This is a genomic window from Paenibacillus diazotrophicus (assembly GCF_042610465.1).
The window spans coordinates 1-57671 of the sequence record NZ_JBGJZN010000014.1 but is presented as its reverse complement, the minus strand read 5'-3'; the positions used below and the strand labels follow the sequence as shown (position 1 = coordinate 57671).

59 protein-coding genes and 1 riboswitch (1 of these 60 running past the window's edge) are annotated in these 57671 nt (G+C 49.3%); of the genes, 57 read left to right on the top strand and 2 right to left on the bottom strand.

Going from position 1 to position 57671, the window contains the following annotated elements; translation table 11 throughout:
- The 8 genes from tmk to rsmI form a co-directional block, all read left to right on the top strand.
- Positions 1 to 270: the final stretch of a dTMP kinase gene (gene tmk, locus ACAN54_RS29145; RefSeq protein ID WP_379164070.1), read on the top strand. The gene continues 372 nt to the left of window position 1, outside the view; only the last 270 of its 642 coding nucleotides appear in the window; the start codon falls outside the window, past its left edge; the stop codon is at positions 268 to 270.
- 116 nt (positions 271 to 386) lie between these two features.
- On the top strand, positions 387 to 716 hold the full coding sequence (locus ACAN54_RS29140; protein WP_020427905.1) for a cyclic di-AMP receptor DarA: 330 nt from the start codon (positions 387 to 389) through the stop codon (positions 714 to 716).
- 41 nt (positions 717 to 757) lie between these two features.
- Positions 758 to 1198, top strand: coding sequence for a YaaR family protein (locus ACAN54_RS29135; protein WP_379164067.1), 441 nt, complete (start codon positions 758 to 760; stop codon positions 1196 to 1198).
- 17 nt (positions 1199 to 1215) lie between these two features.
- Positions 1216 to 2190, top strand: coding sequence for a DNA polymerase III subunit delta' (gene holB / locus ACAN54_RS29130; RefSeq protein WP_379164064.1), 975 nt, complete (start codon positions 1216 to 1218; stop codon positions 2188 to 2190).
- A 140-nt stretch (positions 2191 to 2330) separates the two neighbouring features.
- Positions 2331 to 3131, top strand: a complete 801-nt coding sequence (locus tag ACAN54_RS29125; RefSeq protein WP_379164061.1) for a PSP1 domain-containing protein — start codon at positions 2331 to 2333, stop codon at positions 3129 to 3131.
- 30 nt (positions 3132 to 3161) lie between these two features.
- Positions 3162 to 3527: an initiation-control protein YabA gene (locus ACAN54_RS29120; protein ID WP_379164058.1), complete on the top strand. Its 366-nt coding sequence runs from the start codon at positions 3162 to 3164 to the stop codon at positions 3525 to 3527.
- 98 nt (positions 3528 to 3625) lie between these two features.
- Positions 3626 to 4399 (top strand): tRNA1(Val) (adenine(37)-N6)-methyltransferase, encoded by a 774-nt coding sequence (locus tag ACAN54_RS29115; protein ID WP_379164055.1) that lies wholly within the window; start codon positions 3626 to 3628, stop codon positions 4397 to 4399.
- The gene (gene rsmI / locus ACAN54_RS29110) at positions 4396 to 5298 is read left to right on the top strand and encodes a 16S rRNA (cytidine(1402)-2'-O)-methyltransferase (RefSeq protein ID WP_379164052.1); all 903 of its coding nucleotides are present in this window, start codon (positions 4396 to 4398) and stop codon (positions 5296 to 5298) included. Before ACAN54_RS29115 ends, rsmI begins: the two co-directional genes overlap by 4 nt.
- A 366-nt stretch (positions 5299 to 5664) precedes the next feature.
- On the opposite strand, the gene ACAN54_RS29105 is transcribed toward rsmI, so the two are convergent.
- Complete coding sequence (locus tag ACAN54_RS29105) at positions 5665 to 5919, bottom strand: AbrB/MazE/SpoVT family DNA-binding domain-containing protein (RefSeq protein WP_019914502.1); 255 nt, start codon at positions 5917 to 5919, stop codon at positions 5665 to 5667.
- Between the two features lie 554 nt (positions 5920 to 6473).
- Here ACAN54_RS29105 and ACAN54_RS29100 point away from each other — a divergent pair.
- The 13 genes from ACAN54_RS29100 (at position 6474) to ACAN54_RS29040 (ending at position 18871) form a co-directional block, all read left to right on the top strand.
- Positions 6474 to 7604 carry an HD domain-containing protein gene (locus tag ACAN54_RS29100; protein ID WP_379164049.1) on the top strand — a complete coding sequence of 377 codons (1131 nt, stop codon included), beginning with the start codon at positions 6474 to 6476 and terminating at the stop codon, positions 7602 to 7604.
- A 54-nt stretch (positions 7605 to 7658) separates the two neighbouring features.
- Positions 7659 to 8429: a TatD family hydrolase gene (locus ACAN54_RS29095; protein WP_379164046.1), complete on the top strand. Its 771-nt coding sequence runs from the start codon at positions 7659 to 7661 to the stop codon at positions 8427 to 8429.
- A 198-nt stretch (positions 8430 to 8627) separates the two neighbouring features.
- A riboswitch (cyclic di-AMP (ydaO/yuaA leader) is annotated at positions 8628 to 8856 on the top strand.
- Between the two features lie 291 nt (positions 8857 to 9147).
- The gene (locus ACAN54_RS29090; RefSeq protein ID WP_379164043.1) at positions 9148 to 10308 is read left to right on the top strand and encodes a resuscitation-promoting factor; all 1161 of its coding nucleotides are present in this window, start codon (positions 9148 to 9150) and stop codon (positions 10306 to 10308) included.
- A 165-nt stretch (positions 10309 to 10473) separates the two neighbouring features.
- Complete coding sequence (gene rnmV / locus ACAN54_RS29085; protein WP_379164040.1) at positions 10474 to 11025, top strand: ribonuclease M5; 552 nt, start codon at positions 10474 to 10476, stop codon at positions 11023 to 11025.
- On the top strand, positions 11022 to 11906 hold the full coding sequence (gene rsmA / locus ACAN54_RS29080) for a 16S rRNA (adenine(1518)-N(6)/adenine(1519)-N(6))-dimethyltransferase RsmA (protein ID WP_379164037.1): 885 nt from the start codon (positions 11022 to 11024) through the stop codon (positions 11904 to 11906). The genes rnmV and rsmA overlap by 4 nt, the downstream gene beginning before the upstream one ends.
- A gap of 102 nt (positions 11907 to 12008) precedes the next feature.
- Positions 12009 to 12911: a sporulation peptidase YabG gene (gene yabG / locus ACAN54_RS29075; protein WP_379164034.1), complete on the top strand. Its 903-nt coding sequence runs from the start codon at positions 12009 to 12011 to the stop codon at positions 12909 to 12911.
- A gap of 247 nt (positions 12912 to 13158) precedes the next feature.
- Positions 13159 to 13434: a biofilm formation stimulator Veg gene (veg, locus tag ACAN54_RS29070; RefSeq protein WP_019914493.1), complete on the top strand. Its 276-nt coding sequence runs from the start codon at positions 13159 to 13161 to the stop codon at positions 13432 to 13434.
- 126 nt (positions 13435 to 13560) lie between these two features.
- Entirely contained in the window at positions 13561 to 13737 is a 177-nt protein-coding gene (locus ACAN54_RS29065) for a small, acid-soluble spore protein, alpha/beta type (RefSeq protein WP_379164031.1), read from the top strand.
- 256 nt (positions 13738 to 13993) lie between these two features.
- The gene (gene ispE, locus ACAN54_RS29060) at positions 13994 to 14848 is read left to right on the top strand and encodes a 4-(cytidine 5'-diphospho)-2-C-methyl-D-erythritol kinase (protein WP_379164027.1); all 855 of its coding nucleotides are present in this window, start codon (positions 13994 to 13996) and stop codon (positions 14846 to 14848) included.
- A 103-nt stretch (positions 14849 to 14951) separates the two neighbouring features.
- A complete protein-coding gene (gene purR, locus ACAN54_RS29055) occupies positions 14952 to 15779 on the top strand; it encodes a pur operon repressor (RefSeq protein WP_379164024.1) in 828 nt (275 codons plus the stop codon).
- Between the two features lie 185 nt (positions 15780 to 15964).
- Positions 15965 to 16252: a septation regulator SpoVG gene (gene spoVG / locus ACAN54_RS29050; protein ID WP_020425826.1), complete on the top strand. Its 288-nt coding sequence runs from the start codon at positions 15965 to 15967 to the stop codon at positions 16250 to 16252.
- Positions 16253 to 16424: 172 nt separating this feature from the next.
- Positions 16425 to 17828: a bifunctional UDP-N-acetylglucosamine diphosphorylase/glucosamine-1-phosphate N-acetyltransferase GlmU gene (glmU, locus tag ACAN54_RS29045; RefSeq protein WP_379164022.1), complete on the top strand. Its 1404-nt coding sequence runs from the start codon at positions 16425 to 16427 to the stop codon at positions 17826 to 17828.
- An 89-nt stretch (positions 17829 to 17917) separates the two neighbouring features.
- A complete protein-coding gene (locus ACAN54_RS29040; RefSeq protein ID WP_019914487.1) occupies positions 17918 to 18871 on the top strand; it encodes a ribose-phosphate diphosphokinase in 954 nt (317 codons plus the stop codon).
- A 79-nt stretch (positions 18872 to 18950) separates the two neighbouring features.
- Here ACAN54_RS29040 and ACAN54_RS29035 read toward each other — a convergent pair whose 3' ends face one another.
- Positions 18951 to 19151: a hypothetical protein gene (locus ACAN54_RS29035; protein WP_379164019.1), complete on the bottom strand. Its 201-nt coding sequence runs from the start codon at positions 19149 to 19151 to the stop codon at positions 18951 to 18953.
- 92 nt (positions 19152 to 19243) lie between these two features.
- Here ACAN54_RS29035 and pth point away from each other — a divergent pair, with 92 nt between their 5' ends.
- The 36 genes from pth to lysS all read left to right on the top strand — a co-directional run bounded on the left by pth (position 19244) and on the right by lysS (position 57293).
- Positions 19244 to 19804 carry an aminoacyl-tRNA hydrolase gene (gene pth, locus ACAN54_RS29030; RefSeq protein WP_379164016.1) on the top strand — a complete coding sequence of 187 codons (561 nt, stop codon included), beginning with the start codon at positions 19244 to 19246 and terminating at the stop codon, positions 19802 to 19804.
- An 89-nt stretch (positions 19805 to 19893) separates the two neighbouring features.
- The gene (locus ACAN54_RS29025) at positions 19894 to 20124 is read left to right on the top strand and encodes an anti-sigma-F factor Fin (protein ID WP_379164013.1); all 231 of its coding nucleotides are present in this window, start codon (positions 19894 to 19896) and stop codon (positions 20122 to 20124) included.
- A gap of 133 nt (positions 20125 to 20257) precedes the next feature.
- Positions 20258 to 23782: a transcription-repair coupling factor gene (gene mfd, locus ACAN54_RS29020; RefSeq protein ID WP_379164010.1), complete on the top strand. Its 3525-nt coding sequence runs from the start codon at positions 20258 to 20260 to the stop codon at positions 23780 to 23782.
- The gene (locus ACAN54_RS29015; protein WP_379164007.1) at positions 23769 to 24833 is read left to right on the top strand and encodes a peptidylprolyl isomerase; all 1065 of its coding nucleotides are present in this window, start codon (positions 23769 to 23771) and stop codon (positions 24831 to 24833) included. Before mfd ends, ACAN54_RS29015 begins: the two co-directional genes overlap by 14 nt.
- A gap of 204 nt (positions 24834 to 25037) precedes the next feature.
- Positions 25038 to 25580 (top strand): stage V sporulation protein T, encoded by a 543-nt coding sequence (gene spoVT / locus ACAN54_RS29010; RefSeq protein ID WP_379164004.1) that lies wholly within the window; start codon positions 25038 to 25040, stop codon positions 25578 to 25580.
- Positions 25581 to 25725: 145 nt separating this feature from the next.
- On the top strand, positions 25726 to 27399 hold the full coding sequence (locus ACAN54_RS29005; protein WP_379164001.1) for a putative polysaccharide biosynthesis protein: 1674 nt from the start codon (positions 25726 to 25728) through the stop codon (positions 27397 to 27399).
- A gap of 118 nt (positions 27400 to 27517) precedes the next feature.
- Positions 27518 to 29017 carry a bifunctional methyltransferase/pyrophosphohydrolase YabN gene (gene yabN, locus ACAN54_RS29000; RefSeq protein ID WP_379163998.1) on the top strand — a complete coding sequence of 500 codons (1500 nt, stop codon included), beginning with the start codon at positions 27518 to 27520 and terminating at the stop codon, positions 29015 to 29017.
- Between the two features lie 341 nt (positions 29018 to 29358).
- The gene (locus ACAN54_RS28995; protein ID WP_379163995.1) at positions 29359 to 29631 is read left to right on the top strand and encodes an HU family DNA-binding protein; all 273 of its coding nucleotides are present in this window, start codon (positions 29359 to 29361) and stop codon (positions 29629 to 29631) included.
- A complete protein-coding gene (locus ACAN54_RS28990; RefSeq protein ID WP_038584395.1) occupies positions 29631 to 29909 on the top strand; it encodes an RNA-binding S4 domain-containing protein in 279 nt (92 codons plus the stop codon). Before ACAN54_RS28995 ends, ACAN54_RS28990 begins: the two co-directional genes overlap by 1 nt.
- Positions 29910 to 30094: 185 nt before the next feature.
- The gene (gene yabP / locus ACAN54_RS28985) at positions 30095 to 30379 is read left to right on the top strand and encodes a sporulation protein YabP (protein ID WP_379163992.1); all 285 of its coding nucleotides are present in this window, start codon (positions 30095 to 30097) and stop codon (positions 30377 to 30379) included.
- Positions 30376 to 30939, top strand: coding sequence for a spore cortex biosynthesis protein YabQ (gene yabQ, locus ACAN54_RS28980; RefSeq protein WP_379163989.1), 564 nt, complete (start codon positions 30376 to 30378; stop codon positions 30937 to 30939). Before yabP ends, yabQ begins: the two co-directional genes overlap by 4 nt.
- A gap of 22 nt (positions 30940 to 30961) precedes the next feature.
- Positions 30962 to 31297: an FtsB family cell division protein gene (locus ACAN54_RS28975; protein ID WP_379163986.1), complete on the top strand. Its 336-nt coding sequence runs from the start codon at positions 30962 to 30964 to the stop codon at positions 31295 to 31297.
- Positions 31298 to 31421: 124 nt separating this feature from the next.
- Positions 31422 to 31925, top strand: a complete 504-nt coding sequence (locus ACAN54_RS28970) for a S1 domain-containing RNA-binding protein (RefSeq protein ID WP_042132690.1) — start codon at positions 31422 to 31424, stop codon at positions 31923 to 31925.
- 420 nt (positions 31926 to 32345) lie between these two features.
- Positions 32346 to 34853, top strand: a complete 2508-nt coding sequence (spoIIE, locus tag ACAN54_RS28965) for a stage II sporulation protein E (protein ID WP_379163983.1) — start codon at positions 32346 to 32348, stop codon at positions 34851 to 34853.
- Between the two features lie 128 nt (positions 34854 to 34981).
- Positions 34982 to 35728, top strand: coding sequence for a vWA domain-containing protein (locus ACAN54_RS28960; RefSeq protein WP_379163980.1), 747 nt, complete (start codon positions 34982 to 34984; stop codon positions 35726 to 35728).
- On the top strand, positions 35718 to 36656 hold the full coding sequence (locus tag ACAN54_RS28955) for a serine/threonine protein kinase (protein WP_379163977.1): 939 nt from the start codon (positions 35718 to 35720) through the stop codon (positions 36654 to 36656). Before ACAN54_RS28960 ends, ACAN54_RS28955 begins: the two co-directional genes overlap by 11 nt.
- A 70-nt stretch (positions 36657 to 36726) precedes the next feature.
- On the top strand, positions 36727 to 38169 hold the full coding sequence (gene tilS / locus ACAN54_RS28950; protein WP_379163975.1) for a tRNA lysidine(34) synthetase TilS: 1443 nt from the start codon (positions 36727 to 36729) through the stop codon (positions 38167 to 38169).
- A 45-nt stretch (positions 38170 to 38214) separates the two neighbouring features.
- Positions 38215 to 38754: a hypoxanthine phosphoribosyltransferase gene (gene hpt, locus ACAN54_RS28945; RefSeq protein WP_379163972.1), complete on the top strand. Its 540-nt coding sequence runs from the start codon at positions 38215 to 38217 to the stop codon at positions 38752 to 38754.
- 107 nt (positions 38755 to 38861) lie between these two features.
- Complete coding sequence (gene ftsH / locus ACAN54_RS28940) at positions 38862 to 40916, top strand: ATP-dependent zinc metalloprotease FtsH (protein ID WP_379163969.1); 2055 nt, start codon at positions 38862 to 38864, stop codon at positions 40914 to 40916.
- Positions 40917 to 41188: 272 nt separating this feature from the next.
- Positions 41189 to 42127 carry a quinolinate synthase NadA gene (gene nadA / locus ACAN54_RS28935; RefSeq protein ID WP_379163966.1) on the top strand — a complete coding sequence of 313 codons (939 nt, stop codon included), beginning with the start codon at positions 41189 to 41191 and terminating at the stop codon, positions 42125 to 42127.
- 39 nt (positions 42128 to 42166) lie between these two features.
- Positions 42167 to 43783 carry an L-aspartate oxidase gene (nadB, locus tag ACAN54_RS28930; RefSeq protein WP_379163963.1) on the top strand — a complete coding sequence of 539 codons (1617 nt, stop codon included), beginning with the start codon at positions 42167 to 42169 and terminating at the stop codon, positions 43781 to 43783.
- Positions 43773 to 44648, top strand: a complete 876-nt coding sequence (gene nadC, locus ACAN54_RS28925) for a carboxylating nicotinate-nucleotide diphosphorylase (RefSeq protein WP_379164087.1) — start codon at positions 43773 to 43775, stop codon at positions 44646 to 44648. Before nadB ends, nadC begins: the two co-directional genes overlap by 11 nt.
- Positions 44645 to 45412: a type III pantothenate kinase gene (locus ACAN54_RS28920; RefSeq protein WP_379163960.1), complete on the top strand. Its 768-nt coding sequence runs from the start codon at positions 44645 to 44647 to the stop codon at positions 45410 to 45412. The genes nadC and ACAN54_RS28920 overlap by 4 nt, the downstream gene beginning before the upstream one ends.
- A gap of 47 nt (positions 45413 to 45459) precedes the next feature.
- On the top strand, positions 45460 to 46344 hold the full coding sequence (gene hslO / locus ACAN54_RS28915; RefSeq protein ID WP_379163957.1) for an Hsp33 family molecular chaperone HslO: 885 nt from the start codon (positions 45460 to 45462) through the stop codon (positions 46342 to 46344).
- A 9-nt stretch (positions 46345 to 46353) separates the two neighbouring features.
- A complete protein-coding gene (locus tag ACAN54_RS28910) occupies positions 46354 to 47298 on the top strand; it encodes a peptidylprolyl isomerase (protein ID WP_379163954.1) in 945 nt (314 codons plus the stop codon).
- Positions 47299 to 47515: 217 nt separating this feature from the next.
- Positions 47516 to 48454, top strand: coding sequence for a cysteine synthase A (gene cysK / locus ACAN54_RS28905; protein WP_379163952.1), 939 nt, complete (start codon positions 47516 to 47518; stop codon positions 48452 to 48454).
- Between the two features lie 228 nt (positions 48455 to 48682).
- Positions 48683 to 50311 carry an anthranilate synthase component I family protein gene (locus tag ACAN54_RS28900; protein ID WP_379163949.1) on the top strand — a complete coding sequence of 543 codons (1629 nt, stop codon included), beginning with the start codon at positions 48683 to 48685 and terminating at the stop codon, positions 50309 to 50311.
- A complete protein-coding gene (gene pabA, locus ACAN54_RS28895; RefSeq protein WP_379163946.1) occupies positions 50308 to 50889 on the top strand; it encodes an aminodeoxychorismate/anthranilate synthase component II in 582 nt (193 codons plus the stop codon). The genes ACAN54_RS28900 and pabA overlap by 4 nt, the downstream gene beginning before the upstream one ends.
- Positions 50886 to 51767 carry an aminotransferase class IV gene (locus ACAN54_RS28890; protein WP_379163943.1) on the top strand — a complete coding sequence of 294 codons (882 nt, stop codon included), beginning with the start codon at positions 50886 to 50888 and terminating at the stop codon, positions 51765 to 51767. The genes pabA and ACAN54_RS28890 overlap by 4 nt, the downstream gene beginning before the upstream one ends.
- Positions 51764 to 52621: a dihydropteroate synthase gene (folP, locus tag ACAN54_RS28885; RefSeq protein WP_379163940.1), complete on the top strand. Its 858-nt coding sequence runs from the start codon at positions 51764 to 51766 to the stop codon at positions 52619 to 52621. The genes ACAN54_RS28890 and folP overlap by 4 nt, the downstream gene beginning before the upstream one ends.
- A gap of 56 nt (positions 52622 to 52677) precedes the next feature.
- On the top strand, positions 52678 to 53040 hold the full coding sequence (folB, locus tag ACAN54_RS28880; RefSeq protein WP_379163938.1) for a dihydroneopterin aldolase: 363 nt from the start codon (positions 52678 to 52680) through the stop codon (positions 53038 to 53040).
- A gap of 10 nt (positions 53041 to 53050) precedes the next feature.
- Positions 53051 to 53602 (top strand): 2-amino-4-hydroxy-6-hydroxymethyldihydropteridine diphosphokinase, encoded by a 552-nt coding sequence (gene folK, locus ACAN54_RS28875; protein ID WP_379163935.1) that lies wholly within the window; start codon positions 53051 to 53053, stop codon positions 53600 to 53602.
- The gene (locus tag ACAN54_RS28870; RefSeq protein WP_379164085.1) at positions 53569 to 53763 is read left to right on the top strand and encodes a helix-turn-helix domain-containing protein; all 195 of its coding nucleotides are present in this window, start codon (positions 53569 to 53571) and stop codon (positions 53761 to 53763) included. Before folK ends, ACAN54_RS28870 begins: the two co-directional genes overlap by 34 nt.
- Before the next feature lie 49 nt (positions 53764 to 53812).
- Positions 53813 to 54829, top strand: coding sequence for a tRNA dihydrouridine synthase DusB (dusB, locus tag ACAN54_RS28865; RefSeq protein ID WP_379163933.1), 1017 nt, complete (start codon positions 53813 to 53815; stop codon positions 54827 to 54829).
- A gap of 255 nt (positions 54830 to 55084) precedes the next feature.
- Positions 55085 to 55564 (top strand): transcription elongation factor GreA, encoded by a 480-nt coding sequence (gene greA, locus ACAN54_RS28860; RefSeq protein ID WP_074086951.1) that lies wholly within the window; start codon positions 55085 to 55087, stop codon positions 55562 to 55564.
- A gap of 208 nt (positions 55565 to 55772) precedes the next feature.
- Positions 55773 to 57293 (top strand): lysine--tRNA ligase, encoded by a 1521-nt coding sequence (gene lysS, locus ACAN54_RS28855; RefSeq protein WP_379163930.1) that lies wholly within the window; start codon positions 55773 to 55775, stop codon positions 57291 to 57293.
- The last annotated feature ends 378 nt before the right edge of the window (positions 57294 to 57671 follow it).

Genomic DNA, 57671 nt, shown 5'->3' with positions numbered 1-57671 from the left:
GCTACCAGCGGACGAACCCCCGATCTTACATTTTATCTGGATGTGGACCCGGAAGTAGGGTTATCACGGATTGCCGCCAATGAGGAACGGGAAGTGAACCGTCTCGACTTGGAGAGCCTGGCTTTTCACCAAAAGGTTAGAGAGGGTTACCGCCAGGTCATAATGTCTGACCCGGAGCGGATCGTGGTGCTTGATGCCAACCGTCCTATTCACATGGTGGAGCAGGATATAGTCCGTATACTGAAAGAACGTATATTAAAGGATTTTTAGAACGTTTTGTCTAATTAAACTAAGTGTACAAGATTAAAAGCACGTTTTTGAAGAGAGCCTTGTACAAAGGGAATATATGAAGTGAACTCACAAAACTTTTAGGAGGGAAAGCGAAGATGAATCTGATCATTGCAATTATCCAGGATAAAGACAGCAACCGGTTGTCGAGTGAACTAGTCAAAGCAAACTTTCGTGCAACTAAACTAGCCAGTACAGGCGGATTTCTACGGGCAGGTAATACTACATTTATGATTGGTGTTGACGACTCTCAGGTGGAAGCTGTATTAACTGTCATTCGCAACAGTTGCAAGGTACGTGAACAGCTTGTCACCCCGGTGACTCCAATGAGCGGTACGACGGATTCCTATTTACCGCTTCCCGTAGAGGTTCAAGTAGGCGGAGCGACCGTATTTGTGCTTCCTGTCGATCGTTTTGAGCATTATTGAGTATAATATAGATAAATTCTCACTAAAGGGCGGTGGAACCTTTGAAAATCAATCCCGGCTACAGGCCATTGAAAAGTGAGCTGCCGACTGCAGGAGCGGGAAGGCCCGTTCAGCAGAAAACCTTTACTGATATATTTCAGCAGCAAGGTGAACAAAAGACGATAGATGAGCTGAACCAGAAGATCAAGGATATTCAGCAGCAGGGAGACCGTCTTTCCAAATCTATGACGGTCCGCGAACTGTCCATATACCGGAATATGATCAAAAAATTCCTGGAAGAAACTGCCCGCCGGGGTGTTGTTCTGAAGGAAACCAAGGGCTGGGACCGCCGGGGGCGGGGGAAACGCTACAAACTGCTAGAAGAAATAGATGCAGCTCTGCTAAATATGGCTGATGAACTGCTGGAAAGTGAGCAGGGCCGTATTGATTTGCTGGGGCGTGTTGGAGAAATCCGTGGAATGCTGATTAACCTTTCTTTTTAAAAGACTTGGAGGAATGTATGTCTTTTCATGATATATTAGGCCAGGAGGATGCTAAGCGTCTGCTTCAAAACGCTCTGCGTAAAGATGCAGTGAGTCATGCCTATCTGTTCACAGGACCATCAGGAAGTGGTCAAATGAAAACTGCGCTGATGTTCGCCCAAGCTATATTTTGTACCACCAGTGAAGATGATGCCTGCGGTGAATGTCTGGAATGCCGCAAAGTAGAGCATGGCAACCATCCGGATTTGTCTCTGCTTAAGCCTGATGGTGCAAGTATCAAAATCGACCAGATCCGCGAACTGCAACGCATGTTCTCTTACCGCTCAGAGGGTGTTAACCCTAAAGTGTATATTATAGAAGGAGCGGACAAAATGACGGTTCAGGCCGCAAACAGTCTGCTTAAGTTTTTAGAGGAGCCCCCTGCACCTGCGGTGGGCATTCTGATATCCGACAACAGCAGTTCCCTGCTGCCGACAATACAGTCCAGAACACAGCGCATTCCATTTAGTCCTCTTCATCCGGACATGATGCTTCAGGCACTGGCTAGTGAAGGGGTTCCGGTACCACTTGCGCGATGTGCGGTATCATTAACTTCAGGACTTGATGGCTGCAGGGAACTTTTGGCACAGAATTGGTTTGCAGAAATGAGAAATCTAGTGTTACAATTAGCAAAGGAGTCTTTGGGCAAGGGCAGCTCCGCAGTAGCAACTGCCGGGCAGAAGCTGTTCAAGACGGGACTCAGTGAACATTTGGATATCCTGTTCAGCATGTTCCACTTATGGTTCAAAGATATGCTTTACTTCCTGTACCGAAAGCACGAAAGTATCGTTTTCATAGATCAGTTAGACTTTATCTCCAGACATGCCCGTCAGCGGAGTACCGAACAATGGGTGGCCTACATGGAATTTGCTGCAGAGAGTGAGCGCAAGCTGCGTTCCAATGCCAATGCCCAATTGTGTCTGGAGCAGTTCCTAATCCGATTGGAAAGTTAATGGGTTAGTTTTGATATATCCTCCGGATCAACGCTTCAGCCTGGAAAAATGGTTTAACGGATGAGGAAGGACAAGCATGAATCACCAGGGAGCGGACTTGCTTTAGGGTTCCTTTTACCGGCAAACAAGGGGGTTAATTTTTGTACAGCGTAGTAGGTGTCCGCTTTAAAAAGGCGGGTAAAATATATTATTTTGATCCGCTCGATTTTCCGATTGAACGGGATCAATGCGTGATTGTGGAGACAGCAAGAGGTGTCGAGTACGGTAAGGTTGTCGTAGGGAAAAAAGAGGTGCAGGAAGCCGATGTAGTATTACCTCTCAAAAAAGTCATGCGGATTGCCGGTGAAACGGATGCACGCGTGGTGGAAGAGAATAAAGGTGCTGCTAAGGATGCTTTTACTACCTGTTTAAATAAAATTCGCGATCATGGCCTCAAAATGAAGCTTGTGGATGTGGAATTTACGTTTGACCGCAATAAGATTATTTTCTATTTTACTGCTGAAGGCCGTGTAGATTTTCGTGAGTTAGTCAAGGATCTGGCCAGCATCTTCCGTACCCGTATTGAGCTCCGGCAGATTGGGGTGCGTGATGAAGCCAAGATGCTCGGTGGGTTAGGGCCTTGTGGCCGGGTGCTCTGCTGCTCTTCCTGGCTTGGAGATTTCGAACCGGTATCCATAAAGATGGCAAAGGACCAGAATCTCTCACTGAACCCTACAAAGATCTCGGGTCTTTGCGGAAGACTTATGTGTTGCCTGAAATTTGAGCATGATAATTACGAAAGTACAAAGGAAGAAATGCCAGGTGTGGGCAAGCTAGTCGTAACCTCACTGGGTGATGGTAAGGTCGTAGGCATTAATGCTGGAAGCCGTACAGTTCATGTGCAATTGTTTGAAGTGGGCAAAGTTAAGGAACTTCCAATGGATGATGTTGTCGTCAAGTAAACCATATAAGGTTACTTTCGGGGTGGAAACTTGGAGAAGCTAAATATATTTGCACAAATGCAGGAGATGGAAGCGCAGATGGAAAACATGCGCTCAAGTCTTGGAGATTGGAAGTTGGCGGTTAAGGAATTAATGGAAGCCAATCAAAGGCTAAGTCTGGAGAATGAACAGCTTCGTAAAATATTGAAGCGGGAAGCGCCCTTGGACCCTGCTGCCCATTCTGCTGAGGCGGAGGCTCTGTTGGCCGCTAGCGAGGGAGCCGGAGAGGTTGTCGGGGAAGGCTATGACAATCTGGCGCGGCTCTATCATGAAGGCTTTCATATCTGTAATGTCTATTTTGGGCATTTGCGTACAGAAGGTGACTGCTTGTTCTGTCTTTCGTTTCTTAATAAATGAGCAAATCCAGCCGTAGGAGATTTACGCCTACGGTTTTTTTTGAATTTACAGACGTTTAGGTTTCGAAGTCAGTATGGTTTCGAGAAATGGAGAACACTATGACAAATTCTTTTAACGATAACCCAGTTCCTTTACATAACGCGGAGCGGGTAGACGACTTACTCACACACGATTTACGGATTATTCAAAGCGACGAGGTATTCAGTTTTTCAATGGATGCTGTGTTGCTTGCACGATTCGCCAGTGTACCGCCGCGGGGTAAAGTGCTCGATCTGTGTACTGGGAATGGCGTAATTCCGATGCTTCTTACCACCCGTACCAAAGCTTCTATAGAAGGTATTGAAATTCAGCCCCGTCTGGCAGATATGGCCCGTCGAAGTGTAGCGATGAACGGTCTGGAGGAGCGGGTAATTATCCATGAAGGGGATTTGCGTGAGCTGCATCATACGGCAGGATATGGGGTGTATGATGCGATAACGGTTAACCCGCCCTACATGCCGCTAAATGGGAGTGACCTTAAAATGAATACTCATCAGGCTATGGCCCGCCACGAGCTGGGCTGCACCCTCGAGGAAGTCATTCAGGCCTGTGTTAGGCTTGTCCGCACCGGAGGGAAGGTAAGTATGATTCATAAGCCACAGCGTCTGGTGGATATCATCAGTCTGATGAGACAATATCGACTGGAGCCGAAGCTGATCCGTTTTGTTCATCCCCGTGCCCATTTGGAGGCCAATATGGTACTAATCGAGGCAGCACGCGACGGCAAGCCTGAGGTGCGTTTACAACCTCCATTGATCGTATATAATGAGGACAATCAATACTGTCCGGAAATTCTGGATATCTACTACGGAGCTAAAGAGGGTAAATCATGATGATCTCGTGCCAAAGCAGCTTTCAAAACAGGAATGAAAAACAACAAAAAGGGACAGGCTCACTGTATCTGGTGGGCACACCCATTGGTAATTTGGAAGACATGACATATCGTGCTGTTCGCACTTTGCAGGAATGCGACATTATTGCCGCTGAGGATACGAGACAGACCCGTAAATTGCTCAGCCACTTCGAAATCACGCCTTCGATGCTATTCAGTTATCACGAGCATAATAAGGCAGCGAGTGGACCAGAGCTTATCCGATATATAATAGAAGGTAAAAATCTGGCATTGGTTAGCGATGCTGGTCTGCCTGCCATTTCTGACCCTGGAGCTGATCTCGTAGCGCTTGCGATCAGCCATGGGATCCCCGTGATTCCGATTCCCGGTGCTAATGCGGCACTGTCTGCTTTGATTGCTTCTGGCCTGCCCACAACCACCTTCACCTTCATCGGGTTCTTGCCAAGGGAGCGTAAGGATATTCGTAACGTGCTGTCAGGTCTTCGTTCGGCACAAGGCACCCTGCTGTTCTATGAATCACCGCATCGTGTAGCAAAAACTTTGGCCCATCTGCAGGAGACTTTTGGTAACCGCAAGATTGTACTCGCCCGTGAATTGACAAAACGGTACGAGGAGTTCCTGCGTGGCAGCATTGAAGAGTGTCTGGTATGGTTGTCAGAGCATCCACCGATGGGTGAGTACGTGATTGTGCTGGAGGGTGAGAGCAAAGAAGAGGCCGAGCTTGCCGAATCTTCTTGGTGGCGTGAACTCAGTATCGAAGAGCATGTAACGCATTATGAAACTTCCGGGCTGTCACGTAAGGATTCTATGAAAAAGGCAGCTTCAGACCGCGGGTTGGCAAAACGGGATATTTATAATGCACTATTGGAGAGAGAATAAGGAAATATCAACGAGAAAATATCTGCACTCTACCCATATACTGGCAGAAAGTTATTCCTTATATTAGTTGTAAATGTAGTTTCTACATTTATATATATGGTAAAGGGTTAATTTCGAGTATAAATCTGGGTATAAGTGTAGCCAAGCGATTCCCGTAGGGAGAGCCAGCCTCACAATTGGACTAGCTTCTGGGTGTCCAGAGGACGGGAGCCCTTAGGGCCCTCCCTGTAGGGAGGGGTTGGGAGGGTAAACCTCCGGGGAGGGTAGAATCGCATAAAAAATACCTCCCGCGATAACGGGAGGCCAAGGAGATATAAAAAGGTTAGAATTAACAATTTGATTAGTTCTTATTATAACCTATTTGCTTTAATTTGTCACAGGGGTAGGGATAGCAGAAATGCATTCGTGACAAACAATTTTACCTTTGAAATAGGTTACATTTTCCGCATTGCCACAGAATATGCAAGCAGGCTCATATTTTTTAAGCATAATGCGCTCACCGTCCACGTAAATTTCGAGCGCATCCTTTTCACCGATGCCCAGTGTACGGCGCAATTCAATTGGAATAACAACCCGTCCTAGCTCGTCTACTTTTCTAACGATACCTGTTGATTTCATCATTGTAATCGTTGCTCCTCTCAATGTTCAAAAGCGTCATTATTCGACAATGTTCACCGTTTTATGATACTTATAATACCAACCATTCCCAAAACAGTCAACCTTTTTTACTGTCGAGTTCAAGCTGAATTCGAAAAAAACTTTTGTAAGGCTTATAAATAAAGAAAATCTTACGAAAACTGCAATAAAGTAATTTGTCGATTTGTAAATTGAAAAAGTGTCATTATTCGACAAAGTGCGACATTATCTACTATTATAACCTTAATTTCAACTGATTTCTATTCTTATTATCCAAAGGAGTTGAACTTAATGATGCAACCGCTGACAGAAGAAAAGGTTTTTAAAGATCCGGTACACAATTATATTCATGTTCAGGACACGATTATCTGGAGATTGATCAATACCAGCGAATTTCAGCGCTTGCGTCGGATCCGCCAGCTTGGCACCTCCTATCTAACCTTCCACGGGGCTGAACATAGCCGCTTTTCCCACTCTCTTGGAGTTTATGAAATTACACGGCGGATCATCTCCCAGTTTGAACGAAGCGGGTACAAGGATTGGATGCCGGAGGAGAGCTTGCTNCCCACTCTCTTGGAGTTTATGAAATTACACGGCGGATCATCTCCCAGTTTGAACGAAGCGGGTACAAGGATTGGATGCCGGAGGAGAGCTTGCTCACTTTATGTGCTGCACTCCTGCATGATTTGGGACATGGACCGTTCTCCCATTCTATAGAAGAAGCTTTTGAAATGAATCACGAAGACTGGACATGCAGAATCATACAGGAGAACACAGAAGTCACTGCCATACTGCGAGAAGTGAGTGAAGATTTTCCGCGCAAGGTTGCATCTGTGATTGCCAAAACGTATGAGCATGAAATCGTGGTCAACCTGGTGTCGGGTCCTCTGGATGCAGACCGTATGGATTATTTGCTGCGTGATGCCTATTATACGGGGGTGAATTATGGCACAATCGACATTGATCGTATTCTGAGAATGCTGCGTCCTTATAATGGACGTGTTGTCGTAAAGGAATCAGGTATGCATGCCATCGAGGATTACCTGATGTCACGTTACCAGATGTATTGGCAGGTATATTTTCATCCGGTTACACGCAGCTCGGAGATTATTTTGCGCCAGATATTCCGCAGGGCGAAAGAGCTTCTACAGGAGGGGTATAATTTCCGTTTTATGATCAATCCGCTCAGTGATTTATTTGGTGGAGAGATTAATGTGGAACAGTATTTACTGCTGGATGAAGCCTTGGTACAGACTGCATTTATGCAGTGGACTCTGGAATCCGATGAAACATTAGCTGACTTGTGCAGCCGATTTATTCATCGTAAACTGTATAAATATGTAGAAATGGATCACCTTGACTCGGAGACGATTGATGAAATCCGCCGCAGTTTTGCGGGGGCCGGGCTGCATCCTGATTACGATCTGGAGATTGATTATCCGACAGATCTTCCTTATGATGTTTTTCGTCCAGGGGAGGGTTTTGACAGCAAACAAATTTTGCTGCTGGACCGTCATGATAAACTGCGGGAGATCTCTGAGGTATCCGATATAGTCCGTTCGATCAGCGGTATTCACCGCGGCCGGTATCATCTTTATTTTCCGCAGGATAAGCTACAGAATGTGCTTACACAGCTGCCTGTTTCCATTGCTGAGATCTTTGCAAAATAATACAAAAATTTCTGGAATTCATCATAGAAAACAATACTGAAAGGATGATGCAGCATGCGCTTATTCGACACACATACTCATCTGGATGCACCGCAATTCGACGAGGACCGCGAGGAGGTTATTGCACGCGCTTTAGAGGCTGGGGTCAGCAAGATGATTAATATTGGATTTAATCGGGAAACGATTCCAACGACAATGAAATTAGCAGAAACGTATGATTATATTTATGCAGCAGTAGGCTGGCACCCCGTGGACGCGATTGACATGAAGGAGGGGGATATGGACTGGATTGCCTCTCTGTGCAGCCATAAAAAGGTGGTGGCTATCGGAGAAATCGGGCTCGATTATTATTGGGATACTTCCCCCAAAGAAATACAGCAGGAGGTATTCCGCAAACAGATTGGTATGGCACGGGAACTGAAAATGCCTATCTGTATACATAATCGTGATGCGCACGAGGATGTGGTACGGATTTTGAGGGAAGAGAAGGCAAATGAGATTGGCGGTGTCATGCACTCCTTTTCGGGGAGCTGGGAAACGGCTAAAATGTGCCTTGATCTAGGGTTTCATTTGTCCTTTGGTGGACCTGTAACTTTTAAGAATGCCAGAGTGCCGAAAGAGGTGCTTGCGCAGACTCCAATGGACCGGCTTTTGATCGAAACGGACTCTCCATATCTCACGCCCCATCCCTTCCGTGGGAAGCGAAATGAGAGTGCATATGTGAAGCTTGTCGCCGAGGCAGCCGCGGAAATAAAAGGAATTGATTTACAGGAATTAGCTGAAATAACGTATGCGAACGCACTGGAACGATTTGGGATTGTCTGAAAACGGGAGTAAATCCGGTGAAAAAAGAAGTATAGCCGATATATTAAACTTTTTTAATAAAAAAACGGCCGATTATTACAATATTTTAATGATTTTTTTGCGTAAACGTGGTTGAATCGTGCTTTACAACATGCATCAAAACAGGATATCATCTTTTCAGTGAAGTGAGCTGTTGTTACTGTGACAGTCACATTTTCATGGATCGTCTCGCTGAGTCTCCGTATGGAGAACGGGGGAACCAATAATGATCTGCCGCATGTCCGTACATAGGGTACAACACAGAAATGCCGCAGACTTTATTTGATTTCTTCACGTGGTCTTTGGGGTGAATTTGAGGGCAACCGCCGTGAGCGGGTGACCTGAGATAGGGCGTCTCTCTTATGCCCGAACCCGACAGCTAACCCCGTAAGCGCAAGTAAGAGAGGAAACCTCGTGCATAAACATTCCCGCGTATTCTGACACCCGGAGAGCCACGAAAGAGTCCTCTGTGAACTCTTTTTAGGCTTTTTTTGTTTTTTGAATAATGTGAATGTTTCCAGCATACTGTTGTATAACAGATGTCTGGAGTAGCTATGCCGAGCAGGCGATCCATGAGCAGGAAACGCTAAAGCAATGCGGGCGTATCCTGTGCAATCTCAAACCTAGTTTCGTCAGAAGTGATACAGTCACCTTTGCTATACAACTTGGACGACGGGGCTATGTAAGGAGGATGGAGAGAATGGGCGTATTCCAACCAGAAGTATCCCATGATTCGCAATCATCCAGCAGGTCTTTCGCATTACGGTGGAAGCAAGTGAATCCTCGCGTACTTTCACTTGCAGGCGCGGCATCAATCGTTATCGCGCTAGTAATTCTGCTGTACGTACACGGTCAAAGCTTTAAAGAAATAACTTTAGTAATAGATGGAAAGGTACAGACGCTGGAGACGCGGGATACGCTGCTCAGTGATGTGCTGGCAAAAGAACAAATTTCGCTGCAGCCGCAAGATGCATTATCTATTGGCCTTAGTGATGAAATAAAAGACGGCGACCGTGTCGTAATCAACCATGCGCAGGCTTTTAAGCTAACAGCGGATGGAACAACCAAAACGCTCTACACGACCGAAGACACCATCGGTCAGGCGATTGACAAACTGGGCATCAGCCTGGAGAGCTATGACAAGATTTACCCTTCTCTCAACACCGCAGTTTCTGCCGACATGGAAATCAAAATTGTCCGGATTAACAAGCAAGTGGTACAGCGGACAACAAATTTGCCTTTCCGGGTTATTAAAACCGCAGACCCCTCCCTGACAAAGGGAACTGTAAGAGTTGCGCAAGCGGGCAAACCGGGCGTTATGGTCCAGCATATCGAGAAAATCTATCAAGATGGCGAGCTGGCATCTATGCGCATGGTGGGCAAGGAAGTACAGACGGTTACCAAAGACAAAATCATTGCTATTGGTACCAAAGCACTTCCCAAGGCTGCTGTAGCCACTACTGCAACTTCCAATTCAACCACTACCACAAAAACATCTAAAGTCAGCACAAACAGCAACAATGTTGCGAGCAAAGCAGGTATAGATTTTGAGTACAAAAAAATAATCAAAAATGTATCCATGACGGCTTATTCTTCTGAAGAACCTGGGATTGGTACACGTACGGCCTCCGGCACACGCGTAACGGAAGGTCGGACCATTGCTGTGGATCCAAACGTAATACCTATCGGCTGGTGGGTGTATATTGAGGGTCTTGGATTTCGCCGTGCAGAGGATACCGGCGGTGCCATTAAAGGCAACAAGGTGGATGTCTACTATGATTCCCTGAGCAATGCCCGTAACTTTGGGCGTAAATCACGTACAATTTATGTGATCGGGCCTGTGAAGCCAGAGCTGAATTAAGCAGCAGTTTTTTGCAAATTAGCAGTTAATAAGATATAGTGAGGGTAGCAATTAAGACTGTTACGGAATTTCAGAGCCTACCGCTCATCACTTATACATTCTTTAGCCAATAAGAAGGGGAGCGAATCCTCTTCTTTTTGCGTTGCAGAGTAAGGAGTTTAGAAAATGATCAAGGAATTAATCGTTGTGGAAGGTAAAAGCGATACAGTTGCCATTAAACGAGCTGTAGAGGCGGATACCATTGAAACAGGAGGTTCAGCAGTGGACCGCAAAGTGATCGCAAAGATTGCACTGGCTATGGAACGCAGAGGGGTCATTATTCTAACGGATCCTGATCATGCCGGTGAACGCATCCGGAAGATTGTGTCTTCCAAGGTGCCAGGCTGCAAGCATGCGTTCATACCTGAAAAAGACGCTACCCGTAAAGGTGACATAGGAGTGGAAAACGCTTCTCCGGAGGCCATTCGTCACGCTCTTAAGCATGTTCATACTTCCTTTGAAGGTGCCCCGGCTCTGATTGGGCTCGAGGATCTGATGGCTGCAGGAATGATGGTGCATCCGCGGGCAGCGGAACGGAGAATGGTGCTGGGTAATCTGCTGGGGATTGGATACTGTAACGGTAAGCAGTTGTATAAGCGGCTGGCGATGTTTGGCATAACACGAGAGGAATTTTCAAATGCTCTCGCGCAAATTGATCAGGGAGGCATTACCTCATGAGTGGCAACAATCATATTTCATCGCCGGTACGCACTAAGGAAATCATTCAGCGTTACGGATTCTCCTTTAAAAAAAGCTTGGGTCAGAATTTCCTGATTGACCAGAATATCCTGGACAAAATTGTGGATGCTGCAGGTCTGGATCAGGCAGCCGGTGCACTGGAGATTGGACCAGGGATTGGCGCTTTGACTGAAAGGCTGGCGCTATCCGCTGGAGCGGTAACGGCAGTTGAGATTGATCGGCGGCTAATCCCGATACTGCGGGATGTCCTCTCCGCTTACCCGCATGTAAAAATTCGGAACGATGACGTGCTGAAGGTGAATTTGCAGGAATTGTTTGCTGAGGATTTTGCGGCTGTGGAAAGAGTGAGTGTGGTCGCCAATCTGCCGTATTACGTAACCACTCCAATCCTCATGAAGCTGCTGGAAGAAAAACTGCCGCTCGATAATATCGTCGTGATGATCCAAAAGGAGGTTGCTGAACGCATGGCAGCCTCACCTGGCGGGAAAGAATATGGTAGCCTTAGTATAGCTGTGCAGTATTATAGTGAACCTGAACTGGTCTGTATGGTGCCACGCACGGTGTTCATTCCACAGCCAAATGTGGAGTCTGCGGTGATCCGTCTTAAAGTGAGGGAGCGTCCGCCGGTAGAGGTTGCTGATGAGAAGCATTTTTTCGAGGTGGTACAAGCTTCTTTTACACAGCGGCGTAAAACCATTGCTAATAATCTCAAAGCCCGGTTTTTTCCGGAAGAGGGACGTGAACGTCTGGAGTCTCTGCTAGCCGAGGCAGGAATCGAACCAAGCCGCCGCGGGGAGACGCTCAGTCTTGAGGAGTACGCCCGGCTAAGCGCCGTGCTGCTTACTGCTGGAATCGGGTAGATAAGAAAAACGACCTTAGGCCTTTCATATCGTTCAAATCAGTACCAATGAAGAACCAACCGGGGACTTTGCCCATACGATGGGGTAGAGGTGGTGTTGGAAATGAATTTAGGAGACTTGGTCGTTCGCAAATCTTACGGTGGCGATGTAACGTTTCGGGTGGAGAATATTGTGCATAACGGGGCAGTTATCAAAGGCACTGAATTCCGCTTGTTGGCGGATGCGCCTTTGGAAGACTTGGTGCAGGTGCCACCTACCGGTATTACCGAGCGGGGACAACAGGCGCAGATTAAGGCTACGGAGTCGCTAACCCGGCTGCGCAAAGACCGGCAGGAGCAGAGTCAGCGGAGCGGAGCGTCTATCTTCGGGGGGAGGCCCCAGTCTCCCCAGGAGCTGGCCTACTTTGAAGTACCGGGTAAGGTGCTTCACCTGGACGGTGATGCACTGTATTTGAAGAAGAGTCTTAGTCTGTACGAGCAGCTGAGGATCCCTGCTGAGGGACATCATATCCATGAGTCCAAGATGGCGGAAACGCTGTACCGGCTGTTGCCGCGTGTACGTCCGGATATAGTAGTCATTACCGGACATGATGGGGTACTCAAACAGCAGCATACTTATGATCTATACAGCCTTAATAGTTATAAAAATTCTCAAAACTTCGTTGCAGCGATTGGGGTCGCGCGCGAATATGAGCGGAATTTTGACACACTGACGATTGTAGCAGGAGCCTGCCAGTCGCATTTCGAAGCACTGCTCGGCGCAGGTGCCAACTTTGCCAGCTCGCCTGGAAGAATACTGATTCATGCCTTGGATCCAGTCTATATAGCAGCAAAAGCATCCTTTACTTCCATCAGGGAGTCTGTCAGTCTGGGCGATGTGCTGAACAATACGATCAGCGGAAGCCAAGGGATGGGCGGAATCGAGACCCGTGGCAGCTTCCGAATTGGAATGCCCCGCTTGCAGAATCTGTCTACCTTAAAGGTAGCACCTTCGGTGATCATGTAGTTGATACTATGCGAATAGACCCTTCAGAAAGGCCTCGTGCGAGCGGGGCTTTTTTTGGTTATGCTGTTTCTTGCTTTTAAAATCAAAACTCTGATATTACTGCTAACAAGGATTTAATGTCAGCCTTGCTAGATCCCAAAAAAATTCCGTTGACAACATTTTTGTCATCATCTATAATTGTTTATTTGATTTGACAATCATTACAGAAAGTTGTATAATGGACAAGGAAAGAGGTGGTCGTCAGGCAATGGCTAATAACGCGCTGTTGGAAATTAAACGCAGTCTCGAAGCTCACGTCGGTCATAAGATCACGTTGCGTGCAAACGGTGGCCGTCGTAAAACCGTTGAACGCACCGGTGTCCTGGAAGAAACGTACCCTTCTGTATTTATTGTCAAACTGGATCAGGAGCAGCAAACCTTCAAGCGAGTCTCCTACAGCTACGCCGACATACTTACCGAATCTGTGGAAATCACAGTTTGCGAAGATGATGGGCAGATGCGGATTATGTATATTAAAGCTTAACGATTTATGGCAGTCTCCTGCAGGGAGGCTGTTTTTTGTTATCCATCTGAATGGCCTTCCCGCCTTGGCAGCATACTAAAGCAGCAACAATCTTGTCATCCACCATTTTTAGGAGGGATTTCGGATATGAGCCGTAGAAGGCGGGGAATGATGTCTGAGGAATTGAAGACGGAGCTGGCCAAGGAATTGGGTTTTTACGAGACGGTAGAACGCGATGGTTGGGGTGGAATCAGAGCCCAAGATGCCGGTAATATGGTCAAAAGAGCAATTCAGCTGGCTGAGCAGGCCGCACGCAAATCTTAATTAAGTACGTGCAGTGACTGCGTAGCGAGGGGCGCTGCCATCATGGCGGTGCCTTTTTTGTTATGTGCTGAACTTTTGATAAAATATAAGGATTTATATGTTTCACATCATCAATCATCCTTATATTTCCCGCTGAAATGGTACCGTCCTTAAAAAAAGGACGATAAACCTTTTCTACTTGATGGACTTCGTTACGAGTTTCTCATATAATATGTTAAGTTGTTTTTACGGGAAAAGCTGAGGGTGGGTGAACGCCTTGAAAATGTATGAAAAAGCGCCAGCAAAAATCAATCTGATGCTGGATGTGCTGCATAAACGCGCGGATGGCTTTCATGAAGTGGAAATGATTATGACCATGGTCGATTTGGCGGACCGCTTGGAGCTGTCTGAGCTGAAACGGGACTCTATTATTATCTCAAGCCAGGCTGGATATATTCCACTCGACGAGAAGAACCTTGCCTTTCAGGCGGCGAGGCTTATTAAAGACCGTTATAACGTGAGGAGCGGCGTGCATATTCATCTGGATAAAAGAATCCCGGTGGCTGCCGGCCTTGCTGGCGGCAGCAGTGACGCCGCAGCAACGCTGCGCGGCCTGAACCGGCTCTGGCGCCTTGGCATTCCGGCACAGGAGCTGCAGGAACTGGGCGCCGAGCTGGGCTCGGACGTCCCGTTCTGCGTTACAGGCGGTACTGCCCTTGCAACGGGCAGAGGCGAGCGGCTGACTCCTATCCCGAGTCCGCCGCAGTGCTGGGTCGTCCTGGCCAAGCCGCCGATTAATGTATCGACGGCTGAGGTGTACGGACGCGTACGCGCGAACAGCATCGCTGTGCATCCATCAGCATCCCGTATGCAGGAGGCAATCGCCGCAGGCGATTTCGAGGCCGTTTGTGCTGGACTCGGCAACGTGCTGGAGGATGTCACGCTGAAGCTGCATCCGGAAGTGCAGCAGTTGAAGGAAGCTATGATCAAGCTGGGTGCTGAAGGCGTACTCATGTCCGGCAGCGGGCCTACGGTATTTGGCCTGGTGTCTAAGCAATCGAAGGTAGCCAGAATTTACAACGGGCTGCGGGGATTCTGCAAAGAAGTATACGCCGTGCGTTCGCTGCACTAAGTACACGCTATTGACGGCAATCCAGTGGATCTCCATGCTTGTGTAAATCCGTACAAAAGTGATATTATTTTTAATAATATTCGGTTTTGGCGAGGAGCATTCCGTGAAAAAACTTAAAAGAAGCCAACGTTTGGTAGACATGACCCAATTTTTACTTGAAAAACCGCATGTTCTTCTCCCGCTCTCTACATTTGCAGACCGGTACGGGGCGGCGAAGTCATCTGTTAGTGAAGATTTGGCTATTATAAAAGAGGTATTTGAAGGGGAAGGCATGGGCGAATTACAGACACTGGCTGGGGCGGCTGGAGGTGTGCGCTATATTCCGCGGATGCCTAAAGACATGGCGCTGGCTTTTGTAGACGACCTGTGTGGGCAGCTTGAACATAGTGACCGTATACTCCCGGGCGGCTATTTGTATATGTCTGATCTGCTTGGGCTTCCGTCGCTAATGGAGCAGGCTGGTAAGATCATTGCTACAGCCTTCTATGGCGTTGAGATCGATGTCGTTATGACCGTGGAGACCAAAGGCATTCCTCTGGCCTATGCCACGGCAGCGCAGCTGGGATTGCCTGTAGTACTGGTGCGCCGCGACCATCAGGTGACGGAGGGTTCAGCCGTAAGCATCAATTATGTCTCGGGATCGCATAAAAGCATACATACGATGTCGCTGTCCAGACGGGCGTTGCGGGAAAAGTCCAGAGTGCTGATTGTGGATGACTTCATGAAGGCAGGCGGAACTGTACGCGGTATGGTCGATCTTCTGGGTGAATTCAATGCCGAGGTTGCCGGGGTAGGTGTACTGGTTGAATCCGGAGCGGTTGAAACCGAGGAGCGCCTGCTCCATGACTACGTTTCCCTGGTGAAGTTAAGCGAAGTGGACTCTAAGGAACGGCGGATCTCTGCACATCCGGGGAATTATTTTTCCGCTTAACCGTTGGCTAAAATGTCGAATTCGTGAGGAAAACACAGAGAAGTTCACGAAATCTGTCGAAAACGGTGTGTAGCCAAAAATAATCTTCTTAATCAGGTATTTTATGGAATCGAAAAGAAGGAATTCGCATTGCTGTGTGGAATTATACACCAAGTCTCTGATGGAAAAAGGTGGTGAACACACACATGCAAATTACGGATGTCAGACTCCGCCGCGTTAACTCTGAGGGGAGAATGAAAGCAATCGCATCCATTACAATCGATAACGAGTTTGTTGTTCATGACATTCGCGTCATCGACGGTAATAACGGGATGTTCGTTGCTATGCCCAGCAAGCGTACACCGGATGGTGAATTCCGCGATATCGCACACCCGATTTCTTCGGGAACACGCGAGAAGATTCAATCCGCGGTTCTGGCCGAGTATGATCGCGCCGCTACTGAAGAAGAAGAGGTCATTGAAGAGGGAGCATAAGCTAGGCGCTAACTCTGAAAGGACGGCTGCCCTTACTTGGGTGGCTTAAGGCCATGCCGTTTTTTTATTGGGGTTCGAAGAAAAGGGAACCATGCCTTCATGGTTCTCTTTTCTTTTTGCCTGGAATGCGATATATTCAGTAGTGAGCTAAAGAAGTAGGAGGTTGGCATTCTTGAAAAGAATGGCTGTTGTACTTGCTGCAGGTCAAGGCAAGCGCATGAAATCTAAATTATACAAAGTGCTGCACCCCGTCTGCGGCAAACCGATGGTAGGGCATGTACTGGATACAGTAAAAGCGACCGGATGCCAGCGCACCGTTGTAGTTGTCGGACACGGCGCGGAGAAAGTTAAAGCCTACGTGGGCGAGAATGCGGAATATGTGCTTCAGGAAACGCAGCTGGGTACAGGCCATGCTGTAAAGCAGGCTAAAGACCTTCTCGGTGGCGAAACAGGCACAACTGTTGTAATCTGCGGGGATACACCGCTTGTGACAGCGGAGACGCTGGAGGGGCTTATGGCTCTGCATGAGGGCCAGAATGCGGCTGCAACCGTACTTACAGCTGTCATGGAGCAGCCTGCAGGCTATGGAAGAATTATTCGCGGTGAAGATGGCGGCGTGTTGAAGATCGTAGAGCAGAAGGATTGCTCTCCGGAGGAAGCTGCTGTGAATGAGATCAACACGGGAACCTATTGTTTTGATAATGCCAAGCTGTTTGCAGCTTTGGAGAAGGTTACGAATAGCAACAACCAGCAGGAATATTATTTAACCGATGTTATCGGCATACTCCGGGCACAGGGGGATATCGTTCTGGGATATCAGGCTCATGATGCTGCGGAGTCTATTGGCGTTAATGACCGTTTGGCCTTGTCGGAGGCAGAGGGATTAATGCGCCAGCGCATCAACCGTCAGCACATGCTGAATGGGGTAACCATTATTGATCCTTCTTCAACCTATATCGCAGCAGATGTGACCATTGGTGCAGATACGACACTTTATCCAGGAACCATCCTGAAAGGAAAGACTGTCATTGGTGAAGACTGCATCATCGGGCCGTCCAGTGAGATTGAGGATTGTATAATCATGGAGGGTGCTCAGGTGAAGCATTCCGTGCTCAATCAGGCTCAGGTTGGCGCAAGAACCTCTGTTGGACCTTTTGCTTATTTGCGTCCAGGCGCGGTGCTTGGGGAAGAGGTTAAAATCGGTGATTTTGTGGAGATTAAGAATGCCAGCATTGGGGATGGCTCCAAAGTGTCGCATTTAAGCTATGTTGGTGATGCGACAGTTGGCAAGAATGTAAATATGGGCTGCGGTGCAATTACCGTTAACTATGACGGCTATAATAAAGCAAGAACCGAGATTGGCGATGATGCCTTTATTGGCAGTAATGTGAACCTTGTAGCTCCGGTTACAGTGGGTAAAGGTGCGTTTGTTGTTGCCGGGTCTACCATTACACGTTCGGTTCCAGAGAATGATCTGGCTATTGCCAGAGTAAGGCAGGAGAACAAGCCAGGGTACGCCGAGAAGATCCGTGCCAAGGCCAAAGCTAAGAAAAAAGGCCAGTCGAGTCCATCGTAGAGTGCTAGAAGCCAAAGCGCCGGACGGACCCGCAAATCCGCGCCGGCGCCACTTGGAAGTTAAATTCCGTCACGGAGGGTTTATATTTTATGACTTATTGCGATTCCAAACTAAAGATTTTTACCTGTAATTCCAATCCTAAGCTGGCCAGTCAAATTGCCGATTATATCGGCATTCCGATGGGGGAATCCCACACGACAAGCTTCAGCGATGGAGAGATTCAGGTTAAGCTGTCAGAGAGCGTTCGCGGCTGTCATGTATATATTGTACAGTCCACATGTGGTCCGGTTAATGATAATCTCATGGAGCTTCTGGTTATGGTAGACGCACTCAAGCGCGCCTCCGCGAAGAGCATCAATGTGGTTATTCCATACTATGGCTACGCGCGTCAAGATCGTAAAGCCCGTTCCCGTGATCCGATAACGGCCAAGCTGGTGGCGAACCTGATTGAAAAAGCAGGGGCACACCGTGTCATTACCATGGACCTTCACGCAATGCAGATTCAAGGCTTTTTCGATATTCCTGTGGATCATCTCCTCGGTGTTCCAATTCTTGCCCAATATTTCCGTTCCAAGCAGATTCAGAATCCTGTTGTAGTGTCTCCTGACCATGGCGGTGTAGTACGGGCAAGAAAGCTTGCTGATTTCCTGAACGCGCCACTGGCGATCATCGACAAGCGCCGTCCAGAGCCAAATGTCAGTGAAGTTATGAACATCATCGGTAATATCGAGGGCAAGACGGCAATTCTGATCGATGATATTATCGACACGGCCGGAACCATTGTACTCGGGGCCAATGCTCTGATGGAGGGCGGCGTGAAGGAAGTATATGCCTGCTGCACCCACCCAGTATTGTCAGGCCCTGCGCACGAACGCTTGGAAAACTCTCCAATTAAAGAAATTATCGTGACGGATACGATTCCAATTCGGAGCAGCAATCCGACCTCAAAGCTAAAAGTGCTGTCCGTTGCTCCACTGATGGGCGAGGCTATCATCCGCGTTCATGAAGAACTGTCGATCAGTAAATTGTTTGAAATAGAGTAGAATGCACAGGGTACAGAAAAAGGGTTACACCTTTCGCGAGGAAGATGTAACCCTTGTCGGCGTAATGCGAATGCCGCTTCTAGTATCCCGGACGTGAGATGAAGGTAAACAGGGTGCGGTTATAAAGGGTACCCTGCAGCTCCACAAAACATTCATCCACAGCGGTTACCATTCCGATGTCAACGTGCACGTTGCCTCTATATACCTCGACAGGCACAGCATGTTGGATGTGATACTGGAAATGGCGCTGAAGCGTTAAGATATCGCCTTGATGTAGCATGTTTCATCACCTGTCTTTGGAATATACGCTTATTGTACCAAAAATGGAGCGCCTCTGCCGAGGAGCGTCAAGAACGAAAGGATAGCCTCATCATGAAATGGATTGTTGGACTTGGAAATCCCGGACCGCAGTACGCCAAGACGAGACATAATGTCGGCTTTATGGCTTTGGACGAGTTGGCGGGTAGACACGGCATAGTTTTTAACCAGAACAAATGTAAATCCGTTATCGGGGAAGGTGTGATTGACGGAGTCAAAGCCGTTCTGATCAAACCGATGACCTTTATGAATCTTTCCGGTGAAGCGGTCCGTGCCTATATGGATTATTACAAAGTACAGCTTGAAGATATGATTGTTGTATACGATGATCTGGATACGGAAATCGGTAAAGTAAGGTTACGCTATCAGGGAAGCGCAGGCGGTCATAACGGGATTAAATCCATCATTCAGCATACCGGTACCCAAAGCTTTAACCGTGTGCGGATGGGGATATCCCGGCCTGAGCCCGGATTTGCCATTGTTGACTATGTGTTATCTACCTTCCCAAAGAAAGACGGAGATAAGCTGGACACGATGATTCAGGACACTTGTGCTGCGCTGGAGTTCAGTGTGAAGCATACCTTTGAGCAAACCATGGCCAAATTTAATGGCTGATTAGCAAGAGTAGGTAATTCCCTCTAAGGCTAAAGGTAAGACAGGTAGGGCATACTGAAGGTAATATACAACCTTCAGGAGGCATATAGATGGCAATAAACTATGTATGCAGGCACTGCCGGACATTTCTGGGAAGCATCCAGAGAGGTGACACAACAGAAATGCAGCTAGGCCTACATTCTTTAACCCCTGCGGAACGCAGAGATATCATAGCGTATGATGCAGAAGGCGAGATAACGGTAAAGGTGACTTGCGATTACTGCAAGGAAGCCTTGGACAATAACCCCGAGCTCAGTCTGCTGGCTAGTCCGCTTCAGTAAGTGGCAGCGGCTGTCTCTATCGTCATCCGCAAGCCTTGGCCTTATGCTAAGGCTTGTTTTCGATTCTAATTATAATAGGTGGCACCTGCCCGTCAGGGCAGTGCCGACCTGTTTAGTAAGAGAGGTGCGCCTGTTGTTACAAGGTCTTATAGAAGCTTTTTCCAAAGATTCCGATTTTCAGTCCGTTGCCCGAGGTGTAGCTGCAGGCATGAAGGAGCAGCTCATATCGGGTTTGTCCGGTTCGGCCAGACAAATCATGCTGGCGGCATTACATGAAGAAACTTCGCGTCCGCTGCTTGTAGTTACTCATAATATGTTTTCAGCCCAGAAGATGGCTGAGGATTTGCAGGAAGCGCTTTCTCCGGATCGCGTCCTGCTCTACCCTGCCAACGAATTGGTTGCCGCTGAGGCTGCAGTCTCAAGTCCTGAGACGCTGGCTCAGCGGATTGATGTGTTAACAAGATGCGCCCAGGGCTTCCGTGGAGTTGTTGTTGTTCCCTATTCGGGTGTACGCCGCTTGCTTCCTTCGCCACATGTGATGGCAGCCGCGGAGGTGACGATCTCCCAGGATGGGACGCTTGTGCTTGATGAGTTCCTGATGTCGATGATAGAGATGGGCTATGAACGGGTGGAGCGGGTAGAAAACCGCGGCGAGCTTAGTGTCCGGGGCGGCATTATTGATTTCTATCCGATGACTTCTCCCTTGGCCTACCGGGTGGAGCTGTTTGATGATGAGGTTGACTCTATCCGGACCTTCGATCCGCAGGATCAGCGTTCGATTGACAAGGTGCGCAGCGTGAAAATCACACCTGCCAAAGAAATTATCGCGGATAAGCTGCGCCAGGATGCGGCTTCTATGGAAGCTGCGGCTATGCTGGAACGGCAGCTCGAAAAGATGGCCGACCGCCAGGCGAAGCTGCGTCTGCGCGAGGAAATGGGCCGGGAGCTGGAAATGCTCCGCGAAGGTACTTATTTTCCGGAAATCTATAAATATATCAGTCTCTTATATCCTGAACGTACCCATCTGTACGATTACATGGCGAAGGATACACTTCTGGTGCTGGATGAGCCGGCCAGATTGCTGGAAACGGCGAAGCAGCTTGAACGGGATGAATCGGAATGGAACCTGCATCTGCTGCAGAACGGAAAGACATTACCTGATCTGCAGCTCTCTGTAGAGAGCGATGTTGTTATGTATCAGCGGCCGTTCCAAAGCCTGTTCATGTCGATTTTTCTGCGCCAGGTTCCTCATATCCAGCCGCAGAATATTCTGGGCTTCATCAGCCGCGGCATGCAGGACTTCCATGGGCAGATGAATGTGCTGAAATCGGAAATGGAGCGGTGGCATAAATCCGGCGTGAAAGTGATTATGCTGGCAAATGGTGAAGAACGGATGGAACGTGTCCGTAGAGTCCTGTATGACTATGGCATTGAGGAACCTACAATCCTTCAAGGGAATTTGGGTTCTGGTTTTGAACTGCCTTCCATTCATCTTGCGGTCATTACCGAAGGTGAAATGTTCTCCCAGAAGCAGCGCAAGGCGCGCAAGGTATCCAAGGGGATCGATAATGCTGAGCGGATCAAGAGCTACACCGAGCTCAAGATTGGTGACTATGTTGTTCATCAAAATCACGGGATCGGGAAATATATGGGGATCGGAACGCTTGAAGTCAGCGGAATTCACCGTGACTATATGCATATTATGTATGCCGGTGGAGATAAGCTCTCCGTACCGATTGAACAAATTGATCTGATTCAGAAGTATGTGGGCTCGGAAGATAAGGAGCCCAAGGTTTACAAGCTTGGCGGCAATGAATGGACGAGGGTTACAAGCAAGGTGCGGTCTTCCGTCCAGGATATCGCCGATGATCTGATTAAGCTTTACGCTGAACGCCAGAGTGCACTGGGCTATGGCTTCGAGAAGGATACCCAGGAGCAGCGTGAATTCGAAGAGATGTTCCCTTATGAAGAGACACGCGATCAGCTGCGGGCCATAGAAGAAATCAAGAAGGATATGGAGCAGAACCGCCCCATGGACCGTTTGCTGTGCGGTGACGTAGGTTACGGGAAGACGGAGGTAGCGATACGTGCTGCTTTTAAATCTGCGATTGAAGGCAAGCAGGTTGCGGTGCTGGTACCAACGACGATTCTTGCCCAGCAGCATTATGAGACCTTCCGCGAGCGTTTTGCCAACTATCCGCTTAATATCCAGGTGCTCAGCCGATTCCGCAGCCGCAAGGAGCAGAATGAGACGATCAAGGGCGTACGGCAGGGAACGGTAGATGTGGTTATTGGCACGCATCGTCTGTTGTCGCAGGATATGGTCTTTAAGGACTTGGGTCTCCTGATTGTGGATGAGGAGCAGCGTTTCGGGGTTACACATAAGGAAAAGCTCAAGAAACTGAAAACCAATGTCGATGTACTTACTCTTACCGCAACACCTATTCCCCGTACTCTTCATATGTCAATGCTTGGTGTGCGGGACTTGTCTGTAATTGAGACACCGCCGGAGAACCGCTTCCCTGTCCAGACGTACGTGGTGGAGCATAGCCAGACGCTTACCCGTGAGGCCGTAGAGCGTGAGCTGGCCCGGGGGGGACAGGTTTATTATCTCTATAACCGCGTTCAGGGTATTCAGGAAATGGCTGCGCAAATCTCCATGCTCGTTCCGGAAGCCCGGGTCGGTATCGGTCATGGTCAAATGTCGGAGTCTGAGCTGGAGAAGACCATTCTTGACTTTCTGGATGGGGAATACGATGTACTGGTCAGCACAAGCATCATCGAGACAGGAGTGGATATTCCGAACGTCAATACTCTGATTGTGCATGATGCTGACAAAATGGGGCTGTCCCAGCTGTACCAGCTTCGTGGACGGGTGGGGCGGTCCAACCGCATAGCCTATGCCTATTTCACGTACCAGCGTGACAAGGTGCTTACTGAGGTAGCAGAGAAGCGACTGCAATCGATTAAGGAGTTCACAGAGCTGGGATCCGGCTTCAAAATCGCCATGCGCGACCTTTCCATTCGCGGAGCGGGCAATTTGCTTGGCGCCGAACAGCATGGTTTCATTGCGTCTGTCGGTTTTGACCTCTACTCGCAGATGCTTGCAGAAGAGATTCGTAAACGCAAAGTCAGCGTGTTAGGTGAAGAGGATACCTCACTTAAGCAAGGAAATACGGTCATTGACTTGTCGATTGATGCTTATCTGCCATCCGAGTATATCTATGACAGTATTCAAAAAATAGAAATATATAAAAAAGTTGCTGCAGTGGCTTCCCTGGAGGATGCTGCAGAACTTGAAGACGAGCTGCTCGACCGCTTCGGCGAGCTGCCTGAGGCTGTCGTCAATTTGTTATCTGTAGCCCGGTTGAAGGTATATGGCAAGCTTTATGGGTTGGAATCGATGGTCCGTCGCGGAGATGAGGTCTCTCTCAACTTCCATGAAGGCAGCACTGGGGCTTTTGATACGGCAAAGCTCGCTAAAGTTGGAAATAACTTTGAAAGACGTGTACAATTTGATAGGGACGCCAAGGCAACCATCCGCGTGAAATCGAAGGATCTGGGCGATAAGGAGCTGCTTGATTTGCTGGAACAGTTCCTGGCGGCGGCTAAAGAGTCTTTAAAATCGAAGGGAGAACTACATGATGTCATCAAATAAAACAAAATCCTGGAAAGTGCTGCTGGTTTCACTAGCGGCGGCAATTTCCTTCTCCATGCTGGCAGCCTGCAGCAGTAATAATAACAGTAATGCCGATAAGGATAACAGCACTGCGGTAGCTACCTACAAAGGGGGTACCATTACCCAAAAAGAATTTGATATGGACACACGTGTCATGAAGCTCCTGTCGCCACAGCAAGCGCAATACCTGGAGATTGACGCCTTCAAAGAGTCTATCCTGAAGCAGGAAGTGGCGTTTGAATATCTGTCTGGCAAGGCTACAGATGCTGCCAAGAAAGAAGCGGAGAAGGAAGCAGATCAACAAGTGACCTCCATCAAGACAGGTCTGGGAGACACCTATGAGAGTACGCTGAAGGAAGCCAATCTGACGGAAGCTGATATCCGCTCTTATATGTTGCGTGTGCTGACCGTGTATCAGGACATGCTTCTGAAGGTTACGGATGACCAGGTAAAGGCTGAGTTTGAAAAAACTAAAGGCGACTTCACCGTAGCAACACTTCGCCATGTGCTGATCGGTCTAAAGGATGCTGCAGGAAAGGAACGTACTGATGCAGACGCGCTGAAGCTGGCCAAGGAAGTGAAAGCCAAGCTTGACGGCGGTGCGGATTTTGCTGCTACAGCCAAACAGTACTCTGACGATACCGGTTCTAAAGAAAACGGCGGTGAAATTAAAGATACTGCTCTGGGTACTTATGTGGAAGAATTTAAGAAGGCGGCTCAAACCCTGCCGCTGAACACGATTAGCGAACCGGTCAAGACAACCTATGGCTATCATGTGATGGAAGTGGAATCCCGTACAGAAACCACCTTTGACAAGCTGACCAATGAACAGAAAGAGACCATCAAGGGTTCACTGGCATCTCAAGGGTTGGAATCCTTCCTTGAGAAGGATCTGGAGTCACTGGATGTCAAGATTAATCTGCCGAAGAGCTCTGCAGCTGCGGATAAATCGGGAACAACCAATGGCGGAACTGAGCCAACAGCCGCACCAAGCGCTGAAGCTCCGGCTGCAACCGAAGCAGCCAAATAATACGCTACAGCTATCATTAGGACGGCCTCCTCACTTTGTGTGAGGAGGCCGTTCCGGTTTATATAATACATACGGGGGATGTATAAGGAACTGGGAAGAGATGAATACTATGGTCAGATATTTCGATAAATCACTAGGATTATCCATTCCCATAATGGACAGTAGTTGAACCATACTTCTTAAGAAAGCGGGGCAACATGTGAAATGAAAGCTACTGGAATTGTTCGCCGTATTGATGACCTCGGACGAGTTGTTATCCCCAAAGAAATTAGACGTACTCTACGTATCCGTGAAGGTGATCCACTGGAAATCTTCGTCGACCGTGACGGTGAAGTCATACTGAAAAAGTATTCTCCGATTGGCGAGTTGGGTGATTTTGCCAAGGAATATGCAGAATCGCTTTTTGAAGGAACAGGCCATATTACCATGATCACTGACCGGGACACTTTTATCGCTTTGGCTGGAGGTTCCAAAAAAGACTATCTTGAGAAGCAGGTTGGGGTGTTGCTTGAGAAAGTAATGGAGAGCCGGAAGACCGTGCTTGAAACGAATGCAGGCAGCTATGACATCGGTAAAGACCATCCGGAGTCCGTCTCTTCCTATGTGGTTGCACCCATAATTTCCGGCGGAGACCCGATTGGCTGTGTTGTGTTGCTGAATAAGGACGACTCCGTCAAAATGGCGCAGATGGAAGTGAAAATGGCCGAGACCGCTGCTGCCTTCCTGGGCAAACAAATGGAACAGTAAGGGTTTCGGTACGAAAGGCCCCGCTTCCCCTTTGGTGAATTAAGCCAAGCGGGCGGCGGGGTTTTTGTCGTGCGGTTCCCGATGGGTTATAATATTAGAAATTCATCCCATCATAGCAGTTATAGCTGTAGAAGCAGGTACATGTATGAAACATTCGCAGGGCTCCAGATTATTGCAAGGAGCATTTATTCTTAGTGCGGCAGCCATCCTCTCGAAGCTGATTGGCACTCTGCAGAAAATTCCACTGCAAAATTTGGGCGGAGATGCCGTATTCGGCATCTATAATACGGTTAATCCACTGTACACCATGCTGGTAACGGTGGCGATGCTGGGCCTGCCGTCCGCCGTCTCCAAATTCGTGGCAGAGACCTCTGCGGGCAGGGAGGAGCAGGAGGGGCGCCGGATCCTGAAGCTGTCTGCCCTCCTTACCGGAGTTAGCGGGATAGTGATTGGAATACTAGTCTATATAGGTGCGCCTCTTCTCTCGTCTTGGGTTGGTAATTCGCATATTATCCCTGCACTTCGGTTCAGTGCTTGGGGACTGGCCGTTGTTCCGCTAATGGCTGCCCTACGGGGATATTTCCAGGGCCTGCATAATATGGTGCCAACTGCTGTCTCCCAGGTAGCGGAGCAGTCGGTGCGCGTCGTCGTAATGATCGCACTGCTGCTGTATCTGACTTCCATCCATGCAGATGCGTCAGGCATTGCCGCAGGGGCGCTGCTGGGTTCAGCCGGAGGAGGTGCGGCAGGTCTGCTAATCATGCTGCTGTATCTGCGGAGGCACCGTCGCCGTCAAGCGGAGCAGAAGCTCGCTGCCGCATCGGAAATAGCGGCTAAGGCCTCATGGGCACAAGAGAAGAGAGCGGCTGCTCCCGCCAATCTGAAGTCGGGTACGCGAGTCCGGCAGCTGCTGGCTTATGGGCTCCCGGTCATGCTGGGAGCACTTGCTGTGCCGCTCATCGGGCTGGTGGATGTATTCACAGTCCCCCGCTTATTGTCCTCAGGCGGGAACCAGGTGTCAGCGATGGCGCAGTTCGGGATCTACAACCGCGGCCTGCCGCTGGTGCAGATCGTCACGATGCTCGCCACATCGCTGTCTGTAGTCTTCATCCCGGCATTGGCTGAGGCCAAGTATCGGGGAGATCTAGGGCTAATCCAGACCCGCTGCAGCCTGTCGCTGCGCTGGTTCTGGCTGCTTGGCCTGGCCGCCTCTATAGGCCTGGCGGTGCTTGCGGAGCCGATCAACGTGGCGCTCTACGGCGATGCTTCCGGCAGCAGCACGATGGCCTGGCTGGCCTTCACCGCCGCCGGCGGTACGGTCAGCATCATCTCGGCCGCGCTGCTGCAGGGCCTCGGCGCCGTGCGCGCGCCGGCGCTGCACCTCCTGGCCGCCGCGCTGCTCAAGGCGGCCCTGAACCTGCTGCTCGTGCCGCAGCAGGGCATTACCGGCGCGGCTATCGCAAGCGTCGCCGCGTATTTGTTCGCAGCAGCGCTGAACGTGCTGCTGCTGCACCGCCAGGGCCATCTGCGGCTGCGCCTGGCAGATGCCCTGCTACGGCCCGCGCTGCTGCTGGCGGGCCTGGCCCTGGCCGCTGCCGCCGTGAGCGGCGTTACCGGCGCCGCGGCAGAAGCCGCGGGCCTTGGCGGCAGCCGCACCGCGGCCCTGGCGCAGAGCCTGCTCGGTGTGCTCGCAGGCTGCGTCGTCTTTGCCATCGGCGCGATCACCCTGCGCCTGCTGGGCGAAAGTGAATTGCGCCAGCTGCCGGGCTTCGGCCCGGGGCTGGCGGAAAAGCTGAAGAAGCTGCGCCTGCTCCCCTAAGAAGCATACCAGCCCTGAGCTTTGATGAGATCATCACTCGGGTTTTCCTTTAATACCAGCAGTACATAGAGCGGTCATCTGCAAAAAGGCAGCGGCCGCCTGGAAGGAGTAAAATCGTATGAGTGCAATACTTACAGTGGTTGGGCTTGGCTCAGGGAATCCGGACCGGCTGACGCTGGGCATTATCAAGAAGCTGAAGGCGGCATCTGTGGTGTACGTGCGGACTGCTGAGCATCCGGTTATGGCAGCTCTGGCAGAGCTCGGGATTGCTTCACAGTCGTTTGATGGCCTGTATGAATCCCTGTCTTCTTTTCCTGAGGTATATGAAGCCATTACGGCAAAGTTGATAGAGGAAGCGGGCCTGGCTCCGTCTGGTACAGAAATTGTCTATGCCGTTCCTGGGCATCCCATGGTTGCTGAGTCGGCAGTTTCTTTGCTCCGGCAGCGTTGTCCAGAGGCGGGAATTAAGCTGGACATTCTCGGCGGAGAAAGCTTCCTGGACGAGGCCTTTGTGCGTTTGGGTTTTGACCCGATTGAGGGCTTTCAGCTTTTGGACGCCTCAGGCATCCGCAGCTCACAGCTTCAGCCTGAGCTGCATACGTTGATCGGCCAGGTGTACGACAGCTTTACGGCTTCGGAGACCAAGCTGTGCCTGATGGAGCTGTACCCGTCGGAGTATGAGGTTATTGTAGGCCATGCGCTTGGAGTGGAAGGTGAAGAGCGGATAGACCGCGTGCCGCTTTATGAGCTTGACCGCCTTACAGGCTATGGCAATCTGTCGCTAGTCTACATTCCGGCGAATCGTGAGGAGACGGCTAGACGGCGCAGCTTCGCCCGCCTGCATGAGATTGTTGATATTTTGCGCAGTCCGGAGGGCTGTCCTTGGGACCGGGAACAGACGCATGATTCGCTGCGGAAGAATCTGATTGAGGAAACCTACGAAGTGCTCGAAACCATTGACGAAGATGACCCGGACCATATGAAGGAAGAGCTGGGAGATCTGCTGCTGCAGATTATGCTGCATGCCCAGATGGAAGAGGAGCTCGGTACCTTTAACGTATATGACGTTATTGAAGGCCTCAATGATAAGCTGATCTTCCGGCATCCGCATGTATTCGGGGATACCGAAGCAGGCAATGCCGAGGAGGCGCTGAAGAACTGGGAGGGCATGAAGGCTGAGGAGAAACGGCGTAAGGGCCTGAAGCCCGAAGCGGATTCTGCACTCAGTGGGGTTCCCCGTGATCTTCCGGCGCTGATGAAAGCCTATAAGCTGCAGAAGAAAGCCTCCAAGGTGGGTTTCGACTGGGACAACGTGCAGGACGTTCTGGCCAAAATCCGAGAGGAGGCAGACGAACTGCAGGAGGCCATTGAGAATGGTGCTTCAGCGGAGGAGCAAATGCTTGAGCTGGGCGATCTGCTGTTTGCGGCAGCCAATGCCGCCCGTTTTATCGATGCGGATCCCGAAGAGGCGCTGACCCGCACTAACCGCAAATTTGTCTCCCGGTTTCATTATATTGAACAACAGTTGCTTAGCCAGGGAACAACCGTGCAGGAGAGCAGTCTGGAACAGATGGAGGCACTCTGGCAGGCTGCCAAAAAGGAAGAACGAAAGCTGTAATATCAGCTGCAATTCAACATGGAACCTTATATAAGATCCGCTATAATAGAGGAAATAGTATATAGAGTTGCCTTAAGGCCGGTATAGCCCTCTGATAAAGCGGCAATGCTGTGAATGCGCCCCAATCTCTGATTTGAAATACAAAGAGTAGTTTATAATGTTATAGTGCTATACGTTCTGGATTTCCAAGGGAAGCTGATTTCTAAAAAAATTGGCGGTTCATGGCAGGAATTCGGGTTAGCATCAAGAATATCATAAAGACGAAATGGTGGTTTGCGGCTTTGCCTGTCGCATAATCGCGTTTCATTTATTTTTTTGTATCCTAGGAGGAACTTCAAATTATGAACAAGACAGATTTGGTTAACAACATTTCCGAAAAAAGCGGACTTTCAAAAAAAGATGTTGAAGCTGTATTGAATGGAGTACTGGGCGAAATTACTGAAGCACTTGCACAAGGCGACAAAGTGCAACTGATCGGATTCGGTACCTTTGAAACCCGCAAACGTTCCGGACGTTCCGGACGTAACCCGCAAACGGGCACACCTATTGAAATTCCAGAATCCACTGTACCGGCCTTCAAGGCTGGCAACAAGCTTAAAGAAGCCGTCAACTAATGCGTCTCGATAAATTCCTGAAAGTCTCCCGTTTGATCAAGCGCCGCACAGTGGCTAAGGATGTGTCCGAACAAGGCCGGGTGCTGATCAATGGGAAGGAATCCAAGCCGAGCAGTACAGTGAAGATCGGCGACGAGATCACTGTGCAATTCGGTCAAAAACTTGTGACGGTCAAAGTGGAAAAGCTGGTTGAAACGACCCGCAAGGACGAGGCTGCAGGTATGTATACTCTGCTTCGTGAAGAGCCTGTTGCCAAAAGCAGCGGCCTTGACTGGTAAGCAGCTTCAGAAGAGTCCCGAGAAAGCGCAGCTCTGCATTATTGTAGAGTATGCGCTTTTTTTATATATTTTAGAGGTTTCATGCCACAAATGAACCTAATATTTCTCGTTTCCACTTTTGCAGTTTCTGTTCTATAACCTCCCCTCTCCCCATAGATTAGAATCAAGAAGGAGGGGTACATGCTATGATCGAACCAGCAAAAGTGAATAAACAGCATGATCTCCACATGCATAGCCGCAAACAGCTTGAACTTACCGGTGTGCAAAATGTGGAAAGCTTCGACAGCGAGGAGTTTCTGCTGCGTACGGAACTTGGCCATCTCACCATACGCGGGAATCATTTACATATCAAAAATTTAAGTCTGGAGAATGGCATATTGTCTCTGGAGGGCAATGTGCAATCCCTGATTTATCTGGATCCCGGAGCGCAGGGCAAAAATAAAGGATTACTCGGTAAGCTGTTTAAATGAATCCTGCCGTTCAGTGGATGACCCTGTTCTATATGATGCTGGCTGGCACAGCTATGGGACTGGCCTATGACAGCTACCGGGTGCTGTCGCTGAAATTAAGCTTTCCCAAGTGGCTCAATGCGCTTCTTGATCTCCTATATTGGTTATGGGCGGCGCTGCTGGTCTTTCGCATGCTTTATGCCGGAAATCAGGGACAATTGCGGTTTTATGTCTTTCTGGGCCTGTTCATAGGCGTATGGATCTATTTTTTGATCTTCAGTGTTACGATGCGCCGTTTTGTGGTAATGTTAATTCAGTCGGTTCAGTATACGTCCAGACTGCTATGGAGAGTTATAGAAGTGTTAATAGGTGTACCGCTGCGGTTGTTGTGGCGCCTCTTGAGAGGCATTTTGCAGCTGCTGGGCACAATCCTGTTATTTATTCTAAAGCTGCTGCTGCGTCTAACGAAACCCATTTGGGTATTTCCTGTAAGGTGGATCTCTCCACATGTTTCCCGGATGCGCAAAAGCGCCTGGGTCATGAGATGCACAGCATGGATACACACCAAAAGGAAACACTGACCCTGAACTGGAGGAACGCTGCATGAACAGAATCTCTGCGGATGAGAAGGGGAATAGCCATAACGCTTTGGCCGCAGGCGCGAAGAGAAGAAAATTCATATGGATGCTCGTCGTTGCTGTGTTTTTCGGCTGGGCCGGTTTTATTTTCTTTGCCCAGAGTGCGGCTATTGCAGATAAGAGTGAACTGCTCGCCAAGAAGCAAGAGAGCAATGCAACGGTGACTTCTTCCCTTAATCAACTGAAATATGAAGTATCCCGCTTGAATAATGACGAGTATGTCGGACAATTGGCGCGGAAATGGTACAATATGTATCCAAAAGGAGAAACACCTATTCGTACCGAGCAATCAGGGGAATAAAGCATGCCAAAAGGGGCTTTCGCTGTGTTGCCTTGATTTGTTCTTTACTGTATAATCAAATCACCGCAGACAGGATGGACTTTATATTCGTCTGTATATTTTTAAGGGAGGATCATTTTATTCTATGGCAATTGAAGTGGGCACCAAGTTAGAGGGCAAGGTGACAGGCATCACGCATTTCGGAGCATTTGTGGATCTGTCAGGAGGTGTCACAGGTCTCGTTCACATCTCGGAAATCGCCGATAATTACGTCAAAGATGTTAATGATCATTTGAAGATTGCTGATGTGGTGACCGTCAAAGTGATTAACGTTGACAAGGACGGTAAGATCGGACTTTCCATCAAGCAGGCCGTAGATAAACCTGCATCGGAAGTACGTCCCCCCAGAGCTCCAAGACCTGAACGTCCAAGCGGTGGAGACCGTTTCGGCGGCGGTGGCGGCAGTGGTGGAGGCGGCGGTGGTGGATTCAATCGTGAACGGGGAGGGCGTCCATTCAAGCCTGCAGCCGGTAAACCTTCATTCGAGGATAAAATGTCACGCTTCCTGAAAGACAGCGAAGAACGGATATCTTCGATCAAGAAGAACACTGAAGGAAAGCGCGGAGGCCGTGGGGCTAAGCGCGTATAGTTCTATACATGCACATCATTAATAACCGCCGGGGGTGTAATGCCCTTTGCGGTTTTTTTGTATGCCGGTAATGAATAAGCTTTCGAATTAGTAAGGGATTAAATAGGAGCGAAGTTCTCCTGTAGGGCTATTTTGTCGTCAGAAAACTAATTGCCGACAGTATCCTTGCCATTCTCACATAACTCCAAAGCAATCGCTGACGAATGATTGCATCCCCAGGCACGTCAAAGTTGGAAGCGGTTTCCATAATTTCCTTCAAACTATTGTCCCGCAAGGGATACGCAAGCTTTTCCACAGAATGTCGGCACAGGCTTTTTTGTCGGAAATTTCTTACGGGCTGCTCTCTGTTTCTGACAAACTTTCTAAAGACCCCCGCTATATAATGAGACTCATAAATTCTTATACGGGTGGTGCAGAGGAATGGGTAAAAGCAACGTGGTGAATTTGCCGGAGTGGACGAGAGCTGGAAGCAATGACAAGGGTCAGAGGGATAGCTGGGGAGAACGGGCAAAAGCGTGGAGTCTGAAGCAGCCTGTAATCCAGCTTTTCATAGTGAAAAAGTGGATGCTGCTTCTGAGTCTTATGGGCTTTTTGCTCGGCCGTGCGATGATTCTGGACGAGCTATCTCCCTTTGCTGTAGCTTATTTTGCCGTAATTGTATTTATGCGCAAAGATTCCATCCTGCCTGTAGCCGGTGCACTTATTCTTGGAAGCCTCTTCACTCCCTTCCCCGGCGCTGTGAGGGTAGCTGCTGAACTGATCATCTTTTTTCTGATTTATAAAGGCTTGGATAACTTTCAGAAGGTAGAGATATCCTATGCGCCGCTGATGGTTTTCGTCTCTTCGTTCATGGTGGGCTTGTTTCAAATCGTCATTGGACCCTCGATTACCTGGTATTCGCTGTTGATGGTCACACTGGATGCCCTGCTGGGATTTGTGCTTACTCTGGTATTCTTGCAGGCGCTTCCGATCTTTACGTATAAGCAAAAAAGCAGGGCGCTTCGTAATGAAGAAGTCCTTTGCCTAATTATATTGCTGGCCTCAGTGATGACCGGCCTTGTCGGCTGGAGTGTGGGCGGGTTATCGCTTGAGCATATTCTATCCCGTTATCTGATTCTGCTGTTTGCCTTGGCTGGGGGCGCTCCGCTCGGTGCTGCGGTCGGTGTAGTTACCGGATTAATCCTTAGTCTGGCTGATATCGGTGCCATCTATCAGATGAGCCTCCTCGCCTTTTCGGGGATGCTGGCAGGGATGATGCAATCCGGGCGCAAAGGCGCGGTCTCCATCGGAATGCTGCTGGGCTCAACCATTCTGTCCGTCTACTTCCTGGGTCCGGGTGATGTCATGGCCTCTACTTGGGAGACTAGCGTAGCGGTAGTGTTGTTTCTTCTCACACCAAAAGGGATGATTTCTGCCATTGCCAAGTACGTACCAGGTACACCAGACCATAGCCGTTCCCAGCATGAGTATGCGAGAAGAGTAAGAGATATTACAGCCGACCGGGTAACCCAGTTCTCGCAGGTATTCCGCCAATTATCAAGCAGTTTTGGACAGATTCCCCGTGCAGGAGAGGCAGGTAAATCGGATCGTGAAATGGAAGATTTCATGAATACCGTGACCGAGGGGGCCTGCTCGGGCTGCATCCGCCGTACCCATTGCTGGGATGCCAAATTTTATCAGACCTATCGCTATATGACCGATATGATGACAACCGTAGAGGAATGCCCTGACATTACAGCTGCCCAGCTTCCGCCAGAATGGGCCCGGATCTGCGGCAAAACTGCTGAGGTACTGGATGTGATGAAAGGTCAATATGATCTATACCAGCATGATATGCGCTGGAAAAGACAAATATACGATAGTCGCCAATTTGTTGCTGAGCAGCTGTCAGGCGTCTCCCAGGTGATGGAGGATCTGGCCAAAGAGATCAAACGTGAAGGGCAGGCGATGTACCGTCAGGAAAGCCAGATCCGTGAGGCACTGGAAAAGCTGGGTTTGTCCATCCACAGTATTGAGATTCTGAGTCTGGACCCGGGGCGGGTAGAGATCGAAGTAGTACATGCCTATACCCGCGGTTTTGATGAATGCCGGAAGATGATTGCTCCGCTGCTCTCTGACATTCTCGAGGAGAATATTGCAGTCATGAATGAAACAGCGGTTCATCCCCGTGAGGGGTTGTCGATGGTGACCTTTGGATCAGCCAAAGCCTATGAGGTCAATACAGGTGTAGCCGGAGCCGCCAAAGGCGGTGACATGCTGTCGGGAGACAGCTTCAGTACTGTGGAGCTTGGTAATGGAACCTTTGCTGTCTCGATCAGTGATGGTATGGGAAATGGAGAACGGGCCCGCATGGAGAGCAGTGCCGCACTCGGGATGCTGGAAAAGCTGCTGCAGTCCGGGATGGATGAGAAACTCGCGGTGAAGTCCGTTAATTCCATTCTACTCTTGCGTTCGCCCGATGAATTCTATGCTACTGTGGATATGGCACTGATTGATCAGTATTCAGCACAGACTACATTTATGAAAATCGCATCGGCTCCCAGCTTTATCCGGCGGGGAAGTGAGGTTATTCCGGTTACTGCCAGCAATTTGCCGATTGGTATCATTAAGGATATTGACGTTGATCTAGTCAGTATGCAGCTGCGTCCGGGGGATATTCTAATTATGATGACCGATGGTATTTATGATGCACCCGGATATGCCGTTAATAAAGAAATATGGATGAAACGCCTAATTCAGGAGCTTGAGGGAGATGATCCCCAGGAGCTAGCCGATGATTTGCTCGAAAAGGTTATCCGTTACCAGGGTAATGAAATCCATGATGATATGACGATCGTCGTCAGTCGTCTGGATCACTTCCATCCGGAATGGTCCAGCCTGCATATGCCCGGTATCGGCCGGATGGAGCGTCCGCGCACCGTAAGCTAATCTATCATTTAACTGGCTGTTCTCCTTATTCACAGTTGGTTTTTATCTAGAATCCCGCTAGTCGGTGTTTGAAATCTCTCTACCTTGGATATGCTAGAAACATATACAAGGAAGGGGAGTGATCGGTCATGAAGCAGATCCTGCTCATTACTGATGGTTGTTCAAACGTTGGGGAGAGTCCGGTGATGGCTGCGGCCCATGCCCGTCAGGAAGGCATCACCGTTAATGTGGTCGGTGTAGTCGATTATGGCACTATCGGAGAGCTAGGCAGCCGGGAGATTGCCGATATTGCCAAAGCCGGCGGCGGAATCAGCCGGATCGTAGGAACGCCGCAGCTTGCACAGACCATTCAGATGATGACCCGCAAGACGGTGGTTCAGACGATTCAACAGGCGGTTAATAAAGAGGTAAAAAAAATACTTGGTGAAGGCTCGCTGGAAGAGTTGCCGCCGCTGCAACGCTCACAGGTGGTTACTGTGGTGGATGAACTGACCGAAACCTCACCACTGCGTATCGCGCTTTTGATAGACGCAAGTGCGAGTATGAAGCCGAAGTTGGGTGCGGTAGAAGATGCGATCCGTGATCTGGCGCTAAGTCTGGAGGCCCGGGAGGGCAAGAGCGAAATAGCTGTTTTCCATTTTCCCGGACGCTCCAGCAATGAGGATGCCGTTCTGGATATGGACTGGACACCTAACGTGTCAGAGGTCCGCTCCCTGTTCTCTAAGCTAAAAATGCGTGGGGCTACGCCTACCGGACCGGCCATTTTCAAGGTGCTTGAGCATTACCATTATGATACACTGGATGGACACCGTGAACGCCTAACCGATGGCGGTTACGATGAAAAAGAAGGGATGATTGGTGGGTATGTCGTCTAATCCGCCCTATCCTGCCGGCACGGTAATCAGCGGTAAATGGCGGGGGAACCGTTATGTCGTTGAGCGGATGCTGGGAAGGGGAGCGAACGGAACCGTATATCTTGTGCAGCGTGAAGGAAGACGGGAGTACTATGCCCTCAAGATTGGTAACGATACCCTTGAGCTGCAATCGGAGATCAATGTTCTGACCAGCCTGCAATCCAACAGGAAGCGGAAAGAGCATCGTGCACACCGTGAATCTCCCTTGTCTTCCTACCTGCTCGAATCGGATGATTTTAAGGACGGCGATAGCGTGCCGTTTTATGTGATGCGTTATATGGAAGGCCGTCCGCTACATCATTTCTTAGCCAAGAACGGCGCTTCCTGGCTTGGGCTGGTTGGCCTTAAGCTGTTGGAGAAGCTACAGAATCTGCATGAATGCGGCTTTGTGTTTGGGGATTTGAAGCCGGAGAATGTAATGGTGTCCAATTACGGAGATGCTGAGCTGATTGATTATGGTGGCGCCATCCCGCTGGGCCGAAGTGTGAAGCAATTTACTGAATGGCATGACCGGGGGTACTGGAATGCGGGCAGCCGTATGGGTGATGAGAATTATGATCTATTCGCCTTTGCTGTGCTGTGTCTTCGTTTACTGGATGAAGAAGGGTTGAAGACAGCTGCTTCTCAGCTGCCACAGACCAGAAGTGCTGACGAGCTGATGAGGCTGGCCAGAACTTTACCTGATAAGAAGCTCGCTTCTTGGCTGTGTCTGGCACTTAAAGGCGGGTTCCCGGGAACGGAGGCCGCAACTGAGGCCTGGAAGACCCATATTTACAATTCAAGAAAACCGGGGAAAGAATCAATGGCGACACCTGGCTGGTTAAAAAGTGCATTCGCCCTATCCCTATTTTTGCTGGTATTTACGATTTACTATGTTGTACGATTTTGAAATTATACATATTATCGGGAGAGCCTGACATCTCAGGCCCGGCCCGTGACCGGGTTAGAAAGGGAACCGTATGGATCAAATGAAAGAACTGGTGGAATCCGTATTGGAGTCTGCAGCCGAGCATCAGCTGTGGTCACCTAATGACACTATTGTAGTCGCAGTTTCCGGAGGGCCGGACTCTGTGGCTCTTTTGCATATTATGCACGAAATTTCACTGAACCGGATGCCGCTAACTTTAATCTGTGCTCATGTGAATCATGGCTTTAGGGCAGAATCGGCCGATGAAGCGGATTCTGTCCGTACCATGGCCCGGGAGCTCGGAATTCCCTTTGAGCTGGCAGAGTTTGATATACCGTCTCTCGTCAAGGCGAGCGGTCTAGGACCGGAGGGCGCAGCACGGAAGATGCGGTATCAGTTTCTCATCGATACGGCGCACCGCTATGGTGCCCGTTCGGTTGCGCTTGCCCATCATGCAGATGATCAGGCAGAGACTGTACTGATGCGTCTGCTTCGGGGAAGCGGTTCTTCGGGCCTAGCGGGTATGCGCTGGAAACGTACTGAAAAAAAGGTGGAACTGATCCGGCCCTTCCTGCGTATTAACAAAACAGCACTTGTCGGCTTGTGCCGGCAGGAGGGACTTTCCTATGCTGAGGATGCCAGTAATTTACTGACGGAGTATAGACGCAATGCCGTAAGGCTGGAGCTGATTCCAAAGCTTGAAGAGTACAATCCTAAAGTGAAGCAATCGCTTCTTCAATTGTCCGAAATTGTTCAGGCAGAGGATGAATTCATGGAAACGGCTACTCAAAAATGCTTTGACGAGCTGGTTGTGGTCGATTCTGGCAAATGTACACTGAAGAGAGCTTCATTTGTGGCCCTGGCCTCCGCTTTACAACGGCGTTTGATTAAACTAATATTAAATTATCTGTCGGCGGAAACATCAAGCTTGGATTTTCCCAAGATTGAAGCAATACGCCGGGGAACGCTGCAGGAGCATCCCACTGTATGGACTTTGAATTTGGGATACGGACTGACCTGTATGCGGCAATACGATACTATAGTGTTCTTGTCCAAGCCTCCGAAGCAGCAATTAAGCTATACATATCGGCTTTCTTTGCCTGATTCCCGTATTGAAATTAAGGAGATAGGAAAAGTATTGACGATGTCGGTGCTGGAGAGAGAAAATTTTTCTGTACTGGGGGAGGACTTTGGGGAAAAGTTGGCGTGGTTTGACAGCAGAGAGCTGGTCCTGCCACTCACCATCCGTTCCCGTTTGCCTGGAGATACCATAAGGGTTATGGGATTAAACGGAAGCAAAAAGGTAAAAGATATTTACATTGATGATAAAATACCTTCTTCCGAACGCTCTGCGATTCCCCTGGTTTGTGATGGTTTGGGCAATATCGTCTGGATTCCGGGCGTTAGACGCTCGATGCATGCCGCAGTAGGGCGGCACACGGCCTCGGTTCTTTTATTGTCTCTGGAGGATCTGGAGAAGGGCGAAGAGGCGTAATGGTCAAAGTAAGTCTTTCATAGTATAACTTAGGAGGTTCGCAAGTTGCAGAACGATATTCAGGAAATCTTGATCAGCGAAGAGGAAATTCAACAAAGAATCAGGGAACTCGGCGCCCAGCTGAGTACGGAATATGCAGGACGCACGCCACTCGTCATTTGTGTGCTAAAAGGCGCGTTCATCTTTATGGCAGATTTGGTTAAAGTTATTACAGTGCCGGTTGAAATGGATTTCATGGCTGTATCCAGCTATGGCGCATCCACCAAATCCTCAGGAGTTGTCAAAATCATCAAGGATTTGGACGCTTCCGTTGAGGGACGTGATGTCCTCATTGTGGAGGACATTATTGATAGCGGGCTTACGCTCAGCTATTTGATTGAAATGCTCCAAGGCCGTAATGCTGCGTCAGTGACAGTGGTCACTTTGTTCGATAAACCCGCAGGACGCACAGTTAACCTGGAAGCCGCTTATACGGGATTTGTGATTCCGGACGAATTCGTAGTAGGTTATGGACTCGATTATGCCGAGCAGTATCGGAACCTCCCTTACGTCGGTGTACTGAAGCCTGAAGTTTATTCCAAATGAGCTAATCGCAGCCTTAGATCTACGGATCGTTCCATGAACTCTGACAATTTGAGGAGTCTGGGCAGGCTATGGTACAATAACTTGAGCGTTGTGAGAGGAGGTAGGGGATGAATCGGTTCATCCGGAATTCTGGTTTTTATTTGATTTTATTTTTAGTCGTGGTGGGCATTGTCCAGTTTGTAAGCAATGGAAATGAATCCGCCGATTTCCCTAGATATGATGAGTTAAGACAGGAGATCAAGAATAACAATGTGAAGAGCATGACGATTCAGTTCGAAGGCAATGCTTTTGCCGTAACCGGCGAATATAAGCAGCAGCCTGAAGGTGCTAAGTCGAAGAACTTCTCCACATTTGTTCCTCCTACAGATCAAGCTATCAATGAACTCATAGCTGCCAGTGATGATAATGGCGTAGAGTTAACGCAGAAGAAAATGGAGGGTGACAGCATTTGGCTGACGTTCCTTTCTTCCATTATTCCGCTGGTTATCATGTTCATCCTGTTCTTCTTCCTGTTCAATCAGGCACAGGGTGGCGGCGGCAAGGTAATGAATTTCGGTAAGAGCAAGGCCCGCTTGTATAATGAAGAGAAGAAGAAAGTTAGTTTCGAGGATGTTGCAGGGGCCGATGAAGAGAAGCAGGAGCTTGTCGAAGTCGTGGAATTCCTGAAAGATCCGCGTAAATTTGCTGCAGTAGGTGCCCGCATTCCTAAGGGTGTACTTCTCGTAGGTCCTCCAGGTACAGGTAAAACCCTGTTGGCCCGTGCGGTAGCCGGGGAAGCCGGGGTTCCTTTCTTCAGTATCTCTGGTTCTGACTTCGTCGAAATGTTCGTCGGTGTCGGTGCATCCCGTGTGCGTGATTTGTTTGAGAATGCGAAGAAAAATGCACCTTGTATCATCTTTATCGATGAAATTGATGCGGTTGGACGTCAGCGTGGCGCAGGACTTGGCGGCGGACATGATGAACGTGAACAAACCCTCAACCAATTGCTCGTAGAAATGGACGGTTTTGGCGGCAATGAAGGAATTATTATCGTGGCGGCTACCAACCGTGCAGATATCCTTGACCCCGCGCTGCTTCGTCCGGGACGGTTTGACCGTCAGATTACAGTAGATCGTCCGGATGTGAAAGGACGCGAAGCTGTACTCAAGGTTCATTCCCGTAATAAGCCATTGACGAAGGATGTTAGACTTGATGTTATCGCTAAGCGTACTACAGGTTTTACTGGGGCTGATTTGGAGAACCTGCTAAATGAGGCAGCCCTCCTGGCCGCACGCCGTAACCGTAAGGATATTTCTATGAATGAAGTAGATGAAGCGATTGACCGGGTAATCGTAGGTACCGAGAAACGCAGCCGTGTCATTAGCGATCGTGAGAAGCGTATTGTAGCTTACCACGAAGCAGGTCATACAATTGTCGGTTATTTCCTGGAACATGCAGATATGGTTCACAAGGTTACGATCATCCCGCGCGGCCGTGCAGGAGGATACGTGATTATGCTTCCAAAAGAAGACCGGATGCTTGTCACTAAGCAGGAATTGCTTGATAAGGTAACCGGACTCCTTGGCGGACGTGTTGCTGAAGAGTTATTCATCGGCGAGATTGGTACTGGCGCGTACAGTGACTTCCAGCAGGCTACACGAATTGTTCGCAGCATGATTATGGAATACGGTATGAGTGATAAGCTGGGACCTATGCAGTTCGGTACATCTCAGGGCCAGGTATTCCTGGGCCGTGACATCGGGCATGAGCAGAATTACAGTGACTCCATTGCATACGAAATCGATCAGGAAATGCAGAACTTTATCCGTAGCAGTTATGAACGCTGCAAAGAGCTGCTGACCAAATATTCCAAAGAGATGCACCTGATTGCCAACACACTTCTCGAAAAAGAAACGCTGGAGCTGGATCAGATCAAAGAATTGATCGAGCAAGGTTATCTGACAGAAGACGGCAAACCGGTAGAAACTGCTGGCGTTACTCACGAAGAAGGCGAGCCTGTCATTGATTCGATCGGTGATGTGCGTGTCCGCATTCAAGGTAAAGCTGATGATACATCCACTACCATCGGGGACTTGTCCAAGGATATTCCGAACAACCCGGATACTCAGAGTGGAAACGGCTCGAATGATGGCAATAAAGACGGCGGCGGAAGTCTCGTCTAGATTGTATCTGACTGAATGTCTGTAAAATGATCCGGAGAACCCTAGGGTACTCCGGATTTTTTGGTCTTCCCAGTAGCTTGGAGGGCCTGTTTTGCCAGCCGGGTTACATTGACAGTGGGTGGAACGTTGTGTACATTAGTGATTAAATATTAAATAATATATGGTTAAGCACCTGCAGGGCTGAATGGCTGCTGCGACCCCGCTTACTGTGGGGGAATTGGATAAGTATGTGACGGCTGAAAGCCGTGAAGACATAAGGGGGAGAACAGACCGTGGAAGCTCTGGCGCTTGAGCGCAAGCAGGAACAGAACCGTGAACTTCGTGTGCGCCTTGAACAGCTTAAGAAAGAACGGAACGCAATTATTTTGGCTCATTATTATCAGCGTGATGAAATTCAGGAAGTTGCAGATTTTCGGGGAGACTCTTTTTTACTTGCTCAAAAGGCAGCAGAAACTGATGCCGATGTGATCGTATTCTGTGGTGTCCACTTCATGGGAGAGAGTGCCAAAATTCTGGCACCAAATAAAACGGTCCTTATTCCCGATGAACGCGCCGGCTGTCCGATGGCCGACATGGTGAATGTGGATGGCTTGCGTAAGCTGAAGGCTCAGCACCCGAATGCCAAAGTCGTTACCTACATCAATTCTTCGGCGGAAATTAAGGCGGAAACGGACATTTGCTGTACATCTGCTAATGCGGTGAAGGTCATTGAATCGCTGGATGCCGAAGAAATTATCTGGGTACCTGACAAGAATCTGGGTCAATATGTTCAGGATCAGACCGGCAAGAAGCTGATCATCTGGGAGGGCTATTGCAATACCCATGACATGCTTACCGTCAAAGATGTAATAGAAATGAGAGCGAAATACCCGGAAGCTGAATTTGTGGTTCATCCGGAATGCCGTCCCGAGGTAGTGGCCATGGGCGACTATGTCGGCAGCACTACATCCATTATTGATTATTGCAAGAAATCCGAACGTAAGCAGTTTATTGTCGGAACAGAGGATGGCACCGGCTATCAGCTTCGCAAAGACAGTCCGGATAAAGAGTTTCATTTTGCCACCAAGTTCTTGGTTTGCCCGAATATGAAAGTCAATAATCTCAAAAAACTGGTCAAATGCCTGGAGACGATGAAGCCTCAGATTTATGTACCGCCTGTTGTCGCCGACAAAGCCAGAACCTCCTTAGAGCGCATGCTACAAGTCCGGTAGCATGCGCTACTCTTTCGTTGAAACAGGTGAAACGTGGTCATGATTCCACAATATTTGGTTGATTTCAATCTTAGCGAGCTTCCAACAGTCCAGACGGATTGTATCGTTATCGGTTCGGGCATCGCCGGCTTGTTCACAGCAATCAAAGCCAGTGAAGACCGGAAAGTGATTCTTATAACCAAAAAGACACTGATGGAGAGCAATACCCGTTATGCTCAGGGCGGTATAGCTGCTGTGTTTGCCGAAGATGATTCTCCAGTGTACCATCGCCAGGATACACTGATGGCGGGAGCGGGACTTAACTCTTCCACTGCTGTTGATGTGCTTGTAAATGAAGGGCCTGAAGGGGTACGTGAGTTAATCCGTTTAGGTACGCTTTTTGATAAAGAGAACGGCGTGATTGCCCTCACCCAGGAAGGGGCCCATAGCCACCGGCGCATCTTGCATGCCAATGGGGATGCTACCGGATATGAAATTGTACGCGCTTTGTCAGAACAGATAACGGAGCATGAAAACATCGACGTATGGGATGATCATTTTGTGATCGATCTTATCACTAACGAAGGAGAATGTGTAGGTGCCCTGGTCCAGCGCCCTGGTGGCGGACGCTTGTTTCTACAAGCGGATGCGACCGTACTGTGCTCCGGGGGAGCCGGACAATTGTATCGTTATACCACTAACCCTGAGGTGGCAACTGGAGATGGTGTGGCGATAGCGTACCGGGCCGGAGCGCATATTCGCGACATGGAGTTTATTCAGTTCCATCCCACAGCACTCAGCTATCCGGGGGCACCGCGTTTTCTGATCTCCGAGGCGGTCCGCGGTGAAGGAGCGGTGTTGCGTAATATCAATGGTGAACGTTTCATGGAGCGCTATCATGAACTGCTGGAGCTGGCGCCCCGGGATATCGTCGCCCGTGCCATCATCAGTGAGATGGAGCTGACCAAATCCACCTTTGTGTACCTGGATATAACCCACGAATCGGCAGAGATGGTCAGACACCGTTTTCCTACTATCTATGGAACCTGTATGAGCTATGGGCTGGATATTACAAGTGATTGGATTCCAGTGGCTCCGGCAGCGCATTATATGATGGGGGGCATTAAGACCAATCTCAATGGTGAGAGCAATATCTCACGGTTGTTTGCCTGTGGGGAGGTATCCTCTACCGGAGTGCAAGGAGCCAATCGTCTGGCCAGTAATTCACTGTCCGAGGCTGTCGTCTTCGGGCGGAGAATTGTTGAACGTATCCGTCAGCTGCCGCCTCTTAACCACAGTGTTATAACAGCAGGATGCGATGAAGGAAGAGTGGAGTCCCCAACCCAGGCTATTGTAGAGCGCCGTCTGAAGGTACAGAAGGTTATGGTGCGATATGCAGGTCTGCGGCGGAACGAAGAGATGCTGCTTAAAGGATTAGATGAATTGAAGCGTCAACTGCCTATTTTCCATTCGGCTTTGACCAAACGCGAAGAATACGAGTTCGCGAATATGCTGACCTGTAGCCTGCTGATTACTGAAGCAGCTTTAGCACGTCATGAGAGCCGAGGGGCCCATTACCGTGAGGATTATCCGCAGCGTGATGATGCCCACTGGCAGAAGCATCTGCTTCAGATTCGTGAACTGGGAATAGTGGAGGAATTAAGTGATGATGTTTAATGGCTACAATGAAGAACTGTTGCAAATAATCAAGGGCTGGCTGCATGAGGATGTCGGCTCCGGCGATATCACAACCCGCACAACGATTCCCATGGGACACGAATCTAAGGGGATTATCCATGCCAAAGAAGATGGTATTATCTGCGGTGTTCCTGTGGCGGAGCTGGTATTTGAGGTGGTAGACCCTTCCCTTGTGTTCACTGCCCTGGTACAAGAAGGTCAGGCTATAACCAAAGGGACAGTGATCGCTGAGGTGGAAGGCAGTACGCATTCGATTCTCACCGGAGAACGTTTGGCACTTAATTTAATGCAGCGTTTATCGGGTGTGGCTTCGCGTACCCACTCTTTTGTGCAGAAGCTTGAGGGATTGCCTTCCCGGCTGGTGGATACACGCAAAACAACTCCTGGGCACCGGATGCTGGAGAAATACGCTGTTCGTATTGGGGGTGGCGCCAATCACCGGTTCGGCCTCTACGATGCCGTAATGATTAAGGATAACCACATCAAAGGAGCCGGGGGTATTCGTCAGGCTATCGGACGGGCCCGGGCCAATATTCCGCACACGATGACCATTGAAGTGGAGACGGAAAGCCTGGAGCAGGTAGAAGAAGCGATCGCGGCAGGGGCTGATATCATTATGCTGGACAATATGTCCCCTGAATTGATGACTGAAGCGGTAAGAAGGATTAAGACCAAGGCGCCGCATGTCAAGACTGAAGCCTCCGGCAACGTGTCCTTAGAGACGGTCCGCCGCATTGCTGAGACCGGGGTGGATGTGATTTCTGTTGGCAGGCTCACCTATTCCTTCTCCAGTCTGGATATCAGTCTGGATTTGAATGCGAAGAAGGAGGAGCTCTTCTCATGATGCTTGCTGTAGATATCGGTAATACGAACATTGTTCTTGGGGTATACCGGGGTCGTGAACTGCTCCATCATTTCCGACTTAGCACTGCCCGTCAATCGACATCGGACGAATACGGTATTTTGATTCATAATTTGTTCCATATGTCGAATATATCATTCAAAGATGTAGAAGGAGTCATTATTTCCTCGGTTGTTCCGCCACTTGTACAGGTTATTGTGGAGATGTGCGTGAAATATATTGGCAAGGAACCGCTGCTTGTTGGCCCGGGCATTAAGACCGGGCTTAATCTACGGTATGAGAATCCGCGCGAAGTTGGCGCTGACCGGATTGTAAATGCGGTTGCTGCCATAGAACAATATAAGTGTCCGCTGGTTGTCGTTGATTTTGGAACAGCGACTACGTTTGATTGCATTGATGCCGGTGCAAACTATCTTGGCGGTGCAATTGTACCTGGGCTGGGTATTTCTACTGAAGCATTATATCAGCGGGCATCCAAGCTGCCACGGATTGAGCTGGAGAAGCCGAAGAAAGTAATTGGACGCAATACCGTACATGCTATGCAGGCAGGGATTATTTTTGGCTATGCAGGTCAGGTTGAAGGTATTGTGAGACGTATTAAGCTGGAGATGAATGCACCGGTGCTGAAAGTAATTGCTACCGGAGGTCTAGCGACACTCATTGCCGGTGAAACGGAATGTATTGATGAAGTTAATCCCATGCTGACGCTGGAAGGCTTGCGTATTATTTACGATCGTAACAAATAAAGATATAGAGCCTTTATGTGGCACAAGACAGGAGGAGTATGCAACCAATGAATGAAAAGAAGGATCGGCTGGTTCGGGGAACGGCGATGAACGGCAAAGTGAGAGCTTTTGCAGTCCGTACCACAGACCTTGTCGACGAGCTTCGGCGCAGACATGATACGTATCCGACAGCAACAGCAGCACTGGGACGCACAGTTACAGCCGCTGCTATGATGGGTGCAATGCTCAAGGGCGAGGAAAAACTGGCAATTATGGTTAAAGGGAACGGACCGCTTGGACAGATTGTAGCAGAATCGAATGCTCTTGGGGAAGTACGTGGTTATGTACAGAATCCTCATGTCCATCTGCCAAGCAACAGTCTCGGCAAACTGGATGTTGCAGGGGCAGTAGGAACGGAAGGGTTCATTGATATCAGTAAGGACCTGGGTATGAAGGAGCCTTACCGGGGGAGTGTTCCTATTGTTTCGGGAGAGCTTGGTGAGGATTTCACTTATTATTTTGCTATATCCGAGCAAACCCCCGCTGCAGTCGGGCTTGGGGTGCTGGTTGAGACGGATAACTCTGTGAAAGTGGCTGGTGGATTTATTATACAGCTCCTGCCGGGTCTCAGCGATGAGGAGATAACAGAGATTGAGCAGGCTGTAGGTTCGATGCCTTCAGTTACCGCTGTCCTGGAGCAGGGACTCGAGCCGGAAGAGATGCTTCGAGGGCTGCTATCTGATGTGATTATCATGGATGAACTTGATATTCATTTTGTCTGCCAATGCTCCCGTGAGCGTGTAGAACAAACATTGGTCAGTCTAGGCCAGCACGAGCTGGAACGGTTAATCGAAGAAGATGATCAAGCGGAAGTGGTATGCCATTATTGTAACGAGGCCTATGTATTTAATAAGGATGAACTGCAGGTTATCCTGGATCAAGCGAAATCGTAGGGCTATGGGATGATGACAAGACAAGAGCGCGTGCTGCGCAATGCCGTTATTCTTCTGGCGATCGCAACATTAATGCTCGGAGGTTTATTGTTCTGGAGTCTGCGGGCTATGGCTATACTCAAAGGAGAAGCCGCAGAAGGAGAGCCCTCGGACATTGCAAGAGCGGGAGATCAGCCGGTTACGGACCAGCAATGGATAGATGAGCTCAAAAAAAAATATGGAGACGAAGTTCTCCTTGGATTGCTAAATCACATTGTAGTCAACAAAGAGGCAAAGGCATTGAAGCTTACCATCACTGATAATGAGATCGAGAAGGAGCTTCAGCGCAGTATGGCTGGTTATAGCTCCGAACAACAATATTATGAACAGATGGAATCAGAGCTGGGGCTCTCTCGTGAAGAAGTACGGGAAGAGGCAGCTTACCGCCTTACTCTGCAAGCGGTGGCAACAGCTGGGATTACCATCACCGAGAGCGAAATCGATGATTATTTAGCGCAAAATGCCGAGCGGTTCACCCCCAAGAAGGAAATGAAGCTCTCCATGATAAAAGTATCGACTTACCAAGAGGCAGAGAAAGTAATGGATCGTCTGGAGCAGGGAGAGGATTTTGCCGAGCTGGCCAGGGAACTGTCCATCGATGAGGAAAGCCGTCTCCATGGAGGAAGTATTGGTATGGTTGAGGAGGATGACCCTTTCTGGCCGGAGGATCTCTTAAAAACGGCTGCGGGTCTGGAGGCAGGTGATATTGCAGGTCCGCTACAGACAGGGGAAACTTATGCGGTAATCCGGCTGGAGCAGGCTATTGTGCCCAGAGAGCAGAATCAAGCCGAAATCAGGCAGCAGGTTCGGGATGAGCTTGCGCTCGAGAAGGCCCCACCACTTCAGAAGGTTGAAAGTGATCTGCGCGCTAAATATGATACAGCGATATATATTGACAACAGCCTGCAAGATTGATAATATGAACTTAAATGTAAAACCTACTGATTTAGTCGGAAATAACAAACGGCGGACTGTCCAATTCCGCTGTCCAGCGCTATAACTTGGCGCTGCGGTGTTGAATATCCTGGTGCAGACCTACCCGTTTTTTCATACACCCGGAAATCTATGCTGAAGACTATGGTCACAAGTTGCGCACCCATTCATTTTATTATTCTCAAGGAGGTCTTTACTCATGGCTAAAGTCGTCAATAGTATAACAGATTTGATCGGAGGCACACCGCTCGTTCGTCTTAACCGGGTGGTTCCCGAAGGTTCTGCCGAAATCTATCTGAAGCTGGAATATCAAAACCCGGGTTCCAGTGTGAAAGACCGTATTGCGATCAGCATCGTTGAAGAAGCTGAGAAGGAAGGCCTTCTGAAGCCAGGCGGCACCATTGTGGAAGCTACCAGCGGTAACACAGGTATTGGCCTGGCACTTGTTGCTGCAGCCAAAGGCTATAAGGCAGTTATTGTTATGCCGGAAACCATGAGCCTTGAACGGCGCAATCTGCTGCGTGCTTACGGTGCAGAGCTCGTGCTTACTCCGGGATCAGAAGGAATGAACGGTGCAGTTAAGAAGGCTGAACAGATCCTTAGCGAGAATCCTGATTATTTCCTGGCTGAGCAATTCAAAAACAAGGCGAATGTGAAAATTCACCGTGAGACTACAGGTCCAGAAATTGTTGAAGCGATCGAGTCCATCGGTGGACCGCTGGATGCTTTCATTGCCGGAGTAGGTACTGGCGGAACTATCACTGGTGCTGGTGAGATTCTGAAGAATAAATATCCTGATGTGAAGATCTATGCTGTAGAACCTGCGGCATCGCCAATTCTGGCCGGCGGCAAACCGGGCCCGCATAAGATCCAAGGGATCGGCGCGAACTTCATTCCCGATATCCTGAATCAGGATGTGTATGATGAGATCATTCATGTTGAGAACGATGAAGCGTTCGAAACCGCACGCCGTGTAGCGAAGGAAGAAGGCGTGTTGTCCGGTATTTCTTCCGGTGCTGCTGTATTCGCTGCTCTCAAAGTGGCCAAAGAGCTGGGAGCCGGTAAAAAGGTTGTTGTAATTATCCCAAGTAACGGCGAACGTTACCTGAGCACTCCACTTTACAATTTCGAAGTGTAATTGTAATTAGTCTATTCCAAGAGCCTTCACATCCGCTGTTATAGGGAGGGTGAAGGCTTATTTTTTGGGAAATCACTCATTCAGGCTTTTCAAAGCGGTCCAAAGTACAGTATACTGACAGGCAATAAACTAAAGGATAAGGGTATAGGTTTACAACGGGATTGCTGCCGGCAAAGTTTGTATGGAGTAAGTTCGAAGAAGTATATGCTACACAAAACTTTTAGGGGGATGGCTTTGGAGATCATAACAGCGTGGCAGGACTGGGAGCAATGGGCGCAGGGAGACTGGAGCCTACTCCCCCTTATTATAAAGTCATCACAGGACAAAGGAGGATTGCCTGCCTCCTGGAAGAAGGCCTGGGAGCTGGCCTCCCCGTATTCAGTTGTGCTGGAGAGCGGAAAAGGTGGCCGCTATACGTACCTTGGCCTAAATCCTCCTTCCATATTACAAGGTAAAGACGGTGTAGCCGAAGTCTACGGCTTATCATTAGAGGCTGCAAGTGCAACTGTGCCTTTAATGTTCCAGTCAGAAGTGCGGGGCCAACCTCTGGAGATGCTGGAGAACTGGATGAGGGAATTCACTTCACCACGGGTACAGTCTTCCCCGTTGCCTCCCTTTACCGGTGGGTGCATTGGTTTCCTCAGCTACGATGTAGTCCGTTCTCTGGAGAAGCTGCCTATCGCGGCTGAGGATGATCCCGGGTTTCCCGATTATCTTTTTATGAGGCTGGAGGAGCTGTGGATCTATGATCATCAAGAGGATGCGCTGTATTGCACTGTACATGTTCCAGTTCCTGCAGCAGTGAACCTATCGGGCCCAGCCGAACTGCAAGGCCTGTATCAAGATGCTCTCCGGCGAGCAGAGCAGATGCTTGGGCAATGGCGGTTGATTTCAGCTACTCAAGGGATCTCAGATCGCAGTGCTGAAGAAGCTGCCGAGGCTGTTACAATTGAAGCGCATACCGATAACTCCGGGGAGTGGCCAGGTATGACATCTGCCTTCTCGCCAGAGCGGTTTCAGCAGGCGGTCCGGGAGGTTCAGGAATACATCCGCCAAGGGGATGTATTCCAGGTGAACCTGTCGCTGCGTCAGGAAGCGCAGCTGAAATCCTCGCCAGAGGATGTGTATGAATGGCTGCGCAAGCTCAATCCGTCCCCGTACATGGGGCTGCTGCGCTCGCCCGGCTTCACGCTTGCCAGCGCTTCGCCTGAGCTGCTCGTCAAGCTGCACGGGGACAAGGTCAGCGCACGCCCCATAGCCGGTACCCGGCGCCGGGGCCTCACTCCCGCGGAGGACGCCGCCATGGAGGCGGAACTGCGCGGGAGCGAGAAGGAGATCGCCGAGCATATTATGCTTGTCGATCTCGAGCGGAGCGACATCGGCCGTGTCGCTGCATATGGAACGGTCAGCGTGCCGGAGTTGCTGACCGTGGAGCGGTACTCGCATGTGATGCATCTCGTCTCGCAAGTGGAGGGCACTGTCGCGCCTGGTAAAGGCGCTTACGATGTCATAGCCGCCTTGTTCCCCGGCGGAACGATCACCGGCGCACCCAAGGTACGCACGATGGAGATCATCGAGGAACTGGAACCCGTTCGGCGCGGTCCATATACTGGATCGATGGGCTGGATTGACTATAACGGCAATATGGAATTAAATATTATTATACGAACACTAGCAGTCAAGGACGGAATAGGTTACATCCAGACAGGTGCGGGTATTGTGATCGACTCTGACCCGTACCGGGAATACCGGGAATGCCACAATAAAGCCAAAGCCGTAGTGAAGGCGGTTCTCTGCAGCGAATACCAGCAGGGATCACGGACCACCGGCGGCGCCGAAGGAGGAGCAATATTATGATCTTGGTTATCGATAATTATGATTCCTTTACGTACAACCTGGTGCAATATCTGGGGGAGCTAGGAGAAGAGGTGAAGGTGTCCCGGAATGATGAAATTACCATTCAGGAGATTGAGGCGCTCGCACCGGATCATATTCTGATTTCTCCGGGGCCCTGCACACCGAATGAAGCGGGTATTAGCCTGGAGTTGCTGCAGCATTTCAAAGGAACGATTCCGATCTTTGGTGTCTGCCTGGGCCATCAGGCCATTGGACAGGCTTTTGGTGGTAATGTGATCCGGGCGGAGAGACTGATGCATGGCAAAACCTCGCCGATCCACCACAAAGGGACCTCGGTCTTTGAGGGAATGGAATCTCCATTTACCGCAACGCGTTATCATTCACTGATTGTGGAGCGCGACAGTTTGCCTGACTGCTTGGAGATTACAGCGGAAACAGCCGAAGGTGAAATCATGGGCTTGCGCCATAAGGAATACCCGATAGAGGGGGTACAATTCCATCCTGAATCGATTATTACCGATTATGGACACACCATGCTGCGAAATTTCCTGAAACGTAGAGCCGGGGAACCGGCATGAACTATATTGGATTCAACAACAGGGTAGTTGATGCCAAAGATGCCGTGATTTCCGCTCTGGATCACGGCTTTTTGTACGGCATGGGCCTCTTTGAAACTTTTCGTACATACGGGGGTGAACCCTTTTTGCTGCAGCGGCACATCGACAGACTGGCAGAGGGCTGCAGACAGCTCGGAATTCCTTTTGAAGGAGAAGCTGCCCAGCTGCGGGACTGGATTCAGTGTGTAATGGGCAAAAATGGATTACAGGATGCCTATATTCGTTATACCGTAACAGCCGGTGAAGACATTCTGGGTTTGCCTGCGGGGGACTATAGTCGACCCAACCATTTGCTATACATCAAAAAGCTGCCGCAGTTCCCTGACACGCTCTACCTCGACGGCAAAGGCCTGCAATTATTAAAGCTGCCGCGTAATACACCGGAGGGCCCGGTACGCTTGAAGTCGTTGCATTATATGAACAATATACTCGCGAAGCGTGAACTGGCAGGGTATGTTTCAGCCGCAACGGGTGCGGAGGGACTCATGCTGACAGCGCAGGGCGAGATTGCTGAGGGCATTGTCAGTAATGTTTTTTTCGTTACTAATAATGTACTTTACACCCCAAGCATTGCGACCGGAATTTTGCCGGGAATTACCCGGGAAATGGTACTGAAGCTGGCGCATGATGCTGGACTGCAAACAGAAGAAGGCTTGTACAGGTGGGAACAGATTGCAGGAGCGGATGAGATTTTTCTAACCAATTCGGTACAAGAGATAGTTCCGGTTACTACGCTGTGGCGTACTAATGAGCAGATGGCGGTAAGTGGCGGACGCTGCGGGAGAATAACAGCCTTATTGCTGGAATTATACAGGGAAAGGACGGGATTGCGGAAATGAGACCCTTAATATATAAACGGAACTACCGTATAGGTCCAGCGGAACTGATACTGGGTGAACGAACGTTGATTATGGGCATTCTGAACGTCACTCCGGATTCTTTTTCCGATGGCGGGTTGTGGAATGAGCCGGATCGGGCGGTAGAGCACGCGCTGCAAATGGCGGCGGAGGGTGCTGATATTATTGATATTGGCGGTGAATCGACACGGCCCGGCCATCAGCCGGTAAGTCTGGAAGAAGAACTGGCCCGCGTACTGCCTGTCATTGAGAGCATTCACCGGGCGGCCCCCCATCTGCCTTTGTCCATTGATACCTACAAGGCAGAGGTAGCCCGCCGGGCCATTCAAGCAGGAGCTCATATAATAAATGATGTCTGGGGTGCCAAAGCTGACCCGAATATGGCGGCTGTTGCTGCTGAAAGCGGCTGTCCCATCATTCTGATGCATAACCGAAAGGACCGGAATTATCAGGAACTGGTCAGTGATATGTCTGCCGACCTTATGGAGAGCATAAATCTGGCGTTGTCCGCGGGGGTGAAGCCGGAGAATATTATACTTGATCCCGGGATTGGGTTTGCCAAGGATTATACAGAGAATCTTCAGGCCATGATGAACCTGGACCGTGTAAGCGGGCTTGGATATCCTGTACTGCTGGCCACCTCCCGCAAAAAATTCATCCGGACCGTGCTGGATCTCCCGGCAGATGATGTGGTAGAAGGCACTGCGGCCACCGTAGCATTCGGGATTGCTCAAGGCTGCCAGATCGTGCGGGTGCACGATGTTGCCAGAATTAAGCGTACGGTGCAGATGTGCGATGCTATGCTTTACGCTCCGGGCGCATTGGTACGTGACTAATATACGATCAATTACAGATTATTCAGACTATTTGGATGAGAAAGCAGGTAATCCCTATGGATAAAATGACGCTGCACCGCATGGAATACTATGGCTATCATGGAGTGTTTGAAGAGGAGCGCAAGCTGGGCCAACGATTTTATATTGATCTGGAGCTGGAGCTTGATCTGCATGACGCTGGTCTTAGTGATGATCTCACGCTGACCGTCAATTATGCCGAAGTGCATTTCCTTGTCAAAAAAATTGTCGAAACAAAGTCATTTAAACTGATTGAAGCTCTGGCTGAACATATTGCATCCTCAGTACTGGACACTTATACTGTTATCAATGCAGTTACGGTGAAGGTGACAAAACCGCATCCGCCGTTCGACATTCACTTTCAGGGAGTGACCGTAGAACTGCATAGGACCAGAAAGTGAGAACTCGGTAATGACTATACATTCTACCTCTGAGGCATCAGAGGCTTATATTGCTTTAGGGGCTAATTTGGGCGACCGTGAGGGAACCCTGAAGGCGGCACTGCAAAGACTGAACCAGCATGAGCAGATTGAAGTGGTCCGGTGTTCAAGTGTATACGAGACGGAGCCTGTCGGTTACTTGGACCAACCGCAGTTTCTTAACATGGCTGCGGCTCTTCGTACCACGCTTGCTCCCGGGCTGCTGCTCCAGGCGATGCTTAGCATCGAAAGTCAACTGGGCCGTGTCCGGGATGTTCGCTATGGACCGAGAACAGTAGACTTAGATTTGTTGTGGGTGGAGAATCAGCACCTGGATACACCCGAATTAACACTGCCGCATCCCCGGATGCAAGAGCGGGCGTTTGTGCTTATTCCACTGAGTGATGTCGTCCCGAACAATGAAGAGTCTTCCGGACTTCGGCAGTTCATTACAGCAGCGCTACAAGACATAGATGGAAGGGAAGGAATTCGCTTGTGGACAACAAACGTATGGGACGGAGGGTCAGAGCATTCCGAAAGCTGAAGGGTTATACCCAACAGGAGCTTGCGGACTCTGTCGGAATATCATTGGCTGTACTGGGTGCAGTGGAGCGGGGCAATAGACGTTTGGAAGATCAAATTTTAAATAAAATTGCGGATTTTCTTGGAGTGGCTGTCGATGAATTAGCCAATCCCTCTACCTAAGGGACGTTATTATAGATTCCAACAAATCCAATCAAGGAAGTGAAGAAACATGCTAAAGATTGGCGGCATAGAAATGAAGAACCAGGTCGTACTGGCACCTATGGCAGGTGTGTGTAATCCGGCATTTCGATTGATTGCAAAAGAATTCGGAACCGGCCTCGTCTGTGCCGAAATGGTAAGTGACAAGGCGATTTTGCACGGCAACCGGCGCACCCGGGAGATGCTGTTCGTGGATGAGCGGGAGAAACCGCTGAGTCTGCAAATTGTCGGCGGTGACCGGGAATCTCTGGTGGAAGCGGCGAAGGTCGTTGATAAAGAGACAAATGCCGATATTATCGATATTAATATGGGCTGCCCAGTACCCAAAGTGACCAAGTGTGATGCGGGAGCACGCTGGCTTTTGAATCCTGACAAAATCTACGAAATGGTGTCTGCGGTCGTTGACGCCGTGGATAAGCCTGTGACCGTAAAAATGCGCATTGGCTGGGACAGTGAACATATTTTTGTGGAAGAGAATGCGCGTGCCGTTGAACGTGCCGGAGGTCAGGCGGTAAGTGTTCATGGCCGGACTCGTGAGCAGCTTTATACAGGGAATGCCGATTGGAAGTACATCCGTATGGCTAAAGAGGCAGTTTCCATACCGGTGATCGGCAACGGGGATGTGAATACACCTGAGGATGCGCGGGCTATGCTGGATCAGACTGGCTGCGACGGAGTAATGATTGGACGCGGAGCTTTAGGCAATCCGTGGATGCTGTACCGTACCATCCAATACCTGAGCACAGGCGAACTTATACCCGAACCCGGAGCAGAAGAAAAGATTAAGGTGGCTATTCTTCATATGGACCGTCTGATCAGCCTGAAAGGTGAGGCGGTGGCGGTCCGGGAAATGCGCAAGCATCTGGCCTGGTACTTGAAGGGGATGAAGGCGGCAGCCCGTGTAAAGGACGTCATTATGGAAGAAACCAAACGTGATGAAATGGTGCGGATTTTGAATGAATTTGTCATGCAGCTTAAGGATGAAGAGGAGCAGGAAGGCTTGAAGTTCTCACTTTCAGCGGTTTAATTACATCAGCTCCTGTCTTTTTGGAGGGAATAAGGGTTTTTCAGGACATCAATCCCCCCTACATTTCCCGCCTATTGGTTAACACTCGAACATTATATGGGGCGTCATTGACATTTTGTAGCGGTTCCAATATAATTTCACAGTATAAAATCGCCGTTACAGCAGTGGCATTGCAGAAGGAGGGTTCTGATCCCTCCAGATTCGCATATAGTATGGTGTTTTCAATAAATGTATACGACAGGAGAATCGGTTGAGATGAGCGATAAAGAAGTCATCCTTACACCGGACGGACTTAAGCGTCTGGAAGAAGAATTGGAGACCCTCAAATCCGTAAAACGCCGCGAGGTAGCTGAACGGATAAAAGTAGCGATCGGCTACGGAGATATCAGTGAGAACTCGGAGTATGAGGATGCCAAGAACGAGCAGGCCTTCATTGAAGGGCGTATTATTACTTTGGAAAAAATGCTCCGTAATGCGCGCATCATCAACAGCGACGAAATCGTTACCGATGTGGTAAGCATTGGGGTTACTGTTAGCGTTGAGGATTTGGAATATGGCGACGTCATGGAGTATTTGATTGTCGGCACCGCCGAATCTGATCCGCTGAATAATAAGATCTCCAATGAAAGTCCGGTAGGCCGGGCCATTATCGGTAAGAAGATTGGTACTGTTGTAGATGTTAGTGTTCCTGCTGGAGTCATTCAATATAAAATTCTTGATATTAGAATGAAGTAATAGGTACCAATAAGGGAAACGTCAAGAAAGCTTCCTTAGGGAAGCTTTTTTCAAAAGATAAGAATTTATATATGTAATCTTATAAATTCCCTGATTTTTCTGCAGCGCATACAGCTTCTATTTGTACGGGAACGGACTGTCTCTTGCATAGGGATGGAGCCGTTTCTTCTTGTGTATATGACAGAGTGAGTAAGAGAGGATGAAAGACATGACCGAGGAAATGAATACTGCTGAGAATACGGAAAAAGAACTAAGCGAACTGCTGACGATCCGCCGCGGCAAACTGGACGAGCTTCGTGCACTGGGTATCGATCCGTTTGGCAAAAAGTATGAGCGTACGACAGGTGCCGGAGATATTATGTCCAAGTATGATGGACAAACCAAAGAGGAGCTGGACGAGCTCAACCTGGAAGTTAGTATTGCCGGCCGTATTATGGCCAAGCGTGTAATGGGCAAAGCCAGCTTCGCCCACATTCAGGATCTTAGCGGTAAGATTCAAATCTATGTCCGTCAGGACAGTATTTCTGAAGCACAATATGCGGCTTTTAATGTTCTCGATCTGGGTGACATCATTGGCGTCCGCGGAACTGTATTCAAAACCAGAACCGGAGAAACCTCTATTAAAGTGCATAACCTTGAGGTTCTATCCAAATCGCTTCTTCCGCTTCCCGAGAAATATCATGGTCTGAAAGATGTGGAGCTGCGTTACCGCCAGCGTTATGTCGATCTGATTATCAACCCTGAAGTTCAGCAGACATTCATTACCCGTTCACGGATCATCCAGTCGATGCGCCGTTACTTGGATTCGCTTGGTTATCTGGAGGTAGAAACTCCAACGCTGCATGCCATCGCCGGCGGAGCTGCGGCCCGTCCGTTCATCACTCACCACAATACACTCGATATGCAGCTGTATATGCGTATTGCCATTGAACTGCATCTGAAGCGTCTAATCGTAGGCGGTTTGGAAAAAGTATACGAAATCGGACGCGTGTACCGGAACGAAGGCATTTCAACACGCCACAATCCGGAATTCACAATGATCGAGCTGTACGAAGCTTATGCGGACTACAAAGACATTATGCACTTAACAGAGAGCATGATCGCTCATATCGCCCAGGAAGTGTTAGGTACCCAGAAGATTAATTATCAAGGCCAGGAAGTAGATCTGACGCCGCAGTGGCGCCGTGTGACCATGGTGGATGCTGTCAAAGAAGTGACAGGTGTCGACTTTGGCGTTCATATGACGGATGAGGAAGCGCAGCGTCTGGCGAAGGAGCACCGTGTGCCGGTTGAGAAGCACATGACCTTTGGCCACATCCTGAATGCCTTCTTTGAGCAATTTGTAGAAGAAACACTGATTCAGCCGACCTTTGTTACAGGTCATCCGGTTGAGATCTCTCCACTGGCCAAAAAGAACGATCAAGACCCGCGCTTTACCGACCGTTTTGAGCTGTTTATCGTGGCCCGTGAGCATGCGAATGCATTCAGCGAGTTGAATGATCCCATCGACCAGCGTCAGCGCTTTGAAGCCCAGATTCAGGAAAAGGAAAAAGGCAACGACGAAGCTCACGAAATGGATGATGACTTCATCCGTGCGCTTGAATACGGTATGCCGCCTACAGGCGGACTCGGAATTGGTGTGGACCGGCTGATCATGTTGCTCACCAACGCTGCATCGATCCGCGATGTGCTGTTGTTCCCGCATATGCGTAACGTACAGAATAACTGATTGAGATAATTAATCCTGATTCCGAAGTGGGATGCGAGTAACCATTCCGCCTCGGAATCATTTTTTTGAAATAATGCTTGCAATCAAAACCTGTACATGGTATATTCTTATTTCGGCCAAGAAATAGTAACGCCGAGCTCGAAATGAAGTTAAAAAAAGAGCTTGCATTCATCGGTCGGACATGATATATTATAAGAGTTGCTGGTGACGAGATAAACGACGCCGACAATGAGCTTGATCTTTGAAAACTGAACAACGAGTGAGTGGGATTTCACGTAAGTGAGATCCAAAAAAGAGAATGCAAATTCTCGTCAGATGTTTCAAAATGAGCAATCGCTCTTTCTAAATACCAATTTGGAGAGTTTGATCCTGGCTCAG

What these genes read in the sequence shown, in the direction of transcription:
- folK (WP_379163935.1), top strand. Translation starts at nt 53,051, where the DNA reads ATGACTATACATTCTACCTCTGAGGCATCAGAGGCTTATATTGCTTTA.
- greA (WP_074086951.1), top strand. Translation starts at nt 55,085, where the DNA reads ATGAGCGATAAAGAAGTCATCCTTACACCGGACGGACTTAAGCGTCTG.
- ACAN54_RS29105 (WP_019914502.1), bottom strand. Translation starts at nt 5,919, where the DNA reads ATGATGAAATCAACAGGTATCGTTAGAAAAGTAGACGAGCTAGGACGG.
- veg (WP_019914493.1), top strand. Translation starts at nt 13,159, where the DNA reads ATGGCTAATAACGCGCTGTTGGAAATTAAACGCAGTCTCGAAGCTCAC.
- folB (WP_379163938.1), top strand. Translation starts at nt 52,678, where the DNA reads ATGGATAAAATGACGCTGCACCGCATGGAATACTATGGCTATCATGGA.
- ACAN54_RS28990 (WP_038584395.1), top strand. Translation starts at nt 29,631, where the DNA reads ATGCGTCTCGATAAATTCCTGAAAGTCTCCCGTTTGATCAAGCGCCGC.
- ACAN54_RS29015 (WP_379164007.1), top strand. Translation starts at nt 23,769, where the DNA reads ATGTCATCAAATAAAACAAAATCCTGGAAAGTGCTGCTGGTTTCACTA.
- ACAN54_RS28955 (WP_379163977.1), top strand. Translation starts at nt 35,718, where the DNA reads ATGTCGTCTAATCCGCCCTATCCTGCCGGCACGGTAATCAGCGGTAAA.
- nadC (WP_379164087.1), top strand. Translation starts at nt 43,773, where the DNA reads ATGATGTTTAATGGCTACAATGAAGAACTGTTGCAAATAATCAAGGGC.
- pabA (WP_379163946.1), top strand. Translation starts at nt 50,308, where the DNA reads ATGATCTTGGTTATCGATAATTATGATTCCTTTACGTACAACCTGGTG.
- ACAN54_RS29035 (WP_379164019.1), bottom strand. Translation starts at nt 19,151, where the DNA reads ATGCTACATCAAGGCGATATCTTAACGCTTCAGCGCCATTTCCAGTAT.
- ACAN54_RS28900 (WP_379163949.1), top strand. Translation starts at nt 48,683, where the DNA reads ATGGCTTTGGAGATCATAACAGCGTGGCAGGACTGGGAGCAATGGGCG.
- ACAN54_RS28975 (WP_379163986.1), top strand. Translation starts at nt 30,962, where the DNA reads ATGAACAGAATCTCTGCGGATGAGAAGGGGAATAGCCATAACGCTTTG.
- yabP (WP_379163992.1), top strand. Translation starts at nt 30,095, where the DNA reads ATGATCGAACCAGCAAAAGTGAATAAACAGCATGATCTCCACATGCAT.
- ACAN54_RS28870 (WP_379164085.1), top strand. Translation starts at nt 53,569, where the DNA reads ATGGGACGGAGGGTCAGAGCATTCCGAAAGCTGAAGGGTTATACCCAA.
- ACAN54_RS29065 (WP_379164031.1), top strand. Translation starts at nt 13,561, where the DNA reads ATGAGCCGTAGAAGGCGGGGAATGATGTCTGAGGAATTGAAGACGGAG.
- yabN (WP_379163998.1), top strand. Translation starts at nt 27,518, where the DNA reads ATGAGTGCAATACTTACAGTGGTTGGGCTTGGCTCAGGGAATCCGGAC.
- ACAN54_RS28890 (WP_379163943.1), top strand. Translation starts at nt 50,886, where the DNA reads ATGAACTATATTGGATTCAACAACAGGGTAGTTGATGCCAAAGATGCC.
- ACAN54_RS29095 (WP_379164046.1), top strand. Translation starts at nt 7,659, where the DNA reads ATGCGCTTATTCGACACACATACTCATCTGGATGCACCGCAATTCGAC.
- ACAN54_RS28960 (WP_379163980.1), top strand. Translation starts at nt 34,982, where the DNA reads ATGAAGCAGATCCTGCTCATTACTGATGGTTGTTCAAACGTTGGGGAG.
- folP (WP_379163940.1), top strand. Translation starts at nt 51,764, where the DNA reads ATGAGACCCTTAATATATAAACGGAACTACCGTATAGGTCCAGCGGAA.
- hslO (WP_379163957.1), top strand. Translation starts at nt 45,460, where the DNA reads ATGAATGAAAAGAAGGATCGGCTGGTTCGGGGAACGGCGATGAACGGC.
- spoIIE (WP_379163983.1), top strand. Translation starts at nt 32,346, where the DNA reads ATGGGTAAAAGCAACGTGGTGAATTTGCCGGAGTGGACGAGAGCTGGA.
- rnmV (WP_379164040.1), top strand. Translation starts at nt 10,474, where the DNA reads ATGATCAAGGAATTAATCGTTGTGGAAGGTAAAAGCGATACAGTTGCC.
- lysS (WP_379163930.1), top strand. Translation starts at nt 55,773, where the DNA reads ATGACCGAGGAAATGAATACTGCTGAGAATACGGAAAAAGAACTAAGC.
- dusB (WP_379163933.1), top strand. Translation starts at nt 53,813, where the DNA reads ATGCTAAAGATTGGCGGCATAGAAATGAAGAACCAGGTCGTACTGGCA.
- holB (WP_379164064.1), top strand. Translation starts at nt 1,216, where the DNA reads ATGTCTTTTCATGATATATTAGGCCAGGAGGATGCTAAGCGTCTGCTT.
- spoVG (WP_020425826.1), top strand. Translation starts at nt 15,965, where the DNA reads ATGCAAATTACGGATGTCAGACTCCGCCGCGTTAACTCTGAGGGGAGA.
- cysK (WP_379163952.1), top strand. Translation starts at nt 47,516, where the DNA reads ATGGCTAAAGTCGTCAATAGTATAACAGATTTGATCGGAGGCACACCG.
- tilS (WP_379163975.1), top strand. Translation starts at nt 36,727, where the DNA reads ATGGATCAAATGAAAGAACTGGTGGAATCCGTATTGGAGTCTGCAGCC.
- ACAN54_RS28920 (WP_379163960.1), top strand. Translation starts at nt 44,645, where the DNA reads ATGATGCTTGCTGTAGATATCGGTAATACGAACATTGTTCTTGGGGTA.
- ACAN54_RS29115 (WP_379164055.1), top strand. Translation starts at nt 3,626, where the DNA reads ATGACAAATTCTTTTAACGATAACCCAGTTCCTTTACATAACGCGGAG.
- ACAN54_RS28995 (WP_379163995.1), top strand. Translation starts at nt 29,359, where the DNA reads ATGAACAAGACAGATTTGGTTAACAACATTTCCGAAAAAAGCGGACTT.
- pth (WP_379164016.1), top strand. Translation starts at nt 19,244, where the DNA reads ATGAAATGGATTGTTGGACTTGGAAATCCCGGACCGCAGTACGCCAAG.
- yabQ (WP_379163989.1), top strand. Translation starts at nt 30,376, where the DNA reads ATGAATCCTGCCGTTCAGTGGATGACCCTGTTCTATATGATGCTGGCT.
- nadB (WP_379163963.1), top strand. Translation starts at nt 42,167, where the DNA reads ATGATTCCACAATATTTGGTTGATTTCAATCTTAGCGAGCTTCCAACA.
- rsmI (WP_379164052.1), top strand. Translation starts at nt 4,396, where the DNA reads ATGATGATCTCGTGCCAAAGCAGCTTTCAAAACAGGAATGAAAAACAA.
- ACAN54_RS29005 (WP_379164001.1), top strand. Translation starts at nt 25,726, where the DNA reads ATGAAACATTCGCAGGGCTCCAGATTATTGCAAGGAGCATTTATTCTT.
- ACAN54_RS28910 (WP_379163954.1), top strand. Translation starts at nt 46,354, where the DNA reads ATGATGACAAGACAAGAGCGCGTGCTGCGCAATGCCGTTATTCTTCTG.
- ACAN54_RS29140 (WP_020427905.1), top strand. Translation starts at nt 387, where the DNA reads ATGAATCTGATCATTGCAATTATCCAGGATAAAGACAGCAACCGGTTG.
- spoVT (WP_379164004.1), top strand. Translation starts at nt 25,038, where the DNA reads ATGAAAGCTACTGGAATTGTTCGCCGTATTGATGACCTCGGACGAGTT.
- ACAN54_RS28970 (WP_042132690.1), top strand. Translation starts at nt 31,422, where the DNA reads ATGGCAATTGAAGTGGGCACCAAGTTAGAGGGCAAGGTGACAGGCATC.
- yabG (WP_379164034.1), top strand. Translation starts at nt 12,009, where the DNA reads ATGAATTTAGGAGACTTGGTCGTTCGCAAATCTTACGGTGGCGATGTA.
- ACAN54_RS29025 (WP_379164013.1), top strand. Translation starts at nt 19,894, where the DNA reads ATGGCAATAAACTATGTATGCAGGCACTGCCGGACATTTCTGGGAAGC.
- ACAN54_RS29090 (WP_379164043.1), top strand. Translation starts at nt 9,148, where the DNA reads ATGGGCGTATTCCAACCAGAAGTATCCCATGATTCGCAATCATCCAGC.
- ftsH (WP_379163969.1), top strand. Translation starts at nt 38,862, where the DNA reads ATGAATCGGTTCATCCGGAATTCTGGTTTTTATTTGATTTTATTTTTA.
- rsmA (WP_379164037.1), top strand. Translation starts at nt 11,022, where the DNA reads ATGAGTGGCAACAATCATATTTCATCGCCGGTACGCACTAAGGAAATC.
- ACAN54_RS29040 (WP_019914487.1), top strand. Translation starts at nt 17,918, where the DNA reads ATGACTTATTGCGATTCCAAACTAAAGATTTTTACCTGTAATTCCAAT.